Genomic DNA, 57671 nt, shown 5'->3' with positions numbered 1-57671 from the left:
TTCCGGTCAACGTCGCGGCAGTAGGGTACGGCGCGATGATGATCGTCAACATCGCTTGGCCACGAGCCGAGATCTACGACCTGGCGGGCACCGGTTCCGTCTGGGTCCTGTTGTTCCCGATCGAGTTCGTCGGCGCCGCGCTGCTCACCGGCTACCTCTGCTGGCGCCGCCGCTCCGCGCTCACCACGGTTCCCGTCCCCGCGACCTGAAGGAAGGTTCCATGAGCACGACATCGACCACGTACGGCGCTCGCGACCACGCGCGCGCCCAAGCGGGCACGGTCACCGAAGCGATGCCGGCCATCCCGGCGTCCACCTGGCCGGACCCGCCGCCCGGGATCGACCCGGCGAAGCTGACCTGGGCCGAGACCGTCGCCGGCGGCGGCTACACCCACAAGGTCCTCGCCCGCGGCACCGAACTGCGGCTCACCGACGTCGAAGGCGACGCCTGCGCGCATGTGCTGCTGTACAACGCCGACCAGCCTTGGGAACGGCTGAACGTCGCGGACACGGTGAAGGTCCAGTGGAACGCCTATCTCGGCGAGGCGATCGCGCTGCTTTCGGACCAGGCGCGGGTGCTCGCGACCGTCGTCACCGACGAGAGCGGGAAACACGACGCCCTCTGCGGGACGTCCACTGTGGACGGAATCGGGCTGTTCACCCTCGCCGCCGCCAAACACGGCCTCACGCCACGCGATCTCCCGCCGAGCCTGTCCTTCTTCCAGGGCGTCCACGTGGAGACCGACGGCGCGCTGACGTTCACCGGTTCGGCGGGCCCCGGCAAATCCGTGGTCCTGCGCACCGAACTCCCGGTGATCGTCCTGATCGCCAACGTCGCGCACCCGCTCGACCCGCGTCCGGACCGGACGGTCACTCCGCTGCGCGTCCTCGCCCAGCGGAGCACGCCGTCCACACCGGACAGTCCTGAATGGACAGCGTCGCCCGAAGCACAGCGCGCCTTCGAGAACACCGCCGACTACCTCACCGCTAGGGGCCTGGCATGACGACGATCATCTCCGACACCGAGGTCGCCGCGCGGGCGCCGTACTCCACCGTGCTGCGCGAGGGCGAGACGCTCGCGATCATCGACCTCGGCGGCAACCAGGCCGTCGACTTCCTCTGCTACGACGCCGCCGACACGGCGAAGAGGTACAGCGCGGCCGCCACGATCGCCGCGCAGCGCAACATCTTCCTCACCACCGGCAGCGTGCTGCGCACCGGCGAGGGCGCGCCGCTGCTGACCGTCGTCGAGGACACCTGCGGGCGGCACGACACGATCGGCGGCGCCTGCAGCAAGGAATCGAACAGCCTCCGCTACGGCCAGCACACGCGGTACCAGCACGCCTGCGTCGAGAATTTCCTGACCGAGGGCGCGAAATGGGGCCTCGGCAAACGGGATCTGGTCAGCAACGTCAACTGGTACATGAACGTGCCGGTGGAGCAGGACGGCACGCTCGGCATCGTCGACGGCATCTCCGCGCCCGGTCTCGAAGTCAAGCTGCGCGCCGAGACCGACGTGCTCGTGCTGGTGTCGAACTGCCCGCAGATCAACAATCCGTGCAACGGCTTCGACCCGACGCCGGTCCGGATGATCGTCACCGGCGGTGGCGCGTGAAACTGCTCGTCGCCAACCGGGGGGAAATCGCGGTCCGGATCATCCGGACGGCAAGGGAGATGGGCATTCCGACGGTCGCCGTCTACTCCGACGCCGACCGCACGGCCGCGCACGTACGGCTTTCCGACGAAGCCGTCCGGCTCGGCCCGGCGCCGGCGAGGGAGAGCTATCTCCTCGTCGACACCATCATCGAAGCCGCGCTGAAGACCGGCGCGGACACGATCCACCCCGGCTACGGTTTCCTGTCCGAGGACGCCGGATTCGCCAGGGCGGTGGAAGCGGCAGGGCTGCGGTTCGCCGGTCCCACGGTGGACCACCTCGAAGTCTTCGGCAGCAAACACACCGCCCGGGTGAAGGCCGTCGAAGCCGGTGTCCCGCTGCTGCCGGGCACCGGACTGCTGGACACCCTGGCCGACGCCGAAGCGGCGGCGGAGGGGATCGGCTACCCCGTGATGCTCAAGGCCACCGGCGGTGGCGGCGGGATCGGCATGCGGGCCTGCGCGTCCGCCGCGGAACTCCGCGACGCCTGGGAGGCGGTGCAGAGCATCGCGGCCAAGAGCTTCTCGGCTTCGGGCGTGTTCCTCGAACGGCTCGTGACCCAGGCGCGGCACGTCGAGGTCCAGGTGTTCGGCGACGGTACGGGTGAGGTGCTGGCGCTGGGCACGCGGGACTGCACCCTCCAGCGACGCAATCAGAAGGTGCTCGAAGAGTGCCCCGCGCCGGGACTTCCCGAAGCGGTGCGGGAGAAACTGGTCTCGGCGGCCGTCGACCTCTGCGCGTCGGTGCGCTACCGGTCGGCCGGGACGGTCGAGTTCATCTACGACCCGGTCCGCGAGGAGGCAGCGTTCCTCGAAGTCAACACGAGGCTGCAGGTCGAACATCCGGTCACCGAGGCGGTGTACGGCATCGACCTGGTCTCGTGGATGCTCCGGCTCGCCGGCGGCGACACCGGGATGTTCGCCATCACGCCGTCGCCACGCGGGCACGCGATCGAAGCCCGCGTCTACGCGGAGGATCCGGCCGCCGGGCACCGGCCGAGCGCGGGCCTGCTGACCCGCGCCGACTTCCCCGCCGATGTCCGGGTCGACACCTGGGTCGAGGCCGGGGCGAACGTGACGACGCATTACGACCCGTTGCTCGCCAAGGTGATCACGGTCGGCGCGGACCGGGACGAGGCGCTGGCCGCCCTGGGCGAGGCGCTCGGCGAGAGCCGGGTGGACGGGGTCCGGACGAACCTCGGTCAGCTGCGCGCGGTCGCCGCCGATCTGCGGCTGCACGCGGTCGCGCACGACACCGCGACGCTCGACACGATCACCGACCCCGAACCGCGGATCGAGGTGCTGCGGGGCGGCACGATGACCACCGTCCAGGACTGGCCGGGGCGGCTGGGGTTCTGGCACGTGGGTGTCCCGCCGAACGGGCCGATGGACGATCTGTCCCTGCGGCTGGGCAACCGCGTCCTCGGCAATCCCGAAGGCGCGGCGGGCCTGGAGTGCACTGTGGACGGTGTCTCGCTCCGGTTCACCGACGACGCAATCGTTTGCGTCACGGGATCGCCGTCACCGGTGACCATCGACGGCTCACCGGTTCCACAATGGACACCGGTCGAGATCCCCGCGGGCGGGGTGCTCGACGTCGGCACCGGGACCGCCGGGCTCCGCGCGTACGTCCTCGTGCGCGGCGGGATCGACGTGCCGGACTTCCTCGGCAGCGCGGCCACGTTCACGCTCGGCGGTTTCGGCGGGCACGGCGGGCGCGCGCTGGCGACCGGTGATGTCCTCTCCCCCGGGCCGCTGCCGGAGAACGCCGTCAGCGGGCCCGTCCCCGAGGCCGAACGCCCGGTTTTCGCCACGCACTGGGAGATCGGCGCGGCCGAGGGACCGCACGCGGCACCGGAGTTCTTCACCCCGGGCGACGTCGAGACGTTCTACGCCACCGACTGGGAAGTGCACTTCAACTCCGCGCGGACGGGTGTCCGGCTCGTCGGGCCGCGGCCGCGCTGGGCACGGGAGGACGGTGGCGAGGCGGGCCTGCACCCGTCGAACATCCACGACACCCCGTACGCGATCGGCGCCGTCGACTACACCGGCGATCTGCCGATCCTGCTGGGCCCGGACGGGCCGAGCCTCGGCGGGTTCGTCTGCCCGGCGACCGTGGTGACCGGGCAGCGGTGGAAACTCGGCCAGCTGCGGCCGGGCGACACCGTGCGGTTCGTGCCGGTCACCACCGAGCACGCGGGCTCTTTGCGTGTCTCGCCGAGCAAGGCGGTCAAGGCGAGCCGGAAGCCGATCGACGACGGCGGCATCCTCGGGCGTCTGTCCACAGCGGACGAGAACCCCGAGGTCACCTACCGGCGCAGCGGCGACGACAACCTGCTGATCGAGTACGGGCCGATGAAACTCGACCTGGCCTTGCGGATGCGGGTCCACGCGCTGGCCGACCGGCTGGGCAAGGAAGGTCTGGACGGCGTCGTGGACCTGACCCCGGGCATCCGCTCGCTGCAGGTGCACGTCGATCCGGACGTGCTGCCGGTGCCGAAACTGCTCGGGCTCGCGCAGGAGGTGGAGCACGATCTGCCGCGTACCGGCGACCTCGTGGTGCCGAGCCGGACCGTGCGGATGCCGTTGTCCTGGGACGATCCGGCGACGCGTGAGGCGATCGAGCGGTATATGGCCGGCGTGCGCGACGACGCGCCGTGGTGCCCGTGGAACATCGAGTTCATCCGCCGGGTGAACGGTCTGTCCAGTGTGGACGATGTGTACCGCACGGTGTTCGACGCGGAGTACCTGGTGCTCGGCCTCGGCGACGTCTATCTCGGCGCGCCGGTGGCCACTCCCCTGGACCCGCGGCACCGGCTAGTGACCACGAAGTACAACCCTGCCCGCACGTGGACCGCGGAGAACTCGGTCGGCATCGGCGGCTCGTACCTGTGCATCTACGGGATGGAGGGTCCCGGCGGCTACCAGTTCGTCGGGCGGACCGTGCAGGTGTGGAGCGGCTGGCGCCAGCGTGGGTCGTTCGAGCCTGGTTCGCCGTGGCTGCTGCGGTTCTTCGACCGGATCTCCTGGTACCCGGTGAGCGCCGAGGAATTGCTCGACCTGCGGGCGCAGAGTTCGGCCGGGGAACTGGAGCTCGACATCACCGACGGTGAGTTCGCGCTGGCCGACCACGAACGCTTTCTTGCCGACAACGCGGCCGACATCGCCGCGTTCCGGGCGAAGCAGAGTGCGGCGTTCGAGGCGGAGCGGCAGGCGTGGGCGGCGGCAGGCGAGTTCGACCCGCGGCCGGAGCCGGTCGGCGCGAAGGTCCCGACCACGAAGGTCGAGGCCCCGCCCGGCGGGCACGTCGTCGAGGCGCCGTTCGCGGCGACCGTGTGGCGGGTGGACGTCGAGCCCGGCAAAAAGGTCGACCCGGCGGAGACGCTGGTGATCCTCGAAGCGATGAAGACCGAGGCGCGGATCCCCGCGCCCGCCGGCGGCGAGGTCGTCGAGGTGCTCGTCTCGCCCGGTGATCAAGTCGCCCCCGGCACGCCGCTGGTGGTTCTGGGAAGGAGCGCGGGATGAGCGTGCGGGAGCGGGTACGCGCCGCGTACCACCGGATCGCGCGGGTCGACCGGCCCGAGATCTGGATCGACCTGCGTCCCGAGGAGGACGTGCTCGCCGACGCGGAGAAACTGGAAGCCCGTCGCGCGGCGGGGGAATCCTTGCCGCTGTACGGGAAACTCGCCGCGGTCAAGGGCAACATCGACGTCGCCGGGCTGCCGACGACAGCGGCGTGCCCCGAGTACGCCTACTCGCCCGCCGAGGACGCGCCGGTGGTGGCGCGGCTGCGCGCGGCCGGGGCGCTGATCCTGGGTACGGCCAATCTGGACCAGTTCGCGACCGGACTGGTCGGGACGCGCAGCCCGCACGGGGCGGTGCGGAACGCGCTCGATCCGGCGTATGTCTCGGGCGGGTCGAGTTCGGGATCGGCGGTCGCGGTGGCGCTCGGGATCGTGGATCTCGCGCTCGGCACGGACACCGCCGGATCCGGCCGGGTTCCGGCGGCGTTCAACGGGATCGTCGGGCTGAAGCCGACGCGGGGGCTGCTGCCGACGACGGGTGTCGTGCCCGCGTGCGCGAGCATCGACTGCGTCACGGTGTTCGCGCGGACGGTCGACGAGGCGGCGTCCGCGTTCGCCTGTCTCAGCGAGCCCCGGGATCTTCCGGTGCTGAACCGTCCTTTCCGGATCGGCGTGCCTTCCGAGGCCGGGCCTCTCCAGGACGGCTGGGCCGAAGCGTTCGCCGCGGCGGCCCGCTCGTATCGGGACGCGGGCGCGGAACTGGTTCCTGTCGACATATCGCCGTTCCTAGCCGCGGCGCGTCTGCTGTACGAGGGCGCCTTCGTGGCCGAGCGGTACTCGGCGGTCGGCGAGTTCATCGACGCGCATCCGGACGCCGTCGATCCGGCCGTGCGGCGGATCATCGGTGCGGCGAAGGACATCCCGGCGCATCGGTTGTTCTCCGACCTCGCCACGCTCGACGGGCTTTCTCGTGAAGCCTCGGCCGTTTTGTCCACTGTGGACTGCCTTCTGCTGCCCACGACGCCGGAACACCCGACGATCGCCGAAGTCGAGGCCGATCCGCTGGGAGTGAACGCGCGGCTGGGCCGGTTCACGAACTCGACGAACCTGCTGGGCCTGTCGTCGCTCGCCGTGCCCGCCGGGACCGTCGGCGGGCTGCCGTTCGGGGTGATGCTGGTCGGGCCCGCGTACGCCGACCGGATCCTCGCCGACGTCGCCCGCTCGGTGCCGCGGCGGACGCGGATCGCGGTCGTCGGCGCGCATCTGCGCGGACAGCCGCTGAACCACGAACTGACCTCGCGGGGCGGCCGGTTCGTCTCCGCGGGGCCGACGGCGGCCGAGTACCGGTTCTACGCGCTGGACACCGTGCCGCCGAAACCCGGTCTCGTCCGGGTCGCTTCGGGCGGCGAGCCGATCGAGGCGGAGGTGTGGGACCTGCCGCTGAGCGGTTTCGGCGAGTTCGTGGCGGGCATTCCCGCGCCGCTGGCCATCGGCAAGGTGCGGCTGGCCGACGGGAGTGAGGTGTCGGGGTTCGTGTGCGAGCCCGGTGCGGTGGAGGGTGCCCAGGACATCACGGAGTACGGCGGGTGGCTCGGGTACTTGAGCCGTTGACCCGCGTGGTCAGTGGCGATTCGGGTTCTAACCCGAATCGCCACTCACGACCACCTGTACCGAACGGCGGTCTGTCGTGATTGAACGGACGGCACGTGTGATCCGACGGACGACACACGTGATCAGATGGACGACACCCCGTGGTGAAGCCTCCGCCGCGTGTCGTCCGTTCAGACACGTGTGTCGTCCGTCGGATCACGTGTGTCGTCCAGCCCGTCACGCGAGACCGCCGGTAGGTATCCACCACTCACGACCACCCGGACCAGGCGTTTCCGATTTGGTTGGCTTCACCGGACGTTCTGGGAAGAAGCTCACAAACCGTGGCGGCCCGCCGAGGGCTGGGTAGTTTCGGAGTGGTGCCGACCACATCCACCTCCAGCCGCAGGACCGTGATCAGCGTGTTCGCGGCGCTGGGCCTCGTCGTGGCCGCGATGGTGACGCTCGGCGCCACCGGTCTGGCCGTCAAACCGGTGAACGGACAGGCGCTCGCGGTCCTGGAAGAGGTCCCCGGTCCCGAGAGCGGGCCGACTTGCGCCGTCGACAAGCGTTACGTCGACGAAGACACCTTCGGCATGCGCCCGGACGTGATCGAAGCCTGGAACGCCATGCGCGCCAAGGCCAAAGCCCAGAACATCACCCTCTGCGTGAACGACGGAAAACGCAGCCGGGGCCAGCAACAGCGCGAATTCGACAAGGCCGTCGAGCGGTTCGGCTCCGTGGAGCAGGCCAAGAAGTGGGCACTGCAGCCCGAGACATCCATGCACGTCAAGGGAATCGCCGTCGACATCCAGCCGCTTAACTCGGCCTCCTGGGTGGACAAGCACGGCGGCCCGCTCGGCTGGTGCCGCCGCTACGACAACGAGAAGTGGCACTTCGAGTACGACCCGGCCTACAAGACCGCCGGCTGCCCCGCCCCCCTCCCCAGCGCCACCGGCAACTGACCCGGAACTCGGCCTACGCCAGCTTTTCGACGACATACTTCGCGGCCTCGGCGAGTAGCGCTTCGTCGTAGGGAGCGTCCTTCGCCGACTTGCTCGACATGATCGCCAGGACGATCGGTGCCTTGCCCGGCAGCCACAGGACGGCGATGTCGTTCAGCGTGCCGTACTCGCCCGTTCCGGTCTTGCCGGCGATGGTCCAGCCGGGCGGGAGGCCCGCGCGGATCCGTCCGGCGCCGGTGACGGTGCGCTGGAGCAGATCGCGCAGGAAGTCGCGTTTCTCGGCCGACAGCGTGTCCCCCAGCACGATCTCCCGGTAGTCGGCCGCGAACGCCCGCGGCGTGGTGGTGTCGCGAAGGTCGCCCGGGGTGGCCTCGGTGATGGCCGGTTCGACCCGGTCCATCCGCGTGACCGTGTCGCCGAGACCGCGCGTGAACGCCGTCAGCGCGGCGGGGCCGCCGAGATCCCGCAGCAGCAGATTGCCCGCGGTGCCGTCGCTGAACCGGACGGCGGCGTCGCACAGCTGGCGGATCGTCATGCCCGTGGCCACATGCCGCTCGGTGACCGGGGCGTGTTTCATCAGGTCGTCCCGCGAGTAACTGACCCGGGTTTCCAGATGCGACAACGGGTTGCGCTGCAGGACCGCGGCCGCCGCGACACCCTTGAACGTCGAGCAGAAGGCGAACCGCTCGTCGGCGCGGTGCTCGACGGCGCCGCCGCCTCCGGTGTCGAGCGCGTACACGCCGAGCCTGGCGTCGAACTTGTTCTCCAGCTCCATCAACCGGTCGTGGAACTGACGGGTGGTGGGCGGCGGGGGTGGCGGAGGCGACGGCGTGGGCGGGTTCACCCGCGTGCAGGCGGCCAGTGACGCGAGGACCGCCATCCCCAGCAGCACACGACGGGTGACGGCCGGCCCCGGCGAGTTCATCGTGATCCCTCCCCCTGATCACTTCGAACATAGCAATTTCCCCACCGCTCCCGGATCGGCCAAGCGGCCGAGGCGGGTGACCCCGGGAGTGTGCCTTCCCCCACTCGACCGGGCCACCATCCTGGTTACCGACGGGTAACCGGGGCTAGGGTGCGGTCAGGACAACCTCTACTTCAGGAGCATTCGTGGCCGCAGGAGCAACACCGCTCGCGCCGAACGCGCGGTCGGTACGCAATGTCGCCTTCGTCGAAGGGGTGCGGACGCCCTTCGGCAAGGCAGGCGAAAAGGGTATGTACGCCGGCACCCGTGCCGACGATCTCGTCGTCAACGCCATCCGTGAACTGCTGCGGCGGCACCCCGAGCTGCCGCCCGAGCGCGTCGACGAGGTGGCGATCGCCGCCACCACCCAGATCGGCGACCAGGGCCTGACCATCGGCCGCACCGCCGCGCTGCTGGCGGGCCTGCCGAAGTCGGTACCGGGTTTCGCGCTGGACCGCATGTGCGCGGGCGCGATGACCGCCGTCACCACCACCGCGAGCGGGATCGGCTTCGGTGCCTACGACATCGCCATCGCCGGCGGCGTCGAGCACATGGGCCGCCACCCGATGGGCGAGGGCGTGGACCCGAACCCGCGCATCATCGCCGACAAGCTCGTCGACCCGACGGCGCTCGTGATGGGCCAGACCGCGGAGAACCTGCACGACCGGTTCCCGGCGATCACCAAGCAGCGCACCGACGCCTTCGCCGCGCGCAGCCAGGAGAAGTACGCCGAGGCCGTGAAGACCGGCAAGATCGGCCCCGAGCTGGTCCCGGTCGCCACCCGGTCCAAGGAACTCGGCTGGGGTCTCGCGACCGAGGACGAGCCGCCGCGCCCCGGCACCACCGTCGAGCAGCTCGCCGGACTGAAGACGCCGTTCCGCCCGCACGGCCGGATCACCGCGGGCAACGCGGCCGGGCTCAACGACGGCGCCACCGCGGCGCTGCTCGCCGACGAGGACACCGCCCGCGAACTCGGCCTGCCGATCGGCATGCGCCTGGTGGGCTACTCCTTCGCCGGTGTCGAGCCGGAGGTCATGGGCATCGGCCCGGTGCCCGCCACCGAGAAGCTGTTCGCGCGCACCGGCCTGTCGATCGACGACATCGGCCTGTTCGAGATCAACGAGGCGTTCGCGGTCCAGGTGCTCGCGTTCCTCGACCACTTCGGCATCGCCGACGACGACCCCCGCGTCAACCAGTGGGGTGGCGCGATCGCCTGCGGTCACCCGCTCGCGTCCTCCGGGGTCCGGCTGATGACGCAGCTTTCGCGTCAGTTCGCCGAGCGTCCCGACGTGCGCTACGGCCTGACCACCATGTGCATCGGCATCGGCATGGGCGGGACCGTCATCTGGGAGAACCCGGCCTACAGCGACTCCAAGGGGGCGAAGTAACCATGACTTTCACCGCTGAGCAGGCGAAAGCCGCCTTCCCCGACGAGGTCGTCACCAACGCGGTCACCCGGCTGGTGAAGGTGCCCGGGCTCGACAAGCCCGTCGCGCTGATCACCCTCGACAACGGCCACGACCACACCCGGCCGAACACCTTCGGCCCGCAGGGCCTGGTGAGCCTCAACGCCGCGATCGACGCCGCCTTCGCCGCGGAACCCGCCGCGATCGCGGTCACCGGCAAGCCGTTCATCTTCGCCGTCGGTGCCGACCTTTCCGGCGTCGAAGCGGTCGCGGATCCGGCGCTGGCGCGGGAGATCGCGCAGACCGGGCACGACGTGTTCCGTCGCCTCACCGAAACCGAGATCCCGACCTTCGGGTTCATCAACGGCGCGGTGATGGGCGGCGGGCTCGAACTCGCGCTCTCCTGCCACTACCGCACGCTTTCGGAGAACACCGCCGCGATCGCGTTCCCCGAGGTCTTCCTCGGCCTGTTCCCGGGCTGGGGCGGCACGCAGCTGCTGCCGAACCTGATCGGGCCGGACGCCGCCGTGACCGTGATCATCGAGAACGCGCTGGCCCAGAACAAGATGCTGAAGGTCGCGCAGGCGGCGGAGCTCGGCATCGTCGACGAGGTCTTCGGCTCGGCCGACTACCTCGAGCAGTCCCTGCTGTGGCTGGCGAAGGTCGTCAACGGCGAGATCACCCCCGCCCGCCGCGAGATCGACCGCGGCGCGGGCTGGGACGCCGCGATCGCCCGCGCCAAGGCCATTGTGGACGGTCGCACGAAGGGCGCCTCCCCCGGCGCGACCAAGGCCGTCGAACTGCTGGAGCTGGCCCGCGAGAACGATCTGGACCGCGGCTACGCGGCCGAGACCGACGGGCTCGCCGAACTGCTCATGGACGACACCCTGCGCGCCGGGCTGTACTCGTTCAACCTGGTCAACAAGCGGGCCAAGCGGCCGGCCGGCGCGCCGGACAAGTCGCTGGCGCGCAAGGTGAACAAGGTCGGCATCGTCGGCGCGGGCCTGATGGCCAGCCAGATGGCACTGCTGTTCGTCCGCCGCCTCAAGGTGCCGGTGGTGCTCACCGACGTCGACCAGGAACGCGTCGACAAGGGTGTGTCCTATGTGCACGGTGAGATCGACAAGCTCCTGGCCAAGAAGCGGGTCTCGCCGGACGGCGCGAACCGGCTGAAGGCGCTCGTCACCGGCTCGCTCGACAAGTCCGCGTTCGCCGACGCCGACTTCGTGATCGAGGCGGTGTTCGAGGAGCTGGGCGTCAAGCAGAAGGTCTTCGCCGACCTGGAGCAGTACGTCTCGCCCGAGGCGATCTTGGCGACGAACACTTCGTCGCTGTCGATCACCGCGATGGCGTCGCAGCTGAAGCATCCCGAGCGCGTGGTCGGGTTCCACTTCTTCAACCCGGTCGCGGTGATGCCGCTGCTGGAGATCGTCCGCGCGGAGAAGACCGACGACGCCGCGCTGGCGACGGCGTTCGCGCTCGGCAAGCAGCTCAAGAAGTCGAGCGTGCTGGTCAAGGACGCGTCCGCGTTCGTGGTCAACCGGCTGCTGCTGCGGTTCCTCGGCGAGGTGCTGGTGACCGTCGACGAGGGCACGCCGTTCGACGTCGCCGACAAGGCGCTCGAGCCGCTGGGCCTGCCGATGACGCCGCTGACGCTGATGCAGCTGGTCGGCCCGGCGATCGCCCTGCACGTCGGGGAGACCCTGCATGGGGCGTTCCCGGACCGGTTCACCGTCAGCGAGAACCTCGACCGCTTCGTCAAGGCGGGCAAGAAGGGCGTCTGGCAGTGGGATGACAAGGGCAATGCCACCGTCGACCCCGAGGTGGACGAGCTCTGGCAGCGCGGCGACTCGCCGTCGACGTCCGAGCAGGTGCGTGACCGCGCGCTGGCCGCGATCGCCGAGGAGATCCGGATCATGCTCGACGAGGGCGTGGTCGCGGAGGCGCAGGACATCGACCTGTGCCTGATCCTCGGCGCGGGCTGGCCGTTCTGGCTGGGCGGCATCACGCCGTACCTCGACCGGGCGGGCGTCTCCGAGAAGGTCAACGGCAAGCCGTTCCTGGCGCCGGGTGTGGCGAGCGTGCCGCTCTCCTGAGCCTCGACGAAAGGCCACCGTCGGCGATCCCTTGATCGCAGGCGGTGGCCTTTCACGTTTTTCGTGGATTTGATGGCGAGCGGCTACGTTTTCGTGAAAGCCTGAGGTTCGTACGGGAACGTTCGTCTCCCCGGCCATCCCCCGGGGAGACGGGCATCACAGAACGCCGTGCGTTGGCCGTCCGGACATCGTCCGTTCAACGAGGCTCTTTAGCGTCCGGCCGGTGAACAGCGAAAAACCCGGCGTCGACCGCCGCGGATTCCTCAAGCGCGCGGGCCTCGTGTCCGCGGCGGCCGCCGGCGCACCACTCGCCGCGTCCGCACCGGCGGAAGCCCTCGATCTGGATCTGGACCTCGATCTCGGCCTGCTCTTCGGCCGGGACCGCTATCGGTGGCTGGCGGGCGATCACCACATCCACACGCAGTACTCCTACGACGCGATGTACACAGTGGACGGAATCGCCACCGACGCGCGCCGCCACGGGGCGGACTGGGCGGTGATCACCGATCACGGCCACGCCGCGCACGAGAAGTCGTCGGTGGAGCGCACGAACGCCGCGATCCGGGCGGCGCAGCGCGAACATCCCGATCTCCTGCTGTGGCAGGGCATGGAGTGGAACGTGCCGGGCGCCGAGCACGCGACGCTGTTCTTCCAGGCCGGCGCGGCCCAGGCCGCGAAACTGCGCGAGTTCGAGCGCACCTTCGACTGGCGGCTGACCGGGACCGAACCGGGCACGCCGGACAACGAGGCGCTGGCCGTCAAGGCGATCCGCTGGCTCGCGGCCGAAGAGCGGGCACGCCGGATCCACGCGCCGGTGGTGGTGATCAACCATCCACTGCGCAACGGCCGGATCGCCCCGCACGAGATCCGCGCGCTGCGCGACGCCGCGCCCGGCATCGTCATCGGTATGGAAGGCGCGCCGGGAGCGCAGGCCGACGGCTTCCCGAAACCGCTCGGGAGCGGCGGAGGCGCGCGTGGCGGATACGGCAACTCCCCCGGCTCGAACTCGTGGCCGGGCTTCCCGGAGTCGGCCTACCGCACCTACGGCGGCTTCGACTGGAGCACCGCGACCGTCGGCGGGCTCTGGGATTCGTTGCTGGCCGAGGGAAAGCCGTGGTGGATCACCAGCAACTCCGACTCGCACTACAACCGCGGCGACACCCACGTGCGGCCCAGCGTCCCCGACGGCTACTACGACGAGCACGGCGGCTACCCGGACCCGATCGACACCGGCGTCCCGCAGACCCTGCCTCCATACGCGGACTTCGCTCCCGCCGAATTCAGCCGGACGATGGTCGGCGTGACCCGCCGAAGCCACGAAGGTGTGTTGGAAGGTCTGCGCGCGGGCCGCGTCTGGGTGGTACACGGCGGGCTGGCGCAGGAACTCGAGTTCGGCGCGTACAGCGGCTGGAGCTCGGCGACGATGGGCGGCAGGCTGCGGGTCCGGCGCGGATCCGACGTCACGGTGGTCGTCTCGGCGAAACTCGCGGCCCGGCCGAACGGCGGCGGCGCGATCCCGCGGCTCGCACGGCTCGACCTCGTTTCGGGACCGGTGACCGGCCCGGCCGCCGACCGCGACACGCAGACCGCCCCGGGGACCCGGGTTGTGCGGTCGTTCGAGCCGCGGTGGGCGCCCGGGCGGCGGGTCACCTTCCGGCACACGTTCCGCGACGTGCGTGAGCCGTTCTTCGTGCGGACACGCGGAACGGACGGCAAGAAGCACGTGCCCGGCGGGATCGAGCCGAGCGCCGACGTGGTCGGGCAGTCGAATCCGTTCGAAGACCTGTGGCTGTACGGGAACCCGATCTTCGTGGACGTGCGGTAGGCGACCGGGGCCGGGTCTAGGCGCCCAGTTCGTCCGGATCCGGTCCCAGCCGCTTCCCCTGCTCCAGCGTCGCGATCGCGGCGGTGTCGTGCGCGTCGAGCGCGAAGTCGAAGACGTCGATGTTCGCCTTGATCCGTTCCGGCGTGACGGATTTCGGGATCACCAGATGGTCCATCTCGACATGCCAGCGCAGCACGACCTGGGCCGGCGTCTTGCCGTGTTTCTCCGCGATCGTGGTGATCTTCTCGTCGGCGAGCAGGTCCCCGCCGCGCGCCAGCGGACCCCACGCCTCGGTGACGATCTCGTGCTTCACGTGGAAGTCCCGCAGCAACGGCTGCTGGAGCCACGGATGGCATTCGATCTGGTTCACCGCCGGAACGGTCCCGGTCTCCTCGATCAGCCGTTCCAGATGCGGGATCTGGAAGTTCGAGACGCCGATCGCCTTCGCCCGGCCGTCGGAGGCGATCTTTTCCAGCGCCCGCCACGTTTCCACGTACTTGTCCTGCGCGGGCAGCGGCCAGTGGATCAGATACAGGTCGACGTACTCGAGCCCCAGTTCGCTCAGGCTCTTGTCGAAGGCGCGCAACGCCGAGTCGTAGCCGTGTTCGGTGTTCCACAGTTTCGTGGTGACGAACAGTTCCTCACGCGGCAGCCCGCTGGTGCGGACGGCCTCGCCGACGCCACGCTCGTTGGCGTACAGGGTCGCCGTGTCGATGGCGCGGTACCCCGCCTCGATGGCGGTGCGGATCGCGCCGGTGACCTCGTCGTCGCCGATCTTGTACACCCCGAACCCGAGTTGCGGGAGGGACGTTCCGTTGTTCAGCCGAATACTGGGAACCATGCTCGAACCGTAACCCCCGCCGGGGGTCAGGGCAGAGCGGGCAGGTGGACGGTCACCGAAAGGCCGCCGCCCACAACGGGTTCCGCGGACACCGTGCCGCCGTGCGCCTGCACCGCGGCCCGCACGATCGAGAGCCCCAGCCCGGCACCGGTCCGGGCCGTCCTGGCGACGCCGGCGCGGCGGAACGGCTCGAACAGTTCGGGGACCGCGGCCGGATCGAGCAGCCCGCCCGAAGACCGCACCCGCAGCACCGACCACTGTGGACCGGCCTGCGTGACGACGTCCAGCCAGCCACCGTCGACGTTGTGCCGCACGGCGTTCTCCAGCAGGTTGCCCGCGATCCGTTCCAGCAGCGCGGGATCGCCGAACGTCGCCGCGCCCTGGGTCGCGAATTCGGTGCGGATGCCGCGCTTTTCGGCTTCGGTGCGCACCGCGCGCCAAGCGCTCGCGACGATCACCGCGAGATCGACCGGTTCCCTGGCCACCAGTCCCGCGCCGTCCGTACGGGCGAGCAGCAGCAGCGAACCGACCAGCCGCTCGGCCCGCTCCGTCGCGTCACGGACGACACCCGCCATCCGGCGTAATTCGGCTTCGTCCGCTTGCTCGTCGGCCAAGGTGACGTCGAGTTCGGTGCGGATGACGGCGAGCGGCGTCCGCAGTTCGTGGCTGGCGTTCGCGACGAAATGCCGTTGCGCGTCGAACGCGGCCTGCAACCGGTCGAGCATGTCGTCGAACGTCTCGGCCAGTTCCGCGAGTTCGTCCTTCGTGCGGACCTCACCGATCCGCTCCCCCATCGACTCGATCGAGAGACGGCGCGCGGTACCGCTGATCTCGCGCAGCGGCCGCAGGACCCGCGCGGTGAACGTCCACGCGAGGATCCCCGCCGCCAGCACGACGAAACAGAACGCGACCGCGCCGAACAGCAGCACCCGGTTCCTGGCGTAGACCCGCAGATGCTCGGTGACGGCGGACGCGTCGACCTCGACGCCGTCGACGCGCACCGTGGTGCCGGGCGGAAGCTGCGGCACGGCGGAAACCGCGTCGCCGACCAGATTCCAGGTCAGCCAGAGCAGCAGGACGCTGACCAGTGCCACCAGCCCGGTCGCGAGCAGTGTGACCCGCCCGCGCAGGCTGCGGGCACCGGACAGGTTCACCCGCGTGCGGTCCCCTGCTCCGGCACCCGGTAGCCGGAGCCGACGACGGTTTCGATGATGCCCGGCTCGCCGAGCTTCTTCCGCAGGGTCATCACGGTGACCCGGACGGTGGTGGTGAACGGGTCGGCGTTCTCGTCCCACACGCGTTCGAGCAGTTCTTCGCTGCTGACCACCGAACCGGCGGCCGACAGCAGCACCTCCAGCACGCCGAACTCCTTGCGGGTCAGCTCGACCGGACCGCTCGCGCGGCGGACGGTCCGCCTCGCCGGGTCCAGTTCGACGTCGCCCGAAGTCAGCAGCGGCGGCGCGGCCGGGGTCGCGCGGCGGCCCAGCGCCCGCACGCGTGCGACGAGTTCGGGGAAGGCGAACGGTTTGGCGAGATAATCGTCGGCGCCGAGGGAAAGCCCGTCGACGCGGTCCGAAACGGAACTGCTCGCGGTGAGCATCAGGACCCGGGTCAGCTCGCCGGACGCGACGATCTCGCGGCACAGGTCGTCACCGGACATGCCGGGCAGGTCGCGGTCGAGCAGCACGACGTCGTACCGGGTGACGGCGGCCTTCTCGTGCCCGTCGTCACCGGTGAGCGCGATGTCCACCGCCATGCCCTCGCGCCGCAGGCCGCGTGCGATCGCGTCGGCGAGGGGTTCTTCGTCTTCGACTACCAGAATTCGCACGACCCTACGTTGCCACATTTACCTGAGAGTGACCTGATTGGACTCGTGAGTGGTGAGGACGGTTAGAACCGTCCTTGCCACTCACGAGGACCAGCGCAGGGCGTACCACAGCCGCATCCGGGTCTCCGGATCCGCCAGATCCACCCCCAGCGCCCGTTCGATCTGCCCGATCCGGTGCCGGACGCTGTTGCGGTGCACGCCGAGTTCGGCGGCCGTACGGTCCCAGCCGCCGTGATGCGCGAGCCACGTCCGCAGCGTGGCGACCAGTTCGCGGTCACCCTTCCGGTCGAGTTCGCGCAACGGCGCCAGCACCTGGGCGGCGAACCCGGCCGCGGCGCCCGGATCGATCAGCGCGTCCAGCCCTGACGCGCCTTCCGCGACCACCGGCCGTCCCAGCGCGGTGGCCCGCGTCAGCAGCAGCTCGATCTCACCCGCCGCTTCGGGCAGCCGCCCGGGTGGGACGGGCGAACCCACGACCGCGAGCCAGCCGTCGGCGCGGAGCCGGTCGAGATCACCGGCCTCCGGCGCCTCGCGGACGATCGCGTCGAAACGCGGCCCCGGCCGCAGCCGGACGAGCGGGGTGTCGAGCCGGGCGCGCAGCCAGTCGTAGCGGACGGCGACCTCGTTCGGCCCTTTGCGGTACGCGATCCCGGCGACCAGACGGCGTTCGTCCCCGCCGATCACCCCGGTCTCCCCCAGCAGCAGCCCGGTGGCGGTGGCGCCCAGCCCGGCCGCGTCCGAACCCGCGCGGCCCGCCAGCCCGAGCAGCGCCGCCCCGACCGACAGGATCGAGCGGTCCGCGCCGTCGAACCGCTCGACCCGGCCGACCACGACCAGATGCGACGCCGTCGCCTGCGGGTACACCGGCTGCGCGACGACATGCGTGCCATCGGCCAGTTCCGTGGTCGCGCTGCGGATCCCCCGGCCCGCCCTCAGCGTGGCGACCAGTTCCCTGACCTCGCCGGGCAGCGGCGACGGAGCCCCGTGGTCCGCGGCCAGGACGTCGCCGACGCCGACCAGCGCCACCCACGCCCCCAGCCGTCCGGCCAGCGCGCTCGCCAGTTCCCCGAGCCCGTCGCCCGCCGCCCTGGTCAGCGCCTCGCGCGCGACCGCGATCCGGCGCTGTTCCCGCTGCCCCGCCTCGGCGAGCGCGACCGACACCGCCCGGCTGATCGCGAGGAACGGCGTCCGCGGCCGCACGACCAGCAGCGGGAGACCGTGCCGGGCGCACGCCGTCAGCAGGGGCGGGGGCAGCGTCTCGTAGGCGCCGGGCGTGAGCCCGAACCCGAGCGCGGAGATGCCGCTGCCGGCCAGCCGCCGGACGTAGCGGTCGATCTCGGCCGGTTCCACCGGCAGGTTCACCCCGGCGGTGAGCAGCAGCTCCGCCCCGAGCAGGTACGGCACGGGATCCAGCAGCTCGCTGACGTGGGCCCAGCGCACCGGGGCGTCGAGCGCGCCCGGCCGCAGGGTCTCCACGACCGGGTCGAGTGCCAGTTCCGGGTTGCCGACCACGGCGCGTAACGGGACATTCACATCCGAGTCGAACGGATCGCGGCTTTGGGTCATTTCATCCTCGATCTCCGATGACTTCGGATGGATCATCCCATGTCGTTCAAGCCGCGAACGAACCTACGGTGACCCGAACGAAGCGAACAGCCCCAAGTCAAGGAGGACACCGTGGCCGGTGACTACGCGGTGATCGCGCTCTACATAGCGGGCATGATCGGGGTCGGCTGGTTCGGGCTGCGGCTCGCCAAGACCAAATCCGACTACCTCGTCGCGGGCCGCCGCCTCGGCTGGTTCATGTACTCGGGCACGATGTCCGCGGTCGTCCTCGGCGGCGCTTCGACCGTCGGCGGGGTGAAACTCGGCTACACCTACGGCATCTCCGGCGCCTGGCTCGTGATCGCGATCGGCGTCGGCATCCTGGTCCTGCACACGCTGTTCGCGCGGCGGCTGGTGAAATTGCGCGTCTACACCGTCGGCGAGATGCTCGACCTGCGTTACGGCGGCTCCACCAGCACCATCTCCGGCGTGGTCATGTGGGGCTACACGCTGATGCTGACCGTCACCTCGACGCTGGCGTTCGCCACCATCTTCAAGGTCCTCTTCAACGTGCCGAGCTGGGCGGGTATCGCCATCGGCGGCTCGATCGTGGTGCTCTACTCGGTGCTCGGCGGCATGTGGTCGATCACGCTGACCGACATCGTCCAGTTCGTCATCAAGACCATCGGCATCCTGCTGATCCTGCTGCCGGTCTCGATCGTCTCGGCGGGCGGTTTCGACGGCATGGCCGCGCGGCTGGACGAGAGCTACTTCGAGCTGACCGCCATCGGCGGCGACACGATCTTCACGTACTTCCTCATCTACAGCTTCGGCCTGCTGATCGGCCAGGACATCTGGCAGCGCGTGTTCACCGCGCGGACGCCGGGTATCGCGACCGGCGGCGGCGTCATCTCCGGTGTCTACTGCCTCGTCTACGGTCTCGCCGGCGCGCTGATCGGCACCGCGGCCAAGACGCTGTACCCGAACCTCGCCAGCGCGCAGGACGCGTTCGCGACCATCGTCGAGCAGCAGCTTCCCGCCGGGATCCGCGGGCTGGTGCTCGCGGCGGCGCTCTCGGCGATGATGTCGACCGCGAGCGGCGCGCTCATCGCCTGCTCCACGGTCAGCACCTCGGACCTGCTTTCCAAGCTGGGCCTCAAAAAGGCCGTCGACGAGGTGACAAGGAACCGGGTCACGACGCTGGTACTCGGCATCGTCGCGATCGGCATCGCGATGATCGTGGACGACGTCGTCAACGCGCTGACCATCGCCTACGACATCCTCGTCGGCGGTCTGCTGGTCGCGATCATCGGCGGCCTGGCCTGGAAACGCGGTACCCGCCAGGGCGCGCTCGCGTCGATGGTGGTCGGCACCGTCGTGGTCATCACGTTCATGGTCGTCGACGGCGTCGAGGCCAACAGCCCGATCTACTGGGGCCTCGGCTCCAGCCTCGCGGTGTACCTGCTGGTCAGCTTCCTGACCCCGCGTACCTCCGACGAAATCCTCACCGTGTGGACCCGCCGTCTGAACGGCAGCGCGGTCGCCGAAGAAGAGGCGAAACTCGCCGCTTCGCAGTCCTGAAACACCAGAAGGAGACACAGTGCCTGAGCAGAACCCGATCGGACCCGTCGACTCTTCGAGGGTGCCCCGGTTCGCCGGTTTCGCGACCTTCGCGAGGCTTCCGCGGCTCGATCAGGTCGAGCGCGCCGACGTCGCCGTCGTCGGGGTGCCGTTCGACGCCGGGGTGTCCTACCGCCCCGGCGCGCGCTTCGGCCCCTCCGCGCTCCGTGAGGCCAGCCGGCTCCTTCGCCCGTACCACCCGGAACTCGACGTTTCGCCGTTCGCCGAAACGCAGGTGGCCGACGCCGGCGACATCGCGCTCAACCCGTTCAACATCGGCGAGGCGATCGAAACGCTGCAGAGCGAGGCCGAGGCGCTGACCGCGGACGGGACGCGGCTGGTGACCGTCGGCGGCGACCACACGATCGCGCTGCCGCTGCTGCGTGCGGCGGCGAAGAAGCACGGACCGGTGGCGCTGCTGCACTTCGACGCGCACCTCGACACCTGGGACACCTACTTCGGCGAGCCGTACACCCACGGCACCCCGTTCCGGCGGGCGTCCGAGGAAGGCATCCTCGACACCGAAGCGCTGTCCCACGTCGGCACGCGCGGCCCGCTGTACGGCAAGCGGGATCTGGAAGAGGACCGCCGCCTCGGATTCGGCATCGTCACCTCCGGCGACGTCATGCGCCGCGGGGTCGCCGAGACCGTCGACGCGCTGCGCCAGCGCATCGGCGGCCGCCCGCTCTACATCTCGGTCGACATCGACGTGCTCGACCCGGCGCACGCGCCCGGCACCGGAACCCCCGAGGCGGGCGGCATGACCAGCCGCGAACTGCTGGAGATCCTGCGCGGGCTGCGCGACTGCAACCTCGTCGGAGCCGATGTGGTGGAGCTGGCCCCAGCTTACGATCATGCCGAGATCACCGCCATCGCGGCTTCCCACGTCGCCTACGACCTGGTGAGCCTGCTCAGTTTGGGGAAGAGCGCATGACACAACGCATCGGCGGCGACATCGTCGTCGAAACCCTCCACGCGCTCGGCGCGGACACCGTGTTCGGCCTGCCGGGCCAGCACGCGCTCGGCCTGTTCGAAGCGCTGCGGCGCACGGACGACCTGCGCGTCATCAGCTCGCGAGTCGAGAACAATCTGGCATTCGCGGCCGACGGGCACGCCCGCGCCCGGCTCGCGGCGGATCCCGAAGGCCCGGTCCCGGTGACACCGATGATCGTGTCGACCGGCCCCGGCGCGCTGCTGACTTTGGCTTCGCTGCAGGAATCGCGGGCGGCGTCGGTCCCGGTGCTCGGGATCTCCAGCCAGGTCCCGGTCGCCGGGCTCGGCGGCGGACGGCACGGCTACCTGCACGAGCTGCCCGATCAGCAGGCCAGTTTCCGCGATGTCGTGAAGTCGGTGCACGTGGTGCGCACCGTCGGCCAGATCCCGACGGCGTTGCGCGAGGCGTGGGAATCGGCGGCGACCGCGCCCTACGGTCCGGTGTGGGTCGAGATCCCGCAGGACATCCTGCTGGCGCCGACGGATCTGCCGCGGATCACGTCCGTGACCGCGCGGCCCGCTCCGCTCGCACCGCTGCCGGAGCTCGTCACCGAAGCGGCCAAACTCCTTGGCGCGGCAGAGAATCCGGTGATCCTCGCCGGTGGTGGCGCGCTGCGCTCGGGCGCGCACGCGGAGCTGAAGGCGCTCGCGGAGGCTTTGCGCGCGCCGGTGCTGTCGACGTTCGGCGGCAAGGGCGTCTTCGGCTGGGACCACGAGCTGTCCGGGCAGTCGTGGCTGGAGGACTGGCACAGCACCGAGTTCCTGTCGGCCGCGGATGTGCTGCTGGTGCTGGGTTCCGGGCTGGGCGAGCTGTCCAGCAACTACCGCGAGTTCGCCCCGCGCGGCCGGGTGATCCAGGTCGAGGCCGATCTCGGGAAGCTGGAGTCGAACTACCCGGCGCTGGGTATCCACGCCGACGTCCGCCTTGCCCTGCAAGGACTTCTGGAGCAGGTTCCGTTCCGGCAAGCAGACGGCGCCGCCGAAAAGGCGGTGGCGGATCTGCTGACGAAGGTGCGTGAACGCCTCGACGGCCAGCCCCTCGAAGCCGAGCGCAAGCTGATCGACGACATCCGCGCGGCGATCCCCGAAGGCACCCAGACGTTCTGGGACATGACGATCGCGGCCTACTGGGCCTGGTCGGCGTGGAATCCCGAGGGCGCGCCGATCCACACCGCGCAGGGCGCGGGCGGGCTCGGCTACGGCCTGCCCGGTGCGCTCGGCGGTGCCGCGGCGACCGGCGGCCCGGCGCTCGCGGTGTCCGGCGACGGCGGCGCGATGTACGGCATCGCGGAACTGGCCACGGCGGTCCAGCACGGGCTGGACGTCACCTGGCTCATCGTCGACGACGGCGGTTACGGCATCCTGCGCGAGTACCTGACCGGCGCGTTCGGGCAGTCCACCGCCACCGAACTCGCCCGCCCCGATTTCGCCGCGCTGGCGAAGTCTTTCGGCGTCGGCGCGACCGTGTCCTCTTTGGACACCGTCGGGCAGGACCTCGCCGACGCGCTGGCCACACCGGGCCCGTCCGTGGTCGTCCTGCCCGCCCTGCTCAAGATGTTCGAGCCGACCCACCTGGAGAAGAAATGACTCAGGTCCTCAATTTCGTCGACGGCGCCGAGGTACCGGCGTCGGGCTCGCGGACGCTCGACCTGGTGAATCCCGCCACCGGTGAGGTCTTCGGCACCAGCGTGCTGTCGGAGCAGTCCGATGTGGACGCCGCACTGGCCGCCGCCGAACGGGCGTTCAAGGTGTGGCGCAAGAGCACGCCCGCCCAGCGTCAGCTCGCGCTGCTGAAGATCGCCGACGCGCTGGAATCCCGCGCGGAGGAGTTCGCCGAGCTCGAAATCCGGGAGACCGGCAAGATCCGCGCCGTCGTGCTGGACGAGGAGATCCCGGAGTGCGTCAGCGCGCTGCGGTTCTTCGCCGGTGCGGCGCGGCAGCTCGAAGGCACCGCGTCCGGGGAGTACCTGCCCGGGCACACGTCGGCGATCCGCCGGGAGCCGGTCGGCGTCTGCGCGCAGATCGCGCCGTGGAACTACCCGCTGATGATGGGTGTCTGGAAGATCGCCCCGGCCTTGGCGGCGGGCAACACCGTCGTGCTGAAACCCGCGGAGACCACGCCGTCGACGGCCGTCCTGCTGGCCAAGGTCGCGGCGGAGTTCCTGCCGCAGGGCGCGTTCAACGTGCTGTGCGGCGACCGCGACACCGGCCGCGCGCTGGTGAAGCACCCGATCACCGAGCTGGTGTCGATCACCGGGTCGACCCGCGCCGGGATCGACGTCGCCACCGTCGCGGCGGCCGATCTCAAGCGCACGCACCTCGAACTCGGCGGCAACGCGCCGCTGCTGGTCTTCGGCGACGTGAACCTCGCCGAAGCGGCCGAGGGCATCGTCGGCGCGGCGTTCTACAACGCCGGGCAGGACTGCACGGCGGGCAGCCGGGTGCTGGTGGACGCGGCGATCCACGACGAGTTCGTCGCGGAGCTGACCAAGGCCGCCGCCGCGCAGACCCCGGGCGAGGACTTCGGCCCGCTCAACAGCGAGGCGCAGTTCGGGCGGGTCCGCGGGCTCGTCGAGCGGCTGCCCTCGCACGCCCGCGTGGAGACCGGTGGCACCCCCGCCGGCGACCGTGGTTTCTTCTTCTCCCCCACCGTGATCTCGGGTCTGAAGCAGGACGACGAGATCGTGCAGGAGGAGATCTTCGGCCCGGTGATCACCGTTCAGTCCTTTGTGGACGAGGAAGAGGCGGTACGCCTGGCCAACGGCGTCCCCTATGGGCTGGCGTCGTCGATCTGGACCAACGACCTGTCACGCGCGACCCGCGTTTCGGGCGAACTCGACTTCGGCTGCGTCTGGGTCAACACCCACGGGCCGCTGGTCTCGGAAATGCCCCATGGCGGCTTCGGGCACTCGGGCCACGGGAAGGATCTCTCGTCCTACTCCTTCGCCGAGTACACCCGCGTGAAGCACGTCATGACCCGCTTCGCCTGATCGCGTTTAGTCCTCTGAATGCGGTACTTGCGTGTGCAAGGACCGCATTCAGAGGACTAAACGCATAGCTGGAGGTCCCCATGGGTGACAAGGTCACCGAAGTCGAGCAGCACGGCATCGCGCCGATCCCGCCGGAGGAACAGACCTCGCGTCCGCGCGACCTGTTCCGGATGGCGTTCGGCGGCGCCAACACCTTCGCCACCATCATCCTCGGAACCCTCCCGATCGCCTTCGGGCTGAGCTTCTGGGCGGCGGTGGCGGCCACCATCGCGGGCGTGGTCGTCGGCGCGCTGGTGCTGTCGCCGATGTCGTTGTTCGGCCCGCTCACCCGGACCAACAACGCGGTCTCCTCCGGGGCGCATTTCGGCGTCGTCGGCCGCTGTGTCGGCTCCTTCCTCTCCCTGCTTACGGCGATCACCTTCTTCGCCATCTCGGTCTGGGTGAGCGGCGACGCCGTCGCCGGTGCGGCACAACGGCTTTTCGGCTTCGACGGCGGCGAAGTGCTCCGCGGCGTCGCGTACGGCGTCATCGCGATCGCCACGCTGGTGGTGTGCATCTACGGCTACCGGTTCATGCTGCTGGTGAACCGGGTCGCCGTGGTGCTGGGCACGGCGATCATGCTGCTCGGCATCGTGGCCTACGGCGGCACGTTCGACCCCGGGTTCGCCGGCACGGGCACCTACGCGCTCGGCGACTTCTGGCCGACGTGGATCCTGGCCGCGCTCACCACGATGGCGAACCCGATCTCGTTCGGCGCCTTCCTCGGCGACTGGACGCGCTACATCCCGGCGCGGCACAGCCGCCGTTCCCTGCTGGCCGCGCCGTTCCTGGCGCAGGTCGCGACGTTGCTGCCGTTCGGGTTCGGCATCGCCACCGCGACCCTGGTCGCGGATCCGGCCGACTACATCACCGGCCTGACCGCGATCTCCCCGCTCTGGTACGCGATCCCGCTGATCGTCGTCGCGCTGATCGGCGGGCTGTCCACCGGTACGACGTCGCTCTACGGGACCGGGCTGGACTTCAGCTCGATCTTCGTGAAGCTGAGCCGGGTGCAGGCGACGCTGCTGATCGGCTCGCTCAGTGTCGTGTTCATCTTCGTCGGCAATTTCGTGCTGGACATGGTGTCCAGCATCAACGCCTTCGCCACGCTGATCGTGCTGTGCACGTCTCCGTGGATGGTGATCATGATGATCGGTTTCGTGCTGCGGCGCGGGTTCTACGACCCGGACGACCTCCAGGTGTTCAACCAGGGCCGCAAGGGCGGGCGCTACTGGTTCACCCGCGGGGTGAACTGGCGCGCGATGGCCGCGTGGATCCCGGCGACGACGCTGGGCCTGCTGACGGCCAACACCCCGATGATCGCCGGGCCGTTCAAGGACATCGCGGGCGGCGTCGACATCAGCATGGTGGTGACGCTGTGCACGGCGGCGATCGCGTATCCCGTGCTGGTGAAGCTCTTCCCCGAGCCGCGGGAGGTCTACTCGTACGCGGAACCGGTCGCGGAACCGGCCGTCGCGGTCTAGGCGAAGCGGCGCAGCGCCCCGAGGAACAACGCGTCGAAGGCGCGGTCCGGGAGCACCCGGCGCACGAACAGGATCGGCTTCGCCCCGAAACCGGCGGCGTAGCGGGTCTTCGGGCGCCGGGCCCGGACGGCCTTCACGATGACGTCGGCGATCACCTTGGGATGGGAACCGCGCGCGGCCTGGTCGAAGAACTTCGCCAGCGCCTTTGCTTGCGGCGCGTACGCGGTGTCACCCGAGGTCTTCATCAGGTTCTCGATGGCGATGCCGCCCCATTCGGTCTTGATGGCGCCGGGTTCGACCACCACGACGTCGATGCCGAACGGCTTGAGCTCCAGCCGCAGTGAGTCGCTGAGTCCTTCGACCGCGAACTTCGTCGAGTGGTACCAGCCGCCGAGCGGTTCGTAGATCTTGCCGCCGATCGAGGAGATGTTCACGATCTTGCCGGAGCCCTGGGCACGCATATGCGGCGTGGTCAGCTGGACGAGCCGCGCGAGCCCGAACAGGTTGACCTCGAACTGGTACTTCCCCTCCGAGAGCGGCACGTCCTCGAAGGCGCCGTATGAGCCGTAGCCCGCGTTGTTGACCAGGACGTCGATGCGGCCGGACTCCTCGATGATCCGCTCGATACCCGCGACCATCGACGTGTCGTCGGTGACGTCCATCGCGAGGACCTTGACCCCGCGCTCGGCGAGACCCGCCATCCGCTCGACGCGCCTCGCGGCGCCGTAGACCGTGTAGCCCGCGTCCTTCAACGCCAGCGCCGTGGCTTCGCCGATTCCCGCGGAGGCTCCCGTGACCAGTGCGACCTTCATGTCCGTCTCCTAACTAACCAGTTGGTTGCCAATTCAGGTTGCCACGCGGCCGGGCTGGCTGTCAACCAACCAGTTAGTTAGACTGGGTCACATGGTCAGGGACAAGGAAGCGACCAAGCGGAAACTGCTGGACGCGGCGACGACGGAGTTCGCGACGTACGGCATCGCCGGCGCCAGGGTGGACCGCATCGCGAAGAACGCGGGCGCGAACAAGGCGCTGATCTACGCCTATTTCTGCAGCAAGGAAGAGCTTTTCGAGAAGGTCGTGGAGGAGCAGGTGGACCTCGCCATCCGAACCCTCACGATCACGCCCGAGGACCTGCCCGGCTACGCGGGCAGGCTGTTCGACCGCTACCTCGAGCACCCCCAGCTCCTGCGGCTCATGGGCTGGCTGCGCCTGGAGAACGGCTTCGACGCGGCGCCCGAGGCCGAGGTCCGGGCGCACGCGGACAAGGTCGCCGCGATCCAGGCTGCGCAACAGGCTGGCACCGTGCCGGACGACTTCGACGCCGAGGAACTGCTGAGCCTCGTCGTGCACCTGTCGATCCTCGGGTTCTCCTCCCCCACCGCGACGCGCGACCTTGTGGTGCGCGCGGTCGGGCGGATCGTGGGCACCTGAGCCGGGCTTTCGCGCGACCGCCGGGGGTATGCGGCGGTGAACTCTCCCGGGGGGGGGATAGCCGGATCACCCGCCCGGGCTCGATCAGTGGGTCGTGAGTGGCGACTTGTGTTCTCACCACGCCACTGCCACGCTCGCTCGCCCCTGCAGTACATGAAGGCCCCCTTCATTGCGTCTAGCGCAGTGAAGGAGGCCTTCATGTACTTGGGAAGGCGTGAAGGTCGAGTTTCCTCGGCTGAGCCGAGGGAAGGAGGCCTTCACGGACTTGCGATCAACTGCCACCCACATTCAGTAGGTACCTAAGACAGCTTTGGTTCTAACCCGAATCGCCACTCACGACCGTCGACGGCAGGCTCAGCGGCGCGTGTCCTCCGGCGCCGGAGTCCGGCTCGCCAGCTTCGCCGACCACTCGGTCACCCGTCGCGCCACGTCCTGCGCGGTGAGACCGACGCGGGCCAGCACCTCTTCGCGCGAACCGTGGTCGTGGAACACCTGCGGCACCGCGAGATCCCGCAGCGGAACGTCGCATTCGGCGTCGCGGAACAGCGCGGCCAGCGCGGAGCCGAAGCCACCGTGCCGCCCGCTGTCCTCGACGGTCACGACGAGCTTGTGCTGCTCGGCCAGCGCCACCAGTTCGGCCGGGGCCGGGACGACCCAGCGCGGGTCCACCACGGTCACGCCGATGCCCTGGTCGGCCAGCCGGTCCGCGGCGGCGAGCCCGAGCATCGCGAACGCGCCGACCGCGACGAGCAGGACGTCGGCGTCGCCGTCGGGTTTGCGCAGCACGTCCACCGTGCCGACGCGTTCCACGGCGGGCACCGAGTCGATCACGCCGCCCTTGGAGAACCGCAGCGCCGTCGGCCCGTCCTCGACCGCGACGGCCTCCCGCAGCTCCTCGCGGAGCGTGCCGGCGTCGCGCGGAGCGGCGACCCGCATCCCGGGCACCATGCCCAGCAGCGAAAGGTCCCACATGCCGTGGTGGCTGGGGCCGTCCGGACCGGTGATCCCCGCGCGGTCCAGCACCAGCGTCACCGGCTGGCGGTGCAGCGCGACGTCCATCAGGACCTGGTCGAACGCCCGGTTCAGGAAGGTCGAGTAGACGGCCACGACGGGGTGCTTGCCGCCCATCGCGAGCCCGGCGGCCGAGGTCACCGCGTGCTGCTCGGCGATCCCGACGTCGTACCAGCGCTCGGGGTACGCCTCGGCGAACTTGTGCAGCCCGGTCGAGCGCAGCATGGCCGCGGTGATCGCGACGACGTCCTCGCGGTCGGCGCCGATCTTGACCATTTCGTCGGCGAAGACGCCGGTCCAGCTCGGGCCCTTGACCGGCGGCAGGCCGGTTTCCGGGTCGATCGGGTCGGTCTGGTGCATCTGGTCGGCCTGGTTGGTGACCGCGGGCTCGTAGCCGTGACCCTTCTCGGTGACCACGTGCACGATGACCGCGCCACCGAAGGCACGGGCGCTCTGGAACGCCTTCTCCAGCGCGACGAGGTCGTGCCCGTCGACCGGGCCGAGGTACTTGATGCCGAGGTCGGAGAACATCATCTGCGGGCTCAGCGCGTCCTTGAGGCCCGCCTTCGCCGCGTGCAGAGCCGCGTAGATCGGCTTGCCGACGACGGGCGTGTGCCGCAGCAGTTCCTTGCCGCGGTCCAGCACGCGCTCGTAGCCCGGCTTGAGCCGCAGCGACGCGAGGTGGTCCGCGACGCCGCCGATGGTCGGCGAGTACGAGCGGCCGTTGTCGTTGATGACGATGACGACCGGGCGGCGCGGGTTCGCGGCGATGTTGTTGAGCGCCTCCCAGCACATGCCGCCGGTCAGCGCGCCGTCGCCGACGACGGCGATCGCGTGCCTGCCGCCGCCTTCGAGTTCGAACGCCTTGGCCAGACCGTCCACATAGGACAACGCGGTCGAGGCGTGGCTGTTCTCGACGAAATCGTGCTCGCTCTCGCAGCGCGCCGGGTAGCCGGTGAGGCCGCCGAGCTGGCGCAGCTTGCCGAAGCCGTCATGACGGCCGGTGACGATCTTGTGCACGTACGCCTGGTGGCCGACGTCCCACACGATCGCGTCGTCCGGCGAGTCGAAGACGCGGTGCAGCGCCATGGTCAGCTCGACCACACCCAGGTTCGGGCCGAGGTGACCACCGGCGAGCCGCACCTTCTCGACGAGGAAGTCCCGGATCTCCGCGGCCAGCTCGCCGAGCTGGTCCTGGTTCATCCGCTTCAAGTCGGCCGGTCCGTGCACGGACTCGAGCAACGTCACTCTCCCACCTCGCCTGGTTCCTCTTCCGCCGTTCCGACCAGTCTACGGAGGTCGCCTGAGAGTCTTCCGTCCGCCGCGTCACGGGTCACATGTCAGAAAATCACCACTCGGCACCCAAGGGTGTGAACATGGTCTCTTTTGCCAAGTAGCGGTCACGTCAGGTGGCCGCGATAATCGCTGATCGACGGTTGAGCAAGAGCCGGTTCGGAGGGCTTGATGGCGGACTTTTTCATCGGTGGCGAGTGGGTCGACGCGGTCGGCGGTGGTCGCCGGGAAATCCGCTGCCCCGCTGACGGGTCGCTGGTCGCGGAGGTCGCCGAGGGCACCCGTGAAGACACCGAAGCGGCCATCGCCGCCGCGCGGAAGGCGTTCGACACCGGCCCGTGGCCGCAGACGCCCGCCCCGCAGCGCGGCGACCTGCTGCTGAAGGCCGCCGACCTGCTCGACCGCGACGCCGCCGCCTTCGCCCGCGCCGAATCGCTCGACACCGGGAAACGGCTGGTCGAGAGCGAATACGACATGGCCGACATCGCCGCGTGCCTGCGCTACTTCGGCAAGCTCGCCGCGAACGACGCGGGCCGCGTGGTCGACACCGGCAACCCGGACGCGTTCAGCCGGATCGTGCACGAGCCGGTCGGCGTCTGCGGCTTGATCACGCCGTGGAACTACCCGCTCCTGCAGACCATCTGGAAGGTCGCCCCCGCGCTCGCGGCGGGCAACACCTTCGTCCTCAAGCCCAGCGAACTGACCCCGCACACCTCGATCATGCTGATGAAGCTGCTGACCGAGGCCGGCCTCCCCGGCGGCGTCGCGAACCTCGTGCTCGGCGCCGGCGCACAGGCCGGAGCACCGCTCTCGGAGCATCCGGACGTCGACCTCGTGTCGTTCACCGGCGGCCTCGCGACCGGCAAGATCATCGCCGCCTCGGCGGCGGCCACCATCAAGAAGGTCGCGCTGGAGCTGGGCGGCAAGAACCCGAACGTCGTGTTCGCGGACTCGGACTTCGACACCGCCGTCGACTACGCGCTGACCGCGGTGTTCCTGCACTCCGGGCAGGTCTGCTCGGCGGGCGCTCGCCTGATCGTCCAGGAGGAGTGGCACGAGGAGTTCGTCGACGAACTCGTCCGACGCGCCGAACTGATCCGACTGGGTGGACCTTTCGACCCGAAGGCTGAAACCGGTCCGCTGATCTCGGCCGCCCATTTGGAAAAGATCGAACGCTACGTCGCCGCGGCGCTCGAAGAGGGCGCCGTCCTGCGCACCGGCGGCAAACGCCCCGACGATCGCGAACTCGCGAAGGGGCACTACTACCTGCCGACCATCCTCGACAACGTGAAGCAGGGCAGCAGCGCCGTCGTCGACGAATCGTTCGGCCCGGTGCTCACCGTCGAGACCTTCACCGACGAGGACGACGCCGTCCGCATCGCCAACGACACCCACTACGGCCTCGCCGGCGCGGTGTTCACCTCGGACGCCTCCCGCGCGCAGCGGGTCGCGAACCGGCTGCGGCACGGCACGATCTGGATCAACGACTTCCACCCGTACCTGCCGCAGGCGGAATGGGGCGGCTACAAGCAGTCCGGCTTCGGGCGCGAGCTCGGCCCGACCGGGCTCGCCGAGTACACCGAGGCGAAGCACATCTACCAGAACCTCCGGCCCGCACCACAGCGCTGGTTCTCCGGGGAGCCGGCGTCCAACTAAAGAGGGGAAACTGCCGATGAGCAATCCTTCCGACGACGGCTTGGCCGGTTTCGGCTACAAACAGGAACTCGAAAGAACGCTCGGCAATTTCCACACCTTCGCCGCCGGGATCAGCTACATCTCGATCCTGACGGGCACCTTCCAGCTGTTCTACTTCGGCTTCAGCTTCGGCGGGCCGGCGTACTGGTGGTCGTGGCCGATGGTGTTCGTCGGCCAGCTGATGGTGGCGCTGTCGTTCGCCGAACTGGCCGCGCACTATCCGGTCGCCGGGTCGATCTACAACTGGTCGAAACGGCTCGGCAGCCCGCACGTCGCCTGGCTGGCCGGGTGGATGATGCTCACCGCGTCGATCGTCAGCATCGCCGCCGTCGCGCTCGCGTACCAGATCACGCTCCCCCAGATCTCGTCGTTCTTCTCCTTCTCCGGCGACAGCGCGGTGAACGCGGTCATCCTCGGCACGGCGCTGATCGTGTTCACGACGCTGGTGAACGCCTGGGGCGTCAAACTCATGGCGCGGATCAACAGCGCCGGCGTGTTCATCGAACTGATCGCCGCGGTCCTGCTGATCGTCGCGCTCGCGGTGAACATCACCCGGGGCCCGGAAGTCGTCATGGAGACCAACAACACCGGCGCCGACCAGCCGTGGGGGTACTTCGGGGCGTTCTTGGTCGCTTCGCTCGCGTCGACCTACGTCATGTACGGCTTCGACACCGCCAGTTCGCTCGGCGAGGAGTCGCACGACCCTCGCAAGAACGCGCCCAAGGCGATCCTGCGCGCGCTGATCGCGTCGTTCGTCATCGGCGGGCTGATCCTCATCCTCGCGCTGATGGCCGTGGGCGACATCAACAACCCGGAGATCGCGACCGGCGGCCTGCAGTTCATCGTGCTCGACGTCCTCGGGAGCACGATCGGCACGATCTTCCTGCTGGCGGTCGTCATCGCCATCACCGTGTGCAACCTGGCCGTGCAGTCGGCGGCGATCCGGATGATGTTCGCGATGGGCCGCGACAACAACCTGCCCGCCGGGAAGCACCTGGCCCGGGTGTCGCCGAAGACGAAGACGCCGGTGATCCCCGCGATCGTGTCCGGCGTGATCGCCGTGCTGATCCTGGTGGTCAACGTCGGCCAGCCGCAGATCTTCACGGTGATCACCAGTATCGGCATCATCATGATCTATCTGGCGTATCTGCTGGTCACCGTCCCGATGCTGGTCAAGCGCTTCCGCGGGCAGTGGCCGCCGCCGAAGGTGGAGGGCACCAAGTACTTCTCGCTCGGCAAACTGGGGCTGCCGGTCAACATCCTCGGCGTGCTGTGGGGCGGCGCGATCGTGGTGAACCTGGCCTGGCCGCGGCGCGAGGTCTACAACGCGACCGAGCCGTATCACTGGTACCTCGAATGGGGGGCCGTGCTGTTCGTCGGCGCGGTGGCGGTCGTCGGTTTCGCGTATTACTGGTTCGTCCTGCGGCACAAGAGCGGCGTCCTGGCCGATCACGCCGCGGAAGTACATCCCGAGGAGGCAGCACAGTGACCGGAGAGTTCGACTACATCGTCGTCGGCGGCGGGACGGCGGGTTCGGTGGTCGCGGCGAGACTCTCGGAAGATCCGGACGTCACCGTGGCACTCCTGGAAGCCGGACCGTCCGATGTGGACGATCCGGCGGTGCTGGAGCTGACCAAGTGGATGGCGCTGCTGGAATCCGGCTACGACTGGGACTACCTGGTGGAGCCGCAGGAATCCGGCAACTCGTTCCTGCGCCACGCCCGCGCGCGGGTGCTCGGCGGCTGCTCGTCGCACAACTCGTGCATCGCGTTCTGGGCGCCGGCGGAAGACCTCGACGAATGGTCGTCACTCGGCCTGCCCGGCTGGTCCTCGAAGGACATCTTCCCGCTGTACCAACGCCTTGAGACCAACGACGGCCCCGGCGACCACCACGGCCGCTCGGGCCCGGTGACCATCCGCTCGGTGCCGCCGAACGACCCGACCGGTGTCGCGCTGCTGCAGGCGTGCGAGCAGGCGGGGATCCCGAGGACGGAGTTCAACTCGGGCGAGACCGTGACGCACGGGGCGAACTGGTTCCAGATCAACGCACGCGAAGACGGCACGCGGTCGTCGGCCTCGGTGTCGTACCTGCACCCGATCATCGGCAAGCGGCCGAATCTGGAGATCATCACCGGCGCCCGCGTCCGGCGGCTGCTGTTCGACGGCAAACGCTGCACCGGCGCGGAATACCTGGCCGACGACCTGATCCACGGCGTCCAGCTGCGCGCGCGGCGTGAGGTGATCCTGTCTTCGGGCGCGATCGACACCCCGAAACTCCTGATGCTGTCCGGGATCGGCCCCGCTTCCCATTTGCGCGAGGTCGGTGTGGACGTGCTGGTGGACTCCCCCGGCGTCGGCGAGAACCTGCAGGATCACCCCGAAGGCGTCATCCAGTGGGACGCTCTGCAGCCGATGACGACCGAATCCACTCAATGGTGGGAGATCGGCATCTTCACCACCACAGAGGAAGGCCTCGACCGGCCGGACCTGATGTTCCACTACGGCTCGGTGCCGTTCGACATGAACACCCTCCGGCAGGGCTATCCCACCACGGAGAACGGCTTCTGCCTGACCCCGAACGTCACGCGTTCGCGGTCGACCGGGACCGTGCGGCTGCGCAGCCGCGACTACCGGGACAAGCCGAAGGTGGACCCGCGGTACTTCACCGACGAGCACGACATGCGCGTGATGACCTACGGCATCAAACTGGCGCGCAAGATCGCCGAGCAGCCCGCGCTGGACGAATGGGCGGGCACGGAACTGGCGCCTGGCAAGGACGTCAAGACCGACGACGAGATCGCGGACTACCTGCGCAAGACGCACAACACGGTCTATCACCCGTCGTGCACCGCGAAAATGGGCGGCGACGGCGACCCGATGGCCGTACTGGACGCCCGGCTGCGCGTGCGCGGCGTCGAAGGCCTGCGGGTCGCCGACGGTTCGGCGATGCCGTTCCTGGTCGCGGTGAACCCGTGCATCACGACGATGGCGATCGGTGAGAAGTGCGCGGACATGCTGAAGGAGGACGCGCGCTCCTAGGACTCGCTCGTCCGGCCCCCTGGTTTCGGCCAGGGGGCTTTCTTCCTGCCGGAAAACCGGTGGAGCGGCCGCCGGCGGGCCATTACCGTGCTGCCGGACCACATCGCCGAGCCGAGGGCCTGCCGTTGTACACCCTGTGAGACCTCCCGAGCGCTGATTTCGTCGCGCGTCGCGTCTTTCGCGCCGCGCCTCCTTTTGCTGCGGATTTCTCACTGAACGGGTGTACTTCCCATGCTCGAAAACTGGGTGGTCGTTCCCACCTGCCTTCCTGCCGTCCTCCGTCGTTGCCACGCCTGCGGATCCGGGCGTTTCCGGGCGAACGGCAAATTCCGGGTCAACGCCAACCACAAACTCATCGATGTCTGGCTCCTCGTGCTCTGCACTCGATGCGGGGACACCGCGAAACTGACGATCCTGGAGCGGGTGCACGTGCGCTCCGTCCGGCCTGAGCTACTGAAGCGACTGCACGAGAACGACCTCGGCCTCGCCGCCGAACTGCTCCAGGATCCGGCCGTACTCCGCCGTAACCACGTCTTTCGCGAGGCGAGGTCGAGAGACTGATCGAGGAGGGGAAGGTGGTTTCGGCGGCACGGTTGCGGGGGAAGGTTTCCGGGGACTTCACTTTTACGCTGAAACGCTGACCCTTGGGCCTCGCACTCACGTGATCAGCGACGTGACTCGCGTGATCGAAGGCGGAACTCGCGTGATCAGCAGCGGAACACCCGAGTGCGGCCTCCAATCACGCGAGTTACGTCCCTGATCACGCGAGTCACGCCGCTGATCACGCCGCGCCCTGTGTTCCCAAGTCCGTGAAGGCCTCCTTGAAATAACGACGCACAGCACTCAAATCACTCATCAGTGGCAAATGCGCAATTACCGTCGTCGCTTAAAATTACGAATGATTCCACTGCATTTTTCGGTAATATGGAGATGTGCCCGAGACGACCATTCCCGAACTGCCGCAGGAGCTGTGGCGCGCCGGCAAGCTGGAGCTTGCCCACGGCGTGACGCACCTGTTGCAGGTCATGAGAGTGGCCTCCGCCGGAGTGGGGAAGTTCCTGGCGGAGATCGAGTCGCGGGGCGCGGAAGACTTGTACGGCTACGGGAGTGCGGCATCGTGGCTCGCCAATGTCGCCCGGATCTCCTTGGGCGACGCGCAAGACATGGTGAACCGGGCTCTGACCTTGAACCCCGCGCCGAGCGTCGGTGGCGAGGTCGCCGTGTTCGCGCCCGCGACCGCCGCCGCGGCTGAGGACGGCGCGCTCGGGGAGCAGCACATCGACCTGATCCTGGAGATCCTGCGCAAGATCCCGTCCGACGTGCCCGTGGAGGACCGGGCCGGGGCGGAGAAGATCCTCGCCGACCTCGCCCGCGACGCCGGACCGAAACAGATCGCCGAGGCCGGAGCCGATCTGCTCGCACACCTCGACCCCGACGGGAACGAGCCGAAAGACCCCGAGCCCGCCCCGCCGCGTCGCGAGGTGTTCGTCGAGCGCCGCAAAGACGGCTTCTGGAAGCTCTCCGGCCTGCTCGACCCCGAAACCGGCGCCCGCACCGCGGCCGCGCTGGACGCCTACGCGGCGAAGCGGCCCGTCGACGAGTTCGGCCAGGCCGACCACCGCACCCTGCCCCAGCGCCGAGGCGACGCGTGGGCCGAACTCCTCGACCTCGCCATCGCCTGCCCCGACCAGCCGGTCACTTCCGGCTACCGCACGCTGGTGCACGTGACCGTCGGGCTCGATGCGCTGAAGACCGGACTCGGGACCGCGTGCCTCGACTTCGTCGGCAGGATCACCGCTCGCGAAGCCCGGCTGGCCGCCTGCGACTGCCTGATGACCCCGGTGGTTCTCGGCGCCGCCGGCGAACCCCTCGACGTCGGGCGGATGAAACGCTTCGTCACCCCCGGCCAACGCCGGGTCCTGAACATCCGCGACGGCGGCTGCGCGTTCCCTGGCTGCCATCGAGCGCCGAAACACTGTCACGCCCACCATATTCGGCACTGGGCCGACGGCGGCCCAACCGATCTTCGGAACCTGGTCCTGCTTTGTTCCTTCCACCACCGGCTCATCCACCACGGTGACTGGCAGGTCCGGATGACTCCCGAGGGGATACCGGAATTCGTGCCGCCCCAATACCTCGACCCGCTACAGGTGCCACGGCGCAACACCCTCCATCGCGTCGTGACCTGACCTTCGCCCCATCCCGAGGAGCCCGCCGACCGCACCGGCGACGGGCTCTCGGCATGCCCATATCCAGCCCAGAGGCTTGTGTGTCGCGAAAGCCACTTTCAGGACATCACCTGCGTGAGAGCGAGAGTCCGGATGTCGTCGAGGGATGGCAATGAAGGAATTGGGACGTTGAGTGCCGGTCACGCCCCGGGGCGGACGACCGAGTGGGGAAGATCCCGGACGTTGGACGGCCGGAATCTTCCCCACTCGCCCAAGACGACAGCCAGCATTAGCTTCACTGCCCCGCCTCCCTCACCAAAGTGGCTTTCGCGACACGTACCCAGACCCCTGGCCGAGCGGGAAGAAATGCCAACCCATTCCAACCCGAAACGCCACGCAGACGCTTCAAAGGTAAATGGCCGCCGGAGTTCCCCGATTCCCCGTCATCTGGTCCAGCGCCCATGCCCGTCCGAACTCGGCCAACGCGGGGCCCGACCAATACGCGGGAATACTGATCCCCTTCCACAGCGGCATCTTCGGCCCGCTCAGGGTTCCGTGACTGACCTGCACCTGGACCGCGCCTTCCACCCAGGTGAAGACGAAATGCGCGTACATGAACATCCACGCCTGCCTGCCCAGCAGATCACGCGCGAGCACCGGCCCTTCGGAGGGGTACGGCGCCGTGTAGATCACTTGCTTCCGACCGCTGCGGTAACTGATCTCCTGCGCCGTGACACCAGGAGGAAGCATTGAGGGTTCCACTCGATCAGTCCTCCACAATGGTGATCGTGCCGTGCCCGTCACAGCCGGAACAACCTTTTCCATCACAGTCGCCACAGACCGAAGTAAGATAGTTCATGATTTGAGAAAGTTAGCGAGCACGACGACACCCGGACAAGCCGAACGAAGCCACTCCATTCCGACGGATTACAAATCCGGAATTATTGCAGCAACGCAACGCATTCGACGTGGTGCGTCATCGGGAAAGCGTCGAAGGCGCGCAGATCCACCAGCCCGTATCCGTGCTCCTTGAACAGCGCGATGTCGCGCGCCAGGGCGGCCGGGTCGCACGCCACGTAGACGATCCGGTCCGGGGATCCCTCCACAATGGACTCCACGACGGCCTTGCCCGCGCCCTTGCGCGGCGGGTCGAGGACGACGACGTCCACCGGTTTGGGGGCATCGGCCAGCAGGTGTTCGACGCGGCCGGAGCGCCAGCGGACCTGCGGGAGGTCGGCCAGGTTCTCCTCGCCGTCGGCGACGGCACGCCGTCCGGATTCGATGGCCAGGACCCGTCCGCGCGGGCCGACCTGTGAAGCGAGCACGGACGCGAAGAGGCCGACGCCGGCGTACAGGTCCCAGGCCACGCCGTCGCGCGGTGCCTCGGCCCATTCCGCGACGACGGCGGCGAGCGCGTCCGCGGCGGCCGGGTGGACCTGCCAGAAGCCGTGGGCGTCCAGGCGCCAGTCGCGGCCGGCGGCGTGCTGTACGGCGATGCCGCCCGCCAGCTGCCGCGACCGGGTCTTCCCGTGGACCGTGGACAGGTCGCGAAGGTGCACTTGTCCCTCGCCGTCCTTGGTGACCTCGATTTCGCTGCCGGGCCGCCAGTTGCGCGACACGACGTCGTCGAGCGCGCCGGGGACGGTGATCGGGCAGTCGTCGACCGCGATCACGCGGTGACTGTGGTGCGCCCGGAAGCCCGCCTTGCCGTCCTTGCCCGCGACTAGCCGCACGCGGCTGCGCCAGTCCAGCGGGCCACCGTCGAGCGCCTCGACGACGACGTCGCGCTCGATCCCGGCGAGCCGCTTCAGCTGCTCCATGACCACGGCGGCCTTGAGTTCACGCTGATGCTTGGGCGTGGCGTGCTGCCAGTCGCAGCCGCCGCACTCCCCCGGCGCCGCGAGCGGGCACGGCGGCTCCACGCGTTCGGGGGATGCTTCGAGGACCTCGATCGCGTCGGCGCGGCAGAACGAGCCGCCCTTGTCCTCGGTGACCGTGGCCAGCACCCGCTCGCCGGGCAGCGCGTGCCGGACGAACACGACCCGGCCCTCCGTCCGGGCGACGCAGTGCCCGCCGTGCGCGACCGCGCCGACCTCCAGCTCGATCGTTCGTCCGAGCCAGGTGCCGGTCGACGCGTCCACACTCATTCTGCTTTTTCCTTGTTCTTCTCGGGTTGCTTGACGACCGGGGAGAAACCGCGCCGGACATCGCCTGCCGCCGGACGCGCCTTCCGGTCGCGTTTGATCGCCTTTTCCGACGATTCGAGCTGCCACGGCACGCTGGTCACCATGACGCCGGGCTGGAACAGGAGACGTCCCTTGAGCCGCAGCGCGCTCTGGTTGTGCAGGACCTGCTCCCACCAGTGCCCGACCACGTACTCGGGGATGAACACGGTCACCACGTTGCGCGGATTGTCGCCGCGGACGCGCTTCACGTAGTCCAGCACCGGTTTCGTGATCTCGCGGTACGGCGATTCGATCACCTTCAGCGGCACCTTGAAATTGTGGTCGTCCCATTCCTGGACGAGTTTGCGCGTCTCGACGTCGTCGACGTTCACCGTGACGGCTTCGAGGACGTCCGGCCGCACGGCCTTGGCGTAGGAGACCGCACGCAAGGTCGGCAGGTGCAGTTTCGAAATCAGCACGATCGCGTGGTTGCGCGAAGGCAATACCGCCGGTTTCCGGTCCATTTCGCGCAATTCCTCGGCAACCCGGTCGTAGTGCTTCCGGATCGCGGTCATCAGCACGTAGATCGCCACCATCGCCGCGATCGCGATCCAGGCGCCGAGGAGGAACTTCGTCACCAGCACGATGATCAGCACGGTGCCGGTCATGGTGAGGCCGATCGCGTTGACCGTCTGCGAACGCCGCATCCGTCGCCGCACCGTCGCGTCGGTCTCCCTGGCGAGCAGGCGGTTCCAGTGCCGGATCATGCCCGCCTGGCTGATCGTGAAGGAGACGAACACCCCCACGATGTAGAGCTGGATGAGCTTGGTGACCTCGGCGTCGAACGCGATGATCAGCACCAGCGCGAAGGCGGCGAGGAACAGGATGCCGTTGGAGAAGGCCAGCCGGTCGCCGCGGGTGTGCAGCTGACGCGGCAGGTAACGGTCCTGGGCGAGGATCGAGCCGAGCACCGGGAAACCGTTGAACGCGGTGTTCGCGGCCAGCAGCAGGATGATGCCGGTGGCGAAGGAGATGTAATAGAACGCGGGGGTGAAGTCGGCGAACACCGCCTGCGCGATCTGCGCGACGATCGTCTTCTGCTCGTAGCCCGCCGGAGTGCCGGTGAGCTGGGTTTCCGGGTGCTCGGCGAATTTGACGTCGGTGATGATCGCCAGCGTGATGATGCCGACCAGCATCGTCACCGCGAGCACACCCATCATCAGCAGGGTGGTCGCGGCGTTCTTCGATTTCGGCTTCTGGAACGCCGGGACGCCGTTGCTGATCGCCTCGACCCCGGTCAGCGCCGCCGCACCGGAGGAGAACGTGCGCAGCAACAGGAAGAAGAACGCGAAACCGGTCAAAGAGGCTTCTTCGTGCAATTGGAAGTCCGCGCTCTCGGCGCGCATGTCGGCGCCGGAGGCCGCCTCGATCAGGCCCCAGATCACCATGCCGAGGATGCCGATGATGAACCCGTAGGTCGGGATCGCGAACGCTTTGCCCGATTCGCGCACTCCGCGCAGATTCAACGCGGTCAGCACGACCACGATGATGACCGCGGCGATCACCTTGTGCTGCGCCACCCACGGAATGGCCGACCCGATGTTCGCCACGCCGGACGACGTCGACACCGCGACGGTGAGCACGTAGTCGACCAGCAGCGCGCTGGCGACGGTGAGACCGAATTTGCCGCCCAGGTTGGTGTTCGCGACTTCGTAGTCGCCGCCACCACTGGGATAGGCGTGCACGTTCTGCCGATAGGACGCCACCACGACCAGCATGACGAGCGCGACGGCGACGCCGATCCACGGCGCGAACGCGTACGCCGACAAACCGGCGACGCTGAGGGTCAGAAAGATTTCCTCAGGCGCGTAGGCGACGCTCGACAACGCGTCGGACGCGAAAATCGGCAGCGCGATGCGCTTCGGCAGCAGCGTATGCGAGAGGCGGTCACTCCGGAATGGACGTCCGAGGACGAGCCGCTTCAATACGGTCGGGAACTTCGACACCGCAGAAGACTAACGGTCCGCCCCCAAGGTAGGTTCGGCGCTGGTATGTCTGGGTACCTGCGGACGGGTGAACGTCCGACGACGAAGGAGGCAGGGCGTGCACGTGGTGATCATGGGATGCGGCCGGGTAGGCGCATCCCTGGCCGCGGCGCTGGAGCGGCTGGGGCACGAAGTCGCCATCATCGACAAGACCCAGCAGGCGTTCCGGCGGCTCGGCAGTGATTTCCACGGTCAGCAGGTGGTCGGCGTCGGTTTCGACCGGCAGGTGCTGATCGAGGCCGGGATCGAACGCGCGGGGGCTTTCGCGGCGGTGTCCAGCGGCGACAACTCCAACATCATCTCGGCGCGGGTGGCCAGGGAGAACTTCGGCATCGACAAGGTCGTCGCCAGGATCTACGACCACAAACGCGCGGCGGTCTACGAACGGCTCGGCATCCCGACCGTGGCGACCGTGCCCTGGACGACCGACAGGTTCCTGCGCACCCTGCTCCCCGACGGCGTCGCCTCGGAGTGGCGGGATCCGTCCGGCAGCGTGGCGTTGCTGCAGCTGCCGCTGAACGAGGGCTGGGTCGGGCACAGCGTGCGCGACCTGCAGGACACCACCGGCGCGCGGGTCGCGTTCATCATGCGGTTCGGCACCGCCGTCCTGCCCGACACCAAGGCCGTGATCCAGGCGGACGACGTCGTGTACGTCGCCGCGAAATCAGGCACTGTCAGCGACGTGACCAGCGTCGCCGCTCGCGAACCGGAAGAGGAGAACTGATGCGGGTCGCGATTGCCGGGGCCGGCGCGGTCGGCCGGTCGATCGCCGCGGAGCTGATCGACGGGCGCCACCAGGTGATGCTCATCGAACGCGAGGCCGACCAGTTCGAGCCGCACACCGTCGAGCAGGCGGACTGGGTGCTGGGCGACGCGTGCGAGGTCTCGATCCTCGAGGAGTCCGGGATCGAGGAGTGCGACGTCGTGATCGCCGCGACGGGCGACGACAAGGCGAACCTCGTGGTGTCACTGCTGGCGAAGACCGAGTTCGCGGTGCGCCGGGTGGTGGCGCGGGTCAACAACCCGGCCAACGAATGGCTGTTCAACGACGCCTGGGGCGTCGACGTCGCCGTCTCGACCCCGCGGATGCTCGCGGCGATGGTCGAGGAGGCGGTGAGCGTCGGAGATCTGGTGCGGCTGATGACGTTCCGGCAGAGCCAGGCGAACCTCGTCGAACTCACCCTCCCGGAGGAGACGCCGCTCGCGGGCAAGGCGGTCAGCGAGATCAACCTGCCGCGGGACGCGGCGCTGGTGACGATCCTGCGCGGCGACCGGGTGATCGTGCCGCAGCCGGAAGACCCGCTGGAGCCGGGTGACGAGCTGCTGTTCGTGGCGACGTCGGACGTCGAACCGGAGATCCGGACCGCGCTGGGCTATTAGTTGTCGACGGCGGGCGCCTGCGCGTACTTCGCGCGCAGGCGGGCCTCGACCTCTTCGTCGGTCTCTTCGCGCGGGGCCTCTTCGGCCTGCGCCTTGAGATGCTTGTCCGACCGCCGCACCGCCCAGACGACGGTGAGCAGGCCGAGCGCGTACAGCGGGTAGCCCATCGCGATCTTCGCGAAGGCCAGCCAGCCGGTGTAATCCTCGTCGTAGAGCCAGCGCTGGACGACGAACCGGGCACCGAAGATCAGCGCCATCGCGGCGGTCGCGATCGAGTAGGAGATCAGCGACTTCTTGTCCTTGCGCCACGCGTGGCCGCTGCCGTTGAGCGCGTTCCACACCACGCCGGCGAGCGGCCAGCGGACGACGATCGACAGCACGAAGACGCCGCAGTAGACCAAGCTCGTCCAGATGCCGAACAGGAAGAAGCCCTTGGCCGAACCGGTCCGGTAGGCGATGAACGCCGCGATCGCGACGCCGAAGAACCCGGAGATCGCGGGCTGCAGCGGCTCCTTGCGCACGATCCGCAGCACGGTGATCGCCACCGCGCTGCCCACCGCGGCCCAGATCCCCACCGTGAGCCCGAAGATCGCGTTCGCGATCACGAACACGATGACCGGCAGCGAGGAATAGAACAGTCCGGACAGCCCGCCCATCTGTTCCAGCAGGGTGGGCTGGGGCTTCTTGTCTTCGGTCTTCTCTTCGCCGCCGACGGGTTCAGTCACGATGCGGGATCAACTCACAGGGCTCTGAAGTTCGTAATAGGGGTTGTAAAGCACCTTCTGACCATCACGTTCGGCCATCCGGCCGCGCACCTTGATGGTTCGCCCGGGTTCGATTCCGGGGATCCGGCGGCGTCCGAGCCAGATTAGCGTCACACCCTGTGTGCCGTCGAACAGCTCGGCCTGCAGGGTCGCCGCCTCGTTGGTCGGGCAGAGCTCCACACTGCGGAGTCTGCCGAGCACCGTCACCTCTTGACCCGACCGGCAGTCGCAGGCGCGCTGCGCTCCGCCGGCCTCGGATTTTTCGGACAGATCGTCGGCGTCGAGATCCTCGACGTCGCTGGTCAGCTTGCGGACCAGCCGGCTGAAGTAGCCGCCGTCTTTGGCGGACATAACGGTGCTCCTGTGCTCCGGGGCCCCCGACTTGAACGGCCCGTGCGTAATCCAGCGTAACTGTGCTCGGACCAGGACAACGGGTTTGGGAGAAGATCGCAACGTGACCTCCGCTATTCCGCCTACGACGGCAGTAGTACTCCCCGGCACCGGGTCCGACGAAGTGTTCGTGCGCGCCGTGTTCGCCGGTCCGCTGCGGGCACTCGGCATCCGGTTGCTCGCCCCTCCGCCGCCCCCTGGCGAGCGGGTCGCGGAGGGCTATCTCGAGGAGCTGGACAGGCTCTCCGACGAGCATGGTCCGCTGCTCGTCGGCGGCATCTCGTTCGGCGCGCACCTCTCGGCGGAGTGGGCGGCACGGAATCCGGGCCGCTGCACCGGCCTGCTGGCCGCGCTCCCGGCCTGGAACGGTCCGGCCGGGCGAGCACCCGCGTCGCTCGCCGCGCGGCTGTCAGCGGATCTGGTGGCCGAAAACGGGGTCGACGGCGCGCTGGCGAAATCCTCCGACGGCGTCCCGGAGTGGCTCGCGGCGGAACTCGGCCGCGCGTGGCGGCGGCACGGCGACGGGCTGGCGGCGAGCCTGCGCACGGCGGCGGCCCATCCCGCGCCGTCGCTCGAAGACCTCGAGGGTCTCGACGTGCCCGTGGGGATCGGCGCGTGCGTGGACGATCCGATCCATCCGGCGGAGGTCGCCCGCGCCTGGGCGGACGCCCTGCCGCGCGCCGAGGTCGGCGAGTCGACGCTCACCGCACTCGGCGCGGACCGGGAGTCACTGGGCCGGGCGACCGTGCTGGCCTGGTTGAGGGCTGCGCGCCGCTAGCCCGGCACAGGCCAGCAGGCGATGCACGGTCTCCCCAAGGGCGCCCCGCGCCCGACGGAGACTTCACCCGTCGCGCGCCCTCTTTCGGGCCGAAGGCCCACGAAAACGCGATGAAGGGGCGCCCTCCACCCATAACGTGAGTTGCGAGCGGCCCAGCGCCCCTTCGACGCGCTTTTCGTCAGCGCGCGACAGACAAATCAGCCCTGCTGCTCGGCGATGTGCTGCGCGACGGCGTCGGGCAGCGTGATGGTCAGCGGGGTGCGGACCGGCATCGGCGCGTCACCGCGGTCGACGATGGTGTGCCGCACGATCTCCCGCAGCACGGCGGGCGCCTGCGACGCCTGCGACTGCGGCCCGGCGATGACGCCGCGGAGCATCCAGCGCGGGCCGTCGACCCCGACGAACCGCAGCGCGACGTCGCCGACGATCGCCGACAGCTCCAGCCCCCACTCCCCCATGCCGACCGAGACCTTGGCGCCGTCGGCCCGCAGCTGCTCGGTGAGCTCGGTGCTGACGTCCTTCCACAGGCCGCCGGACCGCGGTGCCGCGTAGCCGCTGACGGTGATCTGGCCCTGTTCGGTGACGACGTGCACCGCGCGGACGCCGCCGCTCTCCGGGTCCATCTCGACCTGGACCTGGGAACCGTCGGGCACCGGCACCTTCACCGAGCCGAGGTCGATCCTCGGGATGCCGTCCTCGGGCGCGTCGGCGAGGTCGAAGGGGCCGTCGGAGGTCTCCGACAGCTGCGACTCGATCTCTTCGTCGGCGTCGTCGGCAACTGGACGCTCGTCGACCTCGGGCGCGGCGTGCCGTCCGGTCGGCTTCGCGCGCTTGCGTCCGAAAATCCCCACTAGTTCTCCGTTCCTTCCCTGGCTCCGGCTCCCAGTGTGGCGTGTCCGCCCGTGGAGCCATACCCTCCCTCGCCGCGCTCGGACGGCTCGAGCTCGGCGACCTCGACGAACTCGGCCTGTTCGACCCGTTGCACGACCAGCTGGGCGATCCGGTCGCCGCGGGTGAGCACGACCTTCTCGGAGAGATCATGGTTGATCAGGCAGACGCGGATCTCACCGCGGTACCCGGAGTCGATCGTGCCGGGGGTGTTGACGACCGAGAGGCCGACGCGGGCGGCGAGACCCGAGCGCGGGTGGACGAAGCCCGCGTACCCGGGCGGCAGCGCGATCGCGACCCCCGTGCCGACCACGCCGCGTTCACCGGGCGCGAGCACGAGATCCGAGGTGGTGACGAGGTCGGCGCCCGCGTCGCCGGGGCGCGCGTAGGCGGGGAGGGGGACCGAAGGATCGATCCGGGAAAGCAGTACCTGAACGGTGGACACGGGCGGCGAGACTACCCTGAAGAGGTGGTTGAAAGTGTGAGCGCGGCCGAAGGCGGCGACGTCAAGCATTCAGAGCGGCTCTATGTCCCGTGGTGGGGCTGGCCGTTGCCGCTGCTGGGCGGCGGGCTGCTGGCGGCGGAGATCGACATGGGCTACCCCGGGCTCCGCGGATGGCTGCCGTACGTGGTGCTGATCCCCGCGGTGATCGCGCTGATGGTCTCGCTCGGCCGGTCTCGCGTCCGGGTGACCGGCGGCGCCGAGCCGGAGCTGTGGCTGCGCGACGCGCATCTGCCGCTCAAGTTCGTCGGAGACGTCGACGTCATCGACAAGGAAGCGAAGCGCAAGGCACTCGGCCGCGACGCCGATCCGGCGGCGTTCGTGCTGCACCGGGGCTGGGTCGGCCCGGTCGTGCGGGTCTGGCTCACCGACCCCGACGACCCGACGCCGTACTGGCTGTTCAGCACCCGGCATCCGGAGAAGGTGGCCGCGCTGCTCCGCCACCCCGCCTCGAAGTCCTAGACACAGAAAGGGGGCCGACCATCCGGTCGGCCCCCTTTGTTCCTGTTTCAGTCCCCGAAGCCCCTGTCGCGCCGTCCCCTGTGCCCGTAGGCTCAGGCGCAGTCACGGCAGATGAGCCGGCCGCCACTCTCCTCCGCGAGCCTGCTGCGGTGGTGCACCAGGAAGCAGACGGAGCAGGTGAACTCGTCGGCCTGCTTGGGCACGACCTTGACGGTCAGGTCCTCCCCGGAAAGTCCGGAGAGGTCCGCGCCCGGCAGCTCGAAGTTCTCGGCGGTCGCGTCCTCGTCGACGTCCACGACGCCGGACTGGTTTTCGTTACGCCTTGCCTTCAGCTCTTCCAACGAGTCTTCGGCCAGCTCGTCGGCTTCGCTGCGGCGCGGAGCGTCGTAGTCGGTCGCCATTAGTCCCTCACCCCTGCGATGCTTTCGATGTCAGATGGCCCGGACCCGCGAGCGCGCGGCTCGTGAGTCCTTCGTGCCGCTGGTTAACGTCCCAGCGCCCCTGTTTGTGCCCGGCTGGGCAGTGAGCGAGGTCTCTCTTTTGCGCCTCTTACTGCCGCCTGAGCCCGCGAAGGGTAGCTCACGTCGATACCGGCTCTGCAACGAGTCAGACATTGCTGCGATTACGTCACCCAACAGGGGGAACCCCGCTGTCAAGACGCCTGTCGTCCGAATGGGTTGCCCCCGCGTCGGGTACCTCACCCCTTGGGCCCGGCTGCTTGCCCGGAGTGGCCATCGCGTGGTGCTATCCGGAGGCCCGCGCCGATCATCCGCGCCGCAACGCATAGGCTGATCGGACACGATGGTGAGATGAAGCACCGTCCGGGGATCCGGGCTTTGGGGAAGGGACTGGCAGGTGGCGTCGGGGAACGGCATCGGGGACCGCGGGGCGAGGCCGTATCGCAAGCACAATCCGCTGCCCGCGCTCATCGTCATCGGGGTGATGGCGCTCGGCGCGGTGATCGTCTGGGTGAACGTCGTCGCGAGCAAGTCCGACGTCGACGCCAGGGTCCGCTGCGACCCGCCGCCCGTGCCGCAGCAGGGTGTCACCTACACGCCGCTGGCGCACAACGGCCTCGACGACCGCGCGCCGGTCCCGCCGGACAAGGTCGCCGTCCAGGTGCTCAACGGATCCCAGGTGCGCGGGCAGGGCGGCATCGTCACCAGCACGCTCCGGGAACTCGGTTTCTCCCAGATCGTCGAGCCGGACGTCGACCCTGCCTACAAGAACGCGGAAGCCAAGTGCCGCGGCCAGATCCGCTTCGGCGAGAACGGCGCCGCGGCGGCCCGCACGCTGAGCCTGGTGGTCCCGTGCGCCGAACTGGTCAAGGACAACCGCAAGGACGCTTCGGTCACGCTCACCACCGGCACCCTGCTCGGCGACATCCGCCCGAAGGCGGAGGCGCGCCAGGTCCTCGACCAGCTCACGAAGTGGTCGAAGGCGCAGCAGGGCAGCGGCGGCGGTGAGCAGTCCGCGGGCGGCGGTGCCCCGGTGATCGACCAGGCACTGCTGAAGGCCGCCCGCGAAGCCCCCTGCTGAGGCTCTCTCAAGCGCTATGAAAGGTCCTTTCCTTGCAAATTTTGCAAGGAAAGGACCTTTCATAGCATTCAGATCGTGCCCACACCCGAGTCGATGAGCGCCTGACGCAACGGCGCCGCGATCGACGGCGCCACCGCGAACGTCGCGTCCGGCCCCAGTTCCGTGTCCTCCCCCGGCAACGACACCCGAGCGCCCGCCTCGGCCGCGATGAGCGCGCCTGCGGCCCAATCCCAGTGCCCGAGGCCGTGTTCGACGTAGGCGTCCAGCCAGCCCGCCGCGACGGCGCACAGGTCGAGCGAGGCAGCCCCGTTGCGCCGGACGTCCCGCACCCGCGTCGCCAGTTCCGCGACGAACCGGGCCTGCTTCGTCCGCCGTTCCACCTTGTAGGCGAATCCGGTGCCGACGAGCGTCAGATCCAGCCGTTCCGGCGCGTTGACCGACAGCGGCCGCCCGTCGAGGAACGCGCCCTGCCCCCGCGCGGCGGTCCAGCGGCGCCCGCTGACCGGTTCGACGACGGCGCCCGCCACCGACACCCCGCCGACCTGCGCGGCCACCGACACGGCGAACCAGGGCAGCCCGTAGAGGAAGTTCACCGTCCCGTCGATCGGGTCGACCACCCACGTCACGCCGTCGCCGGCGACGCCCCCGCCCTCCTCGCCGAGCACGGCGTCGTCCGGGCGCAGTTCGGCGAGCCGGGCGCGCACCAGCCGTTCCGACTCGTGGTCCACGGCGGTCACCACGTCGGTGTCGGCGGATTTGGTGTCCACGCGCACCTCGCGGCCCGCGTTCATCCCGGTCCAGGCCTCGTGGACCAGTTCGGCGGCCTCGCCCGCGACACGCTCGGCGACACCCTTCAGCAACGTCTCGTCAACTCCCACGTCCGCCATGTCACCACATCCGGTTAAAGTCTCCGAGGCAGGCTTCTGAATCGTGCGAGAAGGGACCACGTCCGTGGTGGAGGCGACCCGAGGGTTCGGTATCGACATCGGCGGCAGCGGGATCAAGGGCGCGCTGGTGGACTTGGCGCAGGGACAGCTGATCGGCGACCGGATCCGCATCGACACGCCGAAGCCGTCGACCCCGGAGGCGGTGGCGGACGTCGTCGCCGAGATCACCGGCCAGGCGGGCTGGGACGGCCCGGTGGGTGTCACGCTGCCCGCGGTGGTCAAGAAGGGCGTCGCGCACACCGCGGCCAACATCGACCGCAAGTGGATCGGCACCGACGCCGACGCCCTGTTCGCCAAGCGGCTCGGCCGCGGCGTCGACGACATCGCGATGCTCAACGACGCGGACGCCGCCGGTATGGCCGAGATCCGCTGGGGCGACCCCGTGGCGCGGCGCGGCGTGACGGCGCTGCTGACCTTCGGCACCGGTATCGGCAGCGCGGTCTTCCAGGACGGCAAGCTCGTGCCCAACACCGAGTTCGGCCACATCGAGGTCGACGGTCACGATGCGGAAAAGAAAGCCGCGGCGTCGGTGAAGGACAACGAGGGACTCTCGTATCCCGAATGGGCGGAACGGGTGAACAGGTATCTCTCCGTGCTGGAAAACCTGATCTGGCCGGATCTGTTCATCGTCGGCGGCGGGGTCAGCAAGAAGTCGCACAAATGGGTCCCGCTGCTGGACATCCGCACCCCGGTGATCGTCGCGTCGCTGCAGAACAACGCGGGCATCGTCGGCGCGGCGGCCGCCGCGGCGGAGGGCATCGAGCACTGACGCGACCGCGCTGACATCCACCCCGCGGATGTCACTTCGGCGCGTCGCACGGCGTGTCGCGCCCGCCGGTCGGTGGTCCGCGCCGCGACGCTGTCACGTATCGTCGTTACAATGGAACACGGCCCCCGGCGGCGGCACTCACGAGAACGAGGGAAACCGCAGGCCGAGGGGTGTTCCCCGAAGTTTGAGGCAGCCGAGACCATCACGCCTCGGCTCGTCATGATCGACCGCTGCGAAAGGGCGTAAGTGGCAGCCGCAAGAACCGCAACCCGAAGCGGGACGAAGACAGCGACCGCAGCCGGCGAGCCGGCCGACGAGGCAGCCACCGACGCGGCGAAGCCCGCGGCGCGCAAGACCGCCGCCAAGGCGGCCGGCGCGAAGAAGGCCCCGGCGAAGAAGGCTCCGGCCAAGAAACCCACCACCAAGGGTGCCAAGACCGAAGACGGCGATCCGGAAGACGGTCCGGTAGAGCTCGACGAAGCCGACCTCGAAACCCCGGACCTCTCGGACCTCGAAGAGGTCGAGGTGGACGTCGTCGACGCTTCCGTCACCGAGGAGACGGACGAGGACGCGGAGTCCGAGGAGGACGTCGAAGAGACGCCCGCCCGCGGGCGCCGCACGTCGACCGACAAGAACGCCGGAAAGACCTCCGACAACCCGGACTTCGTCTGGGACGAGGAAGAGTCCGAGGCGCTGCGCCAGGCCCGCAAGGACGCCGAGCTCACCGCTTCGGCCGACTCGGTCCGCGCATACCTCAAGCAGATCGGCAAGGTCGCCCTGCTGAACGCCGAGGAGGAGGTGGAGCTCGCCAAGCGCATCGAGGCCGGGCTCTACGCCGCCGAGCGCGTCCGCAACGCCGAGGAGGAGGGCGAGAAGCTCGTCACCCAGATGCGGCGCGACCTCAAGTGGATCGTGCGCGACGGTGAGCGGGCGAAGAACCACCTCCTGGAGGCGAACCTCCGGCTCGTGGTCTCGCTGGCCAAGCGCTACACCGGCCGCGGCATGGCGTTCCTGGACCTGATCCAGGAGGGCAACCTCGGCCTGATCCGCGCGGTCGAGAAGTTCGACTACACCAAGGGCTACAAGTTCTCCACGTACGCCACCTGGTGGATCCGTCAGGCGATCACCCGCGCGATGGCCGACCAGGCCCGCACCATCCGTATCCCGGTGCACATGGTCGAGGTCATCAACAAGCTCGGCCGTATACAGCGTGAACTGCTGCAGGACCTCGGCCGCGAGCCCACCCCCGAAGAGCTCGCGAAGGAAATGGACATCTCCCCGGAGAAGGTCCTCGAGATCCAGCAGTACGCCCGTGAGCCGATCTCGCTCGACCAGACCATCGGCGACGAGGGCGACTCGCAGCTCGGTGACTTCATCGAAGACTCCGAGGCCGTCGTCGCGGTCGACGCGGTGTCGTTCACGCTGCTGCAGGACCAGCTCCAGTCGGTGCTGCAGACGCTGTCCGAACGTGAGGCGGGTGTGGTGCGGCTGCGGTTCGGCCTCACCGACGGCCAGCCGCGCACGCTCGACGAGATCGGCCAGGTGTACGGGGTGACCCGTGAGCGCATCCGGCAGATCGAGTCGAAGACGATGTCGAAGCTGCGTCACCCGTCGCGTTCGCAGGTGCTGCGCGACTACCTGGACTGAGCCCAGGGTTCACGGAAGACCCCGTCACCGTTTCGGTGGCGGGGTTTTTCGCGTCCGGTGTCGAATCGCGGCCCGCCCGTTCGACGCGTGGGTATGACGAAACCTCACGCCACCAAGAACCTCGACCGCTACGGATCCGCGGAACTCCCCTGGAGCCGCGCGCGGGACGTCCTCGCCGAGGACACCCCGACCGCCGACCTGACCTTCTTCGTGACCACCGTGCGTCCCGACGGACGTCCGCATTCGGCGGGCGTCGGCGCCGTCTGGGTGGACGACGTCCTGTACTTCAAAGGCGGGCCGGGCACCCGCCGGTCCCGCAACCTGGCCGCGAACCCGGCGTGCGCCGTTTCGGTGCGGCTGCGGGGAATCGACCTCACGATGGAGGGCGAGGCGCACCGGGTCACCGATCCGGCGACGCTGGAACGGGTCGCGGCGGTCTACCGGACGGGCGGCTGGCCCGCGACGGTGGAGGGCGACGCGCTCACCGCTCCCTTCAGCGCGCCCAGCGCGGGGGCGCCGCCCTGGTATCTGTACCGGCTCACCCTGCAGCGCGCGATCGGCGTGGCGGGCGCCGAGCCCCATGGCGCCACCCGCTGGGACTTCACCCCGTGAACCCAGCGGTCCGTGAAGGCCTCCTTGAGGGACTTGAATCAGCGCTGCGGTGCGAAGCGCCTCCGTTGAGGGTGGCGGCGGGGGCATGGATGGACCCTCAAGGAGGCCTTCACGGACTTGGGCGGGCTCAGGCGCGGCCAGTCAGGGTGGTCCACGGGACGTGGACGGTGACCCGCTCCCGGAGCTGTTCGTTCATCAGCCACAGTTCCCCCGTCGCCGGCCAGTACGACAGGTTCTGCGAGTTCACCGGCGCCCGGCCGCTCAGCCGCGACGTCGAGGTGCCGCCGACCCCGCCGTGCAGGCACGAAGGATGGTCACCCCCCACCCCGGCGTACTCGGGGCACACGCCGGTCATCACGAAATATCCGTTACGCGCCACCGCTCCCTGCATGCCCCACACCGGCGACACGAAGCCTTCCTTCGCGTGCACGGTGCCGTCGGCCGACACCTTGGGCAGCCCGGTCGCGCGGTCGAACGGCCACCGCAGCACCCGGCCGCCCGCCGCGTTCGGGAGGTGCTCCGAGGTCACGATCGAGCCGTCACCGTGGTCGAACGACATCGTCGCGAGACACGGCCGGATCCCGGGCGCGTTGGTGCAGGCACCGCCGCCGGGGTACCAGTAGGCGCCGATCTGCGGCATCGCGTAGTCGTAGAACGCCGCGTGGTACTTGCCGTCCGGGCCCTTGCCGACGACGCCGGAGCTGTCGTCGACCTTCCAGAAGTGCGTGGTGTCGAAGACCCGCACCACTCCCCCGGTGGTCGCGACGAACAGCCGGTTCCCGATCCACGTCATGCCGTGCCCGTGCCCTTGCACGACGGCGAAGTTGTCGTTCGACGTCGGTTCGACGAGCAGCACGTGCCGGTAGCCCAGCCCGGTCGCGTCCACAAAGGACAGACGAACCATGGTGTCGCCGGGAGTGTGCCAGGACGTCGCCACCACCCGTTTGCCGCCGACCTTCCCGGTCGCCGCGTCGGCGTCGCCGGAACCGGTCAGTCCCTGCGGGATCCAGTCGTTGGTCTTGTCGTCGTTGGCGTCTTCCCAGCAGAAACCCGCCGGGTTCAGCGCCGCCGCGAGATACGTGGCGTGGCACAGCGGCCGCGCCTTCCGGTTCGCCGACGACAGGATCTCCGGCAGCCCGCGTGCCGGAAGGTGGTTCTCCAGCGCGGCGATCCGGGCGCCGTAGGTGCCGAAGCTCGAACCGGAGGTCCAGCGGAAACCGTCGACCGTGGCCGCGTCCATCTTCGGGAAGGCGGCCGCGGCGGAGGCCACGCCCGGGATGAACGCGAACACCAGCAGGAGCGAAGCGAGAAGTCCCAGCCTCTTCATGCCCGCGAGCCTCCCGGCCGCGCGCATACTTTCGATACAAACCGCTTCAGGACACGGAAAGCCCGCGCTCGGCCAGGGATTCCTCGACGCGCAGCCGTTCGATCTCCCGGTCGAAACCCTCCGGCAGTTCGGCCAGCCGGTGCACCACCTCGACCTCCCGGCAGGCCTGGACGAGCAGCGCGTCGTACGCCTGCCTGGTGCCGTACCGGCGGACGGCGGAGGCGCCGGACGGAAGCTCCGCCAGCTGCCGGTGCACCCGGCGGAGATCGGCGGCGAGTTTCTCGATGGGCGGCCCGGCCGGGAGTTCGGGTCGACGGCGGCCGCGCCACCACCGCAGCCCGGCCGGCACCTTCAGCGCGCACCAGAAAAGAACCGAAGGCGCCACGGCGACCACGGCGTACAGCGCGACAGGCCCGATGGCCATGACTCATGGTAATCCCGCGCGGAGCACCGGAGAAACCGCGAATCCGGGCTATATTCGCGACTGTGCTGACCGAGGGCTACCGCTACCCGGACGCCGGCGACCACGTCACCGGTGTGTTCATCCGACGGCACGAACCCTACGACGGCTACTGGACGGCCAGCGAGGACCGCGCGCTCGGGAAGGTCGCCGAACGGCTCACCGAGATCCTCCCCCCGCGCGAGCGGGTCAAGGCGCTCGACGCCGGCTGCGGCGAAGGCCGCCTTCTCCCCTGGCTCGCCCGGTTCTCCGCCGACGTCACCGCCGCGGATCCCGACCCGGACCGGCTGGCCAAGGCACGCGAGACCGTCGTCGAAGACACCGAGTTCTCCTTCGCCGTCTCGCCGATCACGGATTTGGACGGCGGCCCGTACGACCTCGTGATGTGCAGTCACGTCATCCAGCACGTGCCGACGCCGGACGTCGGACCGATCCTGCGGCGGCTGGCCGGGATCACCGCGCCCGGCGGCGTACTGGTGCTCGCCTACAGCCGGTCGCCGATCGGGCAGGGCACGTTCAGCCTCGACAGCGTCGAAGCAGGCGACGAAGTCCGCTCACGCCGGGTATCGCGCGAAGAGTTCGACCAAGCACTGCAGGACGGCGGCCCGGCGCTCCCGGTGCGCCATCTGGACCCGGCGGAGATCGCCGCCGACGCGGCCGAAGCGGGCTGGCGCACCGAGTGGGAATGGACGTACCACGTCCTCGACGATCTCGGCCCTGCCGACGAGCACATCGACCGCGACGAACTCGTCAACGCCTCCGGCCCGCTGCGCCGCCATCTCGGCCGGGACCTGATCACGGTGCTGCGCCGCCCATGACCGCGGTGCTCCTCACCTTCGCGTGGGCGGTCCCGCTGTCGGAGCGGGAGGCCGGGAAGGTACTGGACGGCGGACGGGACCGCGGCCTGCTGGCCCACCTCGACGGGAAACTCGGCGACGAGTGGACGGCGGCGGAGAATTTCCTGGCCAGTTACACGACACCACCGCGAAGACGGGTGCTGCGCAAACGCAGGCTCGCGATCCGCGTCGGCGAGACCGGCCTGCCGTGCGAACTCGTCGTCACCTGGCATCCCGCCTACCACGCGATGACGCTGGTCCTCGCCACCACGATCACCGGCGCGGCGGCGGACGGGCCCTCCGCCGAGTTCGACCTCGCCATCGCGATCCTGCAAAGCCTTCAGGGCCGGGAGACGTCGAACGGGGAGAAAGGGCTGCACGGCCGCTACGGCGAGAAGACGTTCCCTTCGCTCCTCAAGGCCGTCACCCACGTCTTCGAGGACCTGACCAGGGGTTGCGACCTCTCCGAAGGGCTCGGCCGCAAGGGCTGGTGCGTCGAACTGCGGTCCCACGACGGGCATCCGCCCGCCCAGCGGGTCGCCGCCGATCCCCGGCCGTTCTACGGGATGGCGACCAGCGACGAGGGCTGGCGGTTCGTGCCCCGCGAGGTCGCCAGGGACGCGCTCGGCCCGTCGTGGGGCACGCGGTCCTTCGTCGCCGCGTACACGATGGCGGGCGGGATCGTCTGCCTCAACAGCAAGGATTCCGAATACGTCGAGCACCAGGCCGAGCTGATGCGCGGCCCGTTCGGCGACGCCGAACCGTATTTCGGCATCGACAGCGAGATCGGCGGGCTCGACCACGGGATGCTCTTCATCCTCGAACGCGTCCTCATCCGGATGGCGCTGGCCGACCAGTGGCTGGCGTCGATGAAGCAGACCGGGAGCCGCACCCGGCTGCTGCGCGGCTCGCTCGACGACATCCTCGAAATGCTGCATTCGGTGCTGCCGCCCGAGATCGATTCCCTGGAGCGCCGGCTGGTCACCAGCATGGGCGTGGAGCGGATCATCGCGCAGCTCGACCGCCAGGCCGAGGCGATGGACGAGGAGACCAGGTACGCCTACGAGAACACGGTGAGCGCGCGGGTCACGCGGCTCACCGTGGTGACCGTCGTGCTGACGGTCGTCACCATCGTCCTCGGGGTCCTGCAGGTGCTCGTCTCACTCTGACCGGCGCCCCTTGCGGGCGCGTTCGGCGAACAGCACCGCCACGCCCGCGGCCACCATCAGCGCGCTCGCCACCACGTGCATCCCCGGCGGGAGAAGGTGCAGCTGGACGAACCAGCTCGGGTTCGTACTCCCCAGCAACCGGTTGATCAGTCCACCACCGCCCTGCACCAGCAGCAGGATCCCCAGCAGTTCGATCATCGTCGTGCCCCTTCCCCGACCCGGTCCTTGGGTGAGAACTCCTGCCACAGCGGCCCCGTGGCGAACCAGATGGCGGTCACGACCCCCAGCCGTGGCAGCCAGCCCCACAACGGGTCGGCCTGCGCGGTGCCGCCCGCCATGACGATCAGCAGGAGCAGCACCCCGGCGGCCAGCCCGCAGGCCAGCACGCATTTGAACCAGTCACGCCATTCGGCGCGCCGCTGCTCCCGGCCCCTCGGCTTGGGCGGCGGTGGCGGCCCGCCCGCGAACCGGTGCGCGAACCGCACGTCGGCCCACTTGATCATCGAATGCCCGAACACCACGCTGAAGCCCAGGTACACCGCGGCGAGGCCGTGCACGAAGTTCGCCGTGGCCCCGTTGCGCAGATCGATCACCGTCGCGACCAGCACGACGACGTCGATCACCGGGGTCAGGAGCAGCAACGCGACCCCGGTGCGCTTGAGCTTGAGCGGATAGCGGGCCACGAGGCCGGCGAGGATGGCGACCCAGAAGCCGATCTCCCCGCCGGCGATCACGGCCGCCATCGGGTTTTCCGCGATGAAGTCCCAGATCTTGTTCACGAACCGAGTCTGGCTCGTGAACCGGGGAGGCCGCGTCGGCGAACGGCACGAGATCATCGTCATCAGTTCGTAGGACCCCGTGACCGGTGCCGGTGTGCTGGGATGGAACGGTGCCCACGTTCGTCCCGCGCCTGAACCACCTCGCCGAATGGAAACAGGACCTCGTCATCGCCTTCGGCACCTGGGTCCTCGGCGTGCTCGTGTACCTCAGCGGGATGCACGTGCTGCTCGGCGGCAAGGACGACACGCCGCTGTGGATCCGGCTGACCGAGCTGACCGTGTTGTGCCTCCTGCAACTGCTGCGCCGCAAGGTCCCTTTAGGACTGCTGTGCGGGCTCGTCGTCCTCGGCGTGGACGTCGCGCTCGGTCCCTCGCTGCCGATCTTCGTCATCTTCACCGACTTCCTCTACGCGACGACGCTGTACGGCTCACGGCGCGTCAGCCGGGCGATGATCGGTGTCGCCGCGGTCGGGACGCTCGCGGCGGTCTGCCTGGCGCTCCTCTTCTCCGCGCAGTGGCGTACGGCGATCCTCATCGCGTTCGCCTTCCTGCCGTTCCTGGTCACCCCGGTGTGGTGGGCGGCCAACGTCCGTCAGCAACGGGACATCGCCGACAACGAGCGGGCGAACGCGGTGCAGCTGGCCACGATCGGCGAGCTGGACCGGAAGGCCGCCGTGGCGGGGGAACGGTCGAAGATGGCGCGGGATCTGCACGACGTCATCGCCGGGCATCTCTCGGCGATCGCGATCCAGTCCGAAGCCGCGTTGTCCATGGCCACCGCCGACCCGAAGCTGTCCAGGAAGGTGCTGGAATCGGTGCGGGAGAACAGTGTCAGCGCGCTGGAGGAGATGCGCGCGATGATCGGGCTGCTGCGCGCGGACACCGAGATCGAGCCGACCGCGCCCGCCCGGCTGGCCGAACTGTCCAAACTGGTCGAATCGGCGCGGGCGAGCGGGCTGGCGGTCGAACTCGGTGCCGTGCCGGAGCGGTCCTCCGACCTGCCCGCCGCGGTCGACCTGACCGCGTACCGGATCGCGCAGGAGGCGCTGACCAACGCGATGAAACACGCGCCCGGCGGGCGGGCCGTCCTCGACATCCGGTCGAGCGGCGGCATACTCACCGTCGAGGTGCGCAATGATCTTCAGCCGGGCCGCCCCGGCGACGGCGGGACCGGTCTCGGCCTGCTGAACATGCGGGAACGCGCCGCCGCGGTGGGCGGCACCTTCACCGCCGGGCCGTCCGGCGGCCGCTGGCTGGTCCGCGCCGAACTGCCTCTGGAGGGGTCTTGAGCGACGGGAACATCAGGGTGCTGGTCGCCGACGACCACGGCGCGATCCGTGCCGGGCTGATGATGATCCTCGGCAACGCCGAGGGTATCGAGGTGGTCGGCGAGGCCGCGGACGGTGCCATCGCCGTCCGCCAGGCGAAGGCGCTGAAGCCGGACGTCGTGCTGATGGACGTGCGGATGCCCGGCGTCGACGGCATCGCGGCCACGCGGGAACTGACCGCGGAGGGGTTGTGCGAGGTCCTCGTTCTCACCACCTTCGATCTCGACGAGTACGTCCACGCCGCGCTGCGGGCGGGCGCGGCCGGGTTCCTGCTGAAGTCGGTGGAGGCGTCACGGCTGATCGAGGCGGTGAAGCTGGTCGCGGCGGGCGAAGGAGTGCTCGCGCCGCAGGTCACGCGGAAGCTGATCGCCGCGTTCGCCGCCGGGACCCGTGAACCCTCCGTCGCCCCCGCCGGGCTCGAAGACCTGACCGAACGCGAACGCGAAGTGCTGGCGTGCCTGGGCGGTGGCCTGTCCAACGCGCAGATCGGCACGCGGCTGCACATCGGCGAGACGACGGTGAAGACGCACGTCTCCCGGGTGCTGACGAAACTGGGGCTGCGGTCGCGGGTGCAGGCGGCGATCCTGGCGCAGGAGAACGGTGTCGTGCTGGAGGGGTGAACTTCCACCACGACTGTCGCGCGTGGGCTGAAGGCTCCCTTCACCGCGTCTGATGCGGCGAAAGCTCCCTTCGCCTCCGCCGGATACGGGGTCGTGGTCGGAAGTCCGTGAAGGCCTCCTTGAGGGACTCTGGGTCCCTCAAGGAGGCCTTCACGGACTAGGGCGTGTCCTGTAAGTCATTGGAGCCAGAGCACGATCGCGGCGATGGTGAGTTCGGCCTGGTAGTAGGCGGCGCGTTTGGCGTAGCGGGTGGCCAGGTCGCGGAACT

General features: G+C 69.3%; 52 protein-coding genes (1 of these 52 running past the window's edge). 32 read left to right on the top strand and 20 right to left on the bottom strand.

Annotation, left to right across the window (positions count from 1 at the left end; all coding sequences use genetic code 11):
- The 6 genes from ACSMFO_RS37040 to ACSMFO_RS37015 all read left to right on the top strand — a co-directional run.
- On the top strand, window positions 1-209 hold the 3' end of the coding sequence (locus ACSMFO_RS37040; RefSeq protein ID WP_436462177.1) for an amino acid permease. 1258 nt of this gene lie to the left of the window's left edge; the window shows 209 of its 1467 coding nt (coding positions 1259-1467); its start codon lies beyond the left edge, outside the window; its stop codon occupies window positions 207-209.
- An 11-nt stretch (window positions 210-220) separates the two neighbouring features.
- Window positions 221-1003 carry a DUF1989 domain-containing protein gene (locus ACSMFO_RS37035; protein WP_436462176.1) on the top strand — a complete coding sequence of 261 codons (783 nt, stop codon included), beginning with the start codon at window positions 221-223 and terminating at the stop codon, window positions 1001-1003.
- The gene (locus ACSMFO_RS37030; protein WP_038515746.1) at window positions 1000-1614 is read left to right on the top strand and encodes an urea amidolyase associated protein UAAP2; all 615 of its coding nucleotides are present in this window, start codon (window positions 1000-1002) and stop codon (window positions 1612-1614) included. The genes ACSMFO_RS37035 and ACSMFO_RS37030 overlap by 4 nt, the downstream gene beginning before the upstream one ends.
- The gene (gene uca, locus ACSMFO_RS37025) at window positions 1611-5177 is read left to right on the top strand and encodes an urea carboxylase (RefSeq protein WP_436462175.1); all 3567 of its coding nucleotides are present in this window, start codon (window positions 1611-1613) and stop codon (window positions 5175-5177) included. Before ACSMFO_RS37030 ends, uca begins: the two co-directional genes overlap by 4 nt.
- Window positions 5174-6787: an allophanate hydrolase gene (gene atzF / locus ACSMFO_RS37020; RefSeq protein ID WP_436462174.1), complete on the top strand. Its 1614-nt coding sequence runs from the start codon at window positions 5174-5176 to the stop codon at window positions 6785-6787. Before uca ends, atzF begins: the two co-directional genes overlap by 4 nt.
- A 353-nt stretch (window positions 6788-7140) precedes the next feature.
- On the top strand, window positions 7141-7728 hold the full coding sequence (locus ACSMFO_RS37015) for a D-alanyl-D-alanine carboxypeptidase family protein (protein WP_436462173.1): 588 nt from the start codon (window positions 7141-7143) through the stop codon (window positions 7726-7728).
- A gap of 13 nt (window positions 7729-7741) precedes the next feature.
- On the opposite strand, the gene bla is transcribed toward ACSMFO_RS37015, so the two are convergent.
- On the bottom strand, window positions 7742-8653 hold the full coding sequence (bla, locus tag ACSMFO_RS37010) for a class A beta-lactamase (RefSeq protein ID WP_436462172.1): 912 nt from the start codon (window positions 8651-8653) through the stop codon (window positions 7742-7744).
- A 185-nt stretch (window positions 8654-8838) separates the two neighbouring features.
- Between bla and ACSMFO_RS37005 the strand changes: the two genes are divergently transcribed.
- The 3 genes from ACSMFO_RS37005 to ACSMFO_RS36995 all read left to right on the top strand — a co-directional run bounded on the left by ACSMFO_RS37005 (window position 8839) and on the right by ACSMFO_RS36995 (window position 14019).
- The gene (locus ACSMFO_RS37005) at window positions 8839-10080 is read left to right on the top strand and encodes a thiolase family protein (protein WP_073846907.1); all 1242 of its coding nucleotides are present in this window, start codon (window positions 8839-8841) and stop codon (window positions 10078-10080) included.
- A gap of 2 nt (window positions 10081-10082) precedes the next feature.
- On the top strand, window positions 10083-12194 hold the full coding sequence (locus ACSMFO_RS37000) for a 3-hydroxyacyl-CoA dehydrogenase NAD-binding domain-containing protein (protein WP_436462171.1): 2112 nt from the start codon (window positions 10083-10085) through the stop codon (window positions 12192-12194).
- 223 nt (window positions 12195-12417) lie between these two features.
- Window positions 12418-14019, top strand: a complete 1602-nt coding sequence (locus tag ACSMFO_RS36995) for a histidinol-phosphatase (RefSeq protein ID WP_436462170.1) — start codon at window positions 12418-12420, stop codon at window positions 14017-14019.
- Window positions 14020-14035: 16 nt separating this feature from the next.
- Here ACSMFO_RS36995 and ACSMFO_RS36990 read toward each other — a convergent pair whose 3' ends face one another.
- The 4 genes from ACSMFO_RS36990 to ACSMFO_RS36975 form a co-directional block, all read right to left on the bottom strand.
- A complete protein-coding gene (locus ACSMFO_RS36990) occupies window positions 14036-14860 on the bottom strand; it encodes an aldo/keto reductase (RefSeq protein ID WP_436462169.1) in 825 nt (274 codons plus the stop codon).
- Window positions 14861-14886: 26 nt separating this feature from the next.
- Complete coding sequence (locus ACSMFO_RS36985) at window positions 14887-16014, bottom strand: sensor histidine kinase (RefSeq protein WP_436462168.1); 1128 nt, start codon at window positions 16012-16014, stop codon at window positions 14887-14889.
- Entirely contained in the window at window positions 16011-16688 is a 678-nt protein-coding gene (locus ACSMFO_RS36980; protein WP_007033550.1) for a response regulator transcription factor, read from the bottom strand. Before ACSMFO_RS36980 ends, ACSMFO_RS36985 begins: the two co-directional genes overlap by 4 nt.
- Before the next feature lie 81 nt (window positions 16689-16769).
- Window positions 16770-18254, bottom strand: coding sequence for a PucR family transcriptional regulator (locus ACSMFO_RS36975; protein ID WP_436462167.1), 1485 nt, complete (start codon window positions 18252-18254; stop codon window positions 16770-16772).
- Window positions 18255-18365: 111 nt separating this feature from the next.
- Here ACSMFO_RS36975 and ACSMFO_RS36970 point away from each other — a divergent pair, with 111 nt between their 5' ends.
- The 5 genes from ACSMFO_RS36970 to ACSMFO_RS36950 all read left to right on the top strand — a co-directional run bounded on the left by ACSMFO_RS36970 (window position 18366) and on the right by ACSMFO_RS36950 (window position 25359).
- Window positions 18366-19814, top strand: a complete 1449-nt coding sequence (locus tag ACSMFO_RS36970) for a sodium:solute symporter (protein WP_436462166.1) — start codon at window positions 18366-18368, stop codon at window positions 19812-19814.
- Between the two features lie 19 nt (window positions 19815-19833).
- Window positions 19834-20787 (top strand): agmatinase, encoded by a 954-nt coding sequence (gene speB, locus ACSMFO_RS36965; RefSeq protein ID WP_063274496.1) that lies wholly within the window; start codon window positions 19834-19836, stop codon window positions 20785-20787.
- Window positions 20784-22433: a thiamine pyrophosphate-binding protein gene (locus ACSMFO_RS36960; RefSeq protein ID WP_436462165.1), complete on the top strand. Its 1650-nt coding sequence runs from the start codon at window positions 20784-20786 to the stop codon at window positions 22431-22433. Before speB ends, ACSMFO_RS36960 begins: the two co-directional genes overlap by 4 nt.
- The gene (locus ACSMFO_RS36955) at window positions 22430-23836 is read left to right on the top strand and encodes an aminobutyraldehyde dehydrogenase (RefSeq protein ID WP_436462164.1); all 1407 of its coding nucleotides are present in this window, start codon (window positions 22430-22432) and stop codon (window positions 23834-23836) included. The genes ACSMFO_RS36960 and ACSMFO_RS36955 overlap by 4 nt, the downstream gene beginning before the upstream one ends.
- Window positions 23837-23916: 80 nt before the next feature.
- Window positions 23917-25359 (top strand): purine-cytosine permease family protein, encoded by a 1443-nt coding sequence (locus ACSMFO_RS36950; protein WP_436462163.1) that lies wholly within the window; start codon window positions 23917-23919, stop codon window positions 25357-25359.
- On the opposite strand, the gene ACSMFO_RS36945 is transcribed toward ACSMFO_RS36950, so the two are convergent.
- The gene (locus ACSMFO_RS36945; protein ID WP_436462162.1) at window positions 25356-26171 is read right to left on the bottom strand and encodes an oxidoreductase; all 816 of its coding nucleotides are present in this window, start codon (window positions 26169-26171) and stop codon (window positions 25356-25358) included. The two genes, ACSMFO_RS36950 and ACSMFO_RS36945, sit on opposite strands and share 4 nt — an antisense overlap.
- 91 nt (window positions 26172-26262) lie before the next feature.
- Between ACSMFO_RS36945 and ACSMFO_RS36940 the strand changes: the two genes are divergently transcribed.
- A complete protein-coding gene (locus ACSMFO_RS36940; protein ID WP_436462161.1) occupies window positions 26263-26790 on the top strand; it encodes a TetR family transcriptional regulator in 528 nt (175 codons plus the stop codon).
- A gap of 354 nt (window positions 26791-27144) precedes the next feature.
- On the opposite strand, the gene dxs is transcribed toward ACSMFO_RS36940, so the two are convergent.
- Window positions 27145-29049, bottom strand: a complete 1905-nt coding sequence (dxs, locus tag ACSMFO_RS36935) for a 1-deoxy-D-xylulose-5-phosphate synthase (protein WP_436462160.1) — start codon at window positions 29047-29049, stop codon at window positions 27145-27147.
- Window positions 29050-29265: 216 nt separating this feature from the next.
- Here dxs and ACSMFO_RS36930 point away from each other — a divergent pair, with 216 nt between their 5' ends.
- The 5 genes from ACSMFO_RS36930 (at window position 29266) to ACSMFO_RS36910 (ending at window position 36017) form a co-directional block, all read left to right on the top strand.
- Window positions 29266-30750 (top strand): aldehyde dehydrogenase family protein, encoded by a 1485-nt coding sequence (locus ACSMFO_RS36930; RefSeq protein WP_350583986.1) that lies wholly within the window; start codon window positions 29266-29268, stop codon window positions 30748-30750.
- Between the two features lie 16 nt (window positions 30751-30766).
- Window positions 30767-32278 (top strand): APC family permease, encoded by a 1512-nt coding sequence (locus tag ACSMFO_RS36925; RefSeq protein ID WP_038515784.1) that lies wholly within the window; start codon window positions 30767-30769, stop codon window positions 32276-32278.
- The gene (locus tag ACSMFO_RS36920) at window positions 32275-33828 is read left to right on the top strand and encodes a GMC family oxidoreductase (protein WP_436462159.1); all 1554 of its coding nucleotides are present in this window, start codon (window positions 32275-32277) and stop codon (window positions 33826-33828) included. The genes ACSMFO_RS36925 and ACSMFO_RS36920 overlap by 4 nt, the downstream gene beginning before the upstream one ends.
- 231 nt (window positions 33829-34059) lie before the next feature.
- Window positions 34060-34389: a DUF1062 domain-containing protein gene (locus ACSMFO_RS36915; protein ID WP_436462158.1), complete on the top strand. Its 330-nt coding sequence runs from the start codon at window positions 34060-34062 to the stop codon at window positions 34387-34389.
- A gap of 371 nt (window positions 34390-34760) precedes the next feature.
- Window positions 34761-36017, top strand: coding sequence for a DUF222 domain-containing protein (locus ACSMFO_RS36910; protein ID WP_436462157.1), 1257 nt, complete (start codon window positions 34761-34763; stop codon window positions 36015-36017).
- Window positions 36018-36401: 384 nt separating this feature from the next.
- Here the strand turns inward: ACSMFO_RS36910 and ACSMFO_RS36905 are convergent, their stop codons facing one another.
- The 3 genes from ACSMFO_RS36905 to ACSMFO_RS36895 form a co-directional block, all read right to left on the bottom strand.
- The gene (locus tag ACSMFO_RS36905) at window positions 36402-36746 is read right to left on the bottom strand and encodes a hypothetical protein (protein WP_235213379.1); all 345 of its coding nucleotides are present in this window, start codon (window positions 36744-36746) and stop codon (window positions 36402-36404) included.
- 191 nt (window positions 36747-36937) lie between these two features.
- Window positions 36938-38143: a class I SAM-dependent RNA methyltransferase gene (locus tag ACSMFO_RS36900; protein ID WP_073846890.1), complete on the bottom strand. Its 1206-nt coding sequence runs from the start codon at window positions 38141-38143 to the stop codon at window positions 36938-36940.
- Entirely contained in the window at window positions 38140-40167 is a 2028-nt protein-coding gene (locus ACSMFO_RS36895; protein WP_038515796.1) for an APC family permease, read from the bottom strand. The genes ACSMFO_RS36900 and ACSMFO_RS36895 overlap by 4 nt, the downstream gene beginning before the upstream one ends.
- Window positions 40168-40264: 97 nt before the next feature.
- Between ACSMFO_RS36895 and ACSMFO_RS36890 the strand changes: the two genes are divergently transcribed.
- Both ACSMFO_RS36890 and ACSMFO_RS36885 read left to right on the top strand, forming a co-directional pair.
- The gene (locus ACSMFO_RS36890) at window positions 40265-40930 is read left to right on the top strand and encodes a potassium channel family protein (protein ID WP_016332962.1); all 666 of its coding nucleotides are present in this window, start codon (window positions 40265-40267) and stop codon (window positions 40928-40930) included.
- Window positions 40930-41586, top strand: coding sequence for a potassium channel family protein (locus ACSMFO_RS36885; RefSeq protein ID WP_016332961.1), 657 nt, complete (start codon window positions 40930-40932; stop codon window positions 41584-41586). Before ACSMFO_RS36890 ends, ACSMFO_RS36885 begins: the two co-directional genes overlap by 1 nt.
- Here the strand turns inward: ACSMFO_RS36885 and ACSMFO_RS36880 are convergent.
- Both ACSMFO_RS36880 and ACSMFO_RS36875 read right to left on the bottom strand, forming a co-directional pair.
- Window positions 41583-42311, bottom strand: a complete 729-nt coding sequence (locus tag ACSMFO_RS36880) for a DUF3159 domain-containing protein (protein ID WP_350583994.1) — start codon at window positions 42309-42311, stop codon at window positions 41583-41585. The two genes, ACSMFO_RS36885 and ACSMFO_RS36880, sit on opposite strands and share 4 nt — an antisense overlap.
- 9 nt (window positions 42312-42320) lie before the next feature.
- The gene (locus ACSMFO_RS36875; protein ID WP_034316985.1) at window positions 42321-42701 is read right to left on the bottom strand and encodes an OB-fold nucleic acid binding domain-containing protein; all 381 of its coding nucleotides are present in this window, start codon (window positions 42699-42701) and stop codon (window positions 42321-42323) included.
- A 103-nt stretch (window positions 42702-42804) separates the two neighbouring features.
- Here ACSMFO_RS36875 and ACSMFO_RS36870 point away from each other — a divergent pair, with 103 nt between their 5' ends.
- Complete coding sequence (locus ACSMFO_RS36870; protein WP_436462156.1) at window positions 42805-43518, top strand: alpha/beta fold hydrolase; 714 nt, start codon at window positions 42805-42807, stop codon at window positions 43516-43518.
- A 197-nt stretch (window positions 43519-43715) separates the two neighbouring features.
- On the opposite strand, the gene ACSMFO_RS36865 is transcribed toward ACSMFO_RS36870, so the two are convergent.
- Window positions 43716-44369, bottom strand: coding sequence for a DUF3710 domain-containing protein (locus tag ACSMFO_RS36865; protein WP_037343736.1), 654 nt, complete (start codon window positions 44367-44369; stop codon window positions 43716-43718).
- A complete protein-coding gene (dut, locus tag ACSMFO_RS36860) occupies window positions 44369-44851 on the bottom strand; it encodes a dUTP diphosphatase (RefSeq protein ID WP_007033571.1) in 483 nt (160 codons plus the stop codon). The genes ACSMFO_RS36865 and dut overlap by 1 nt, the downstream gene beginning before the upstream one ends.
- Before the next feature lie 24 nt (window positions 44852-44875).
- On the opposite strand from dut, the gene ACSMFO_RS36855 reads away from it, so the two are divergent.
- Complete coding sequence (locus ACSMFO_RS36855) at window positions 44876-45370, top strand: DUF3093 domain-containing protein (RefSeq protein WP_051972591.1); 495 nt, start codon at window positions 44876-44878, stop codon at window positions 45368-45370.
- A gap of 92 nt (window positions 45371-45462) precedes the next feature.
- On the opposite strand, the gene ACSMFO_RS36850 is transcribed toward ACSMFO_RS36855, so the two are convergent.
- Window positions 45463-45771 carry a DUF4193 domain-containing protein gene (locus ACSMFO_RS36850; RefSeq protein ID WP_005164528.1) on the bottom strand — a complete coding sequence of 103 codons (309 nt, stop codon included), beginning with the start codon at window positions 45769-45771 and terminating at the stop codon, window positions 45463-45465.
- A 454-nt stretch (window positions 45772-46225) separates the two neighbouring features.
- On the opposite strand from ACSMFO_RS36850, the gene cei reads away from it, so the two are divergent.
- Window positions 46226-46909, top strand: coding sequence for an envelope integrity protein Cei (cei, locus tag ACSMFO_RS36845; RefSeq protein ID WP_436462155.1), 684 nt, complete (start codon window positions 46226-46228; stop codon window positions 46907-46909).
- Window positions 46910-46977: 68 nt separating this feature from the next.
- Here cei and ACSMFO_RS36840 read toward each other — a convergent pair whose 3' ends face one another.
- The gene (locus tag ACSMFO_RS36840) at window positions 46978-47796 is read right to left on the bottom strand and encodes an inositol monophosphatase family protein (protein ID WP_436462154.1); all 819 of its coding nucleotides are present in this window, start codon (window positions 47794-47796) and stop codon (window positions 46978-46980) included.
- Window positions 47797-47863: 67 nt separating this feature from the next.
- Here ACSMFO_RS36840 and ppgK point away from each other — a divergent pair, with 67 nt between their 5' ends.
- From ppgK to ACSMFO_RS36825, 3 genes are all read left to right on the top strand, one after another.
- Window positions 47864-48625 (top strand): polyphosphate--glucose phosphotransferase, encoded by a 762-nt coding sequence (ppgK, locus tag ACSMFO_RS36835; protein WP_436462181.1) that lies wholly within the window; start codon window positions 47864-47866, stop codon window positions 48623-48625.
- 246 nt (window positions 48626-48871) lie between these two features.
- On the top strand, window positions 48872-50272 hold the full coding sequence (locus ACSMFO_RS36830; protein WP_436462153.1) for an RNA polymerase sigma factor: 1401 nt from the start codon (window positions 48872-48874) through the stop codon (window positions 50270-50272).
- Between the two features lie 93 nt (window positions 50273-50365).
- Complete coding sequence (locus tag ACSMFO_RS36825) at window positions 50366-50884, top strand: pyridoxamine 5'-phosphate oxidase family protein (protein ID WP_436462152.1); 519 nt, start codon at window positions 50366-50368, stop codon at window positions 50882-50884.
- Window positions 50885-51011: 127 nt separating this feature from the next.
- Here ACSMFO_RS36825 and ACSMFO_RS36820 read toward each other — a convergent pair whose 3' ends face one another.
- Together ACSMFO_RS36820 and ACSMFO_RS36815 are read right to left on the bottom strand one after the other, a co-directional pair.
- Window positions 51012-52211, bottom strand: a complete 1200-nt coding sequence (locus tag ACSMFO_RS36820; RefSeq protein WP_436462151.1) for a hypothetical protein — start codon at window positions 52209-52211, stop codon at window positions 51012-51014.
- A gap of 46 nt (window positions 52212-52257) precedes the next feature.
- Complete coding sequence (locus tag ACSMFO_RS36815; protein ID WP_073846885.1) at window positions 52258-52635, bottom strand: hypothetical protein; 378 nt, start codon at window positions 52633-52635, stop codon at window positions 52258-52260.
- Between the two features lie 62 nt (window positions 52636-52697).
- On the opposite strand from ACSMFO_RS36815, the gene ACSMFO_RS36810 reads away from it, so the two are divergent.
- Window positions 52698-53489 (top strand): class I SAM-dependent methyltransferase, encoded by a 792-nt coding sequence (locus ACSMFO_RS36810; RefSeq protein ID WP_038515816.1) that lies wholly within the window; start codon window positions 52698-52700, stop codon window positions 53487-53489.
- Window positions 53486-54676 carry a hypothetical protein gene (locus ACSMFO_RS36805; protein WP_038515819.1) on the top strand — a complete coding sequence of 397 codons (1191 nt, stop codon included), beginning with the start codon at window positions 53486-53488 and terminating at the stop codon, window positions 54674-54676. Before ACSMFO_RS36810 ends, ACSMFO_RS36805 begins: the two co-directional genes overlap by 4 nt.
- On the opposite strand, the gene ACSMFO_RS36800 is transcribed toward ACSMFO_RS36805, so the two are convergent.
- Together ACSMFO_RS36800 and ACSMFO_RS36795 are read right to left on the bottom strand one after the other, a co-directional pair.
- Window positions 54668-54874 carry a hypothetical protein gene (locus tag ACSMFO_RS36800; RefSeq protein WP_038515822.1) on the bottom strand — a complete coding sequence of 69 codons (207 nt, stop codon included), beginning with the start codon at window positions 54872-54874 and terminating at the stop codon, window positions 54668-54670. The two genes, ACSMFO_RS36805 and ACSMFO_RS36800, sit on opposite strands and share 9 nt — an antisense overlap.
- Window positions 54871-55455 carry a hypothetical protein gene (locus ACSMFO_RS36795; RefSeq protein WP_436462150.1) on the bottom strand — a complete coding sequence of 195 codons (585 nt, stop codon included), beginning with the start codon at window positions 55453-55455 and terminating at the stop codon, window positions 54871-54873. Before ACSMFO_RS36795 ends, ACSMFO_RS36800 begins: the two co-directional genes overlap by 4 nt.
- A 110-nt stretch (window positions 55456-55565) precedes the next feature.
- Between ACSMFO_RS36795 and ACSMFO_RS36790 the strand changes: the two genes are divergently transcribed.
- Both ACSMFO_RS36790 and ACSMFO_RS36785 read left to right on the top strand, forming a co-directional pair.
- Window positions 55566-56744, top strand: coding sequence for a sensor histidine kinase (locus tag ACSMFO_RS36790; RefSeq protein WP_436462149.1), 1179 nt, complete (start codon window positions 55566-55568; stop codon window positions 56742-56744).
- Window positions 56741-57403, top strand: a complete 663-nt coding sequence (locus ACSMFO_RS36785; RefSeq protein ID WP_038515832.1) for a response regulator — start codon at window positions 56741-56743, stop codon at window positions 57401-57403. The genes ACSMFO_RS36790 and ACSMFO_RS36785 overlap by 4 nt, the downstream gene beginning before the upstream one ends.
- The last annotated feature ends 268 nt before the right edge of the window (window positions 57404-57671 follow it).

It is taken from the genome of Amycolatopsis sp. w19 (genome assembly GCF_051373225.1).
GTDB lineage: Bacteria > Actinomycetota > Actinomycetes > Mycobacteriales > Pseudonocardiaceae > Amycolatopsis > Amycolatopsis japonica.
The sequence above is the reverse complement of the archived record's forward strand: the minus strand, read 5'-3'. Positions and strand labels throughout refer to the sequence as shown.

Coding starts and splice junctions, on each gene's coding strand:
- ACSMFO_RS37035 (WP_436462176.1), top strand. CDS start 221: ATGAGCACGACATCGACCACGTACGGCGCTCGCGACCACGCGCGCGCC.
- ACSMFO_RS37030 (WP_038515746.1), top strand. CDS start 1,000: ATGACGACGATCATCTCCGACACCGAGGTCGCCGCGCGGGCGCCGTAC.
- atzF (WP_436462174.1), top strand. CDS start 5,174: ATGAGCGTGCGGGAGCGGGTACGCGCCGCGTACCACCGGATCGCGCGG.
- bla (WP_436462172.1), bottom strand. CDS start 8,653: ATGAACTCGCCGGGGCCGGCCGTCACCCGTCGTGTGCTGCTGGGGATG.
- ACSMFO_RS37000 (WP_436462171.1), top strand. CDS start 10,083: ATGACTTTCACCGCTGAGCAGGCGAAAGCCGCCTTCCCCGACGAGGTC.
- ACSMFO_RS36990 (WP_436462169.1), bottom strand. CDS start 14,860: ATGGTTCCCAGTATTCGGCTGAACAACGGAACGTCCCTCCCGCAACTC.
- ACSMFO_RS36975 (WP_436462167.1), bottom strand. CDS start 18,254: ATGACCCAAAGCCGCGATCCGTTCGACTCGGATGTGAATGTCCCGTTA.
- ACSMFO_RS36960 (WP_436462165.1), top strand. CDS start 20,784: ATGACACAACGCATCGGCGGCGACATCGTCGTCGAAACCCTCCACGCG.
- ACSMFO_RS36955 (WP_436462164.1), top strand. CDS start 22,430: ATGACTCAGGTCCTCAATTTCGTCGACGGCGCCGAGGTACCGGCGTCG.
- ACSMFO_RS36950 (WP_436462163.1), top strand. CDS start 23,917: ATGGGTGACAAGGTCACCGAAGTCGAGCAGCACGGCATCGCGCCGATC.
- ACSMFO_RS36945 (WP_436462162.1), bottom strand. CDS start 26,171: ATGAAGGTCGCACTGGTCACGGGAGCCTCCGCGGGAATCGGCGAAGCC.
- ACSMFO_RS36940 (WP_436462161.1), top strand. CDS start 26,263: ATGGTCAGGGACAAGGAAGCGACCAAGCGGAAACTGCTGGACGCGGCG.
- ACSMFO_RS36930 (WP_350583986.1), top strand. CDS start 29,266: ATGGCGGACTTTTTCATCGGTGGCGAGTGGGTCGACGCGGTCGGCGGT.
- ACSMFO_RS36925 (WP_038515784.1), top strand. CDS start 30,767: ATGAGCAATCCTTCCGACGACGGCTTGGCCGGTTTCGGCTACAAACAG.
- ACSMFO_RS36915 (WP_436462158.1), top strand. CDS start 34,060: ATGCTCGAAAACTGGGTGGTCGTTCCCACCTGCCTTCCTGCCGTCCTC.
- ACSMFO_RS36905 (WP_235213379.1), bottom strand. CDS start 36,746: ATGCTTCCTCCTGGTGTCACGGCGCAGGAGATCAGTTACCGCAGCGGT.
- ACSMFO_RS36900 (WP_073846890.1), bottom strand. CDS start 38,143: ATGAGTGTGGACGCGTCGACCGGCACCTGGCTCGGACGAACGATCGAG.
- ACSMFO_RS36885 (WP_016332961.1), top strand. CDS start 40,930: ATGCGGGTCGCGATTGCCGGGGCCGGCGCGGTCGGCCGGTCGATCGCC.
- ACSMFO_RS36875 (WP_034316985.1), bottom strand. CDS start 42,701: ATGTCCGCCAAAGACGGCGGCTACTTCAGCCGGCTGGTCCGCAAGCTG.
- ACSMFO_RS36850 (WP_005164528.1), bottom strand. CDS start 45,771: ATGGCGACCGACTACGACGCTCCGCGCCGCAGCGAAGCCGACGAGCTG.
- ACSMFO_RS36840 (WP_436462154.1), bottom strand. CDS start 47,796: ATGGCGGACGTGGGAGTTGACGAGACGTTGCTGAAGGGTGTCGCCGAG.
- ACSMFO_RS36825 (WP_436462152.1), top strand. CDS start 50,366: ATGACGAAACCTCACGCCACCAAGAACCTCGACCGCTACGGATCCGCG.
- ACSMFO_RS36820 (WP_436462151.1), bottom strand. CDS start 52,211: ATGAAGAGGCTGGGACTTCTCGCTTCGCTCCTGCTGGTGTTCGCGTTC.
- ACSMFO_RS36815 (WP_073846885.1), bottom strand. CDS start 52,635: ATGGCCATCGGGCCTGTCGCGCTGTACGCCGTGGTCGCCGTGGCGCCT.
- ACSMFO_RS36805 (WP_038515819.1), top strand. CDS start 53,486: ATGACCGCGGTGCTCCTCACCTTCGCGTGGGCGGTCCCGCTGTCGGAG.
- ACSMFO_RS36800 (WP_038515822.1), bottom strand. CDS start 54,874: ATGATCGAACTGCTGGGGATCCTGCTGCTGGTGCAGGGCGGTGGTGGA.